Origin of the sequence: uncultured Clostridium sp., from assembly GCF_900547735.1 — a bacterium.
Lineage (GTDB): Bacteria > Bacillota > Clostridia > Lachnospirales > Lachnospiraceae > Otoolea.
Genome location: NZ_URHZ01000018.1, coordinates 1 through 57,671 on the forward strand (window position 1 = coordinate 1; position 57,671 = coordinate 57,671).

48 protein-coding genes and 1 riboswitch (1 of these 49 running past the window's edge) are annotated in these 57,671 nt (G+C 47.7%); of the genes, 7 read left to right on the top strand and 41 right to left on the bottom strand.

Annotated features, from left to right (window positions below; translation table 11 throughout):
* Positions 1-414 precede the first annotated feature (414 nt).
* Positions 415-645, top strand: a complete 231-nt coding sequence (locus QZT18_RS07770) for an HPr family phosphocarrier protein (RefSeq protein ID WP_294146282.1) — start codon at positions 415-417, stop codon at positions 643-645.
* 140 nt (positions 646-785) lie between these two features.
* Here QZT18_RS07770 and QZT18_RS07775 read toward each other — a convergent pair whose 3' ends face one another.
* From QZT18_RS07775 to QZT18_RS07790, 4 genes are all read right to left on the bottom strand, one after another.
* A complete protein-coding gene (locus QZT18_RS07775; RefSeq protein ID WP_294146284.1) occupies positions 786-3,299 on the bottom strand; it encodes an FAD-dependent oxidoreductase in 2,514 nt (837 codons plus the stop codon).
* Between the two features lie 112 nt (positions 3,300-3,411).
* Positions 3,412-4,371, bottom strand: a complete 960-nt coding sequence (locus QZT18_RS07780) for a nucleoside hydrolase (protein WP_294146286.1) — start codon at positions 4,369-4,371, stop codon at positions 3,412-3,414.
* A gap of 71 nt (positions 4,372-4,442) precedes the next feature.
* A complete protein-coding gene (locus tag QZT18_RS07785) occupies positions 4,443-5,780 on the bottom strand; it encodes a triacylglycerol lipase (protein WP_366925815.1) in 1,338 nt (445 codons plus the stop codon).
* A gap of 179 nt (positions 5,781-5,959) precedes the next feature.
* Positions 5,960-7,012, bottom strand: a complete 1,053-nt coding sequence (locus QZT18_RS07790) for a polysaccharide deacetylase family protein (RefSeq protein ID WP_366925816.1) — start codon at positions 7,010-7,012, stop codon at positions 5,960-5,962.
* Positions 7,013-7,734: 722 nt separating this feature from the next.
* Here QZT18_RS07790 and QZT18_RS07795 point away from each other — a divergent pair.
* A complete protein-coding gene (locus tag QZT18_RS07795) occupies positions 7,735-8,484 on the top strand; it encodes a hypothetical protein (RefSeq protein WP_294146288.1) in 750 nt (249 codons plus the stop codon).
* Between the two features lie 107 nt (positions 8,485-8,591).
* Positions 8,592-9,176: a sugar O-acetyltransferase gene (locus QZT18_RS07800; RefSeq protein ID WP_294146291.1), complete on the top strand. Its 585-nt coding sequence runs from the start codon at positions 8,592-8,594 to the stop codon at positions 9,174-9,176.
* Positions 9,177-9,367: 191 nt separating this feature from the next.
* Here the strand turns inward: QZT18_RS07800 and QZT18_RS07805 are convergent, their stop codons facing one another.
* The 19 genes from QZT18_RS07805 to QZT18_RS07895 form a co-directional block, all read right to left on the bottom strand.
* The gene (locus QZT18_RS07805; RefSeq protein ID WP_294146293.1) at positions 9,368-9,832 is read right to left on the bottom strand and encodes an N-acetyltransferase; all 465 of its coding nucleotides are present in this window, start codon (positions 9,830-9,832) and stop codon (positions 9,368-9,370) included.
* Between the two features lie 33 nt (positions 9,833-9,865).
* The gene (locus tag QZT18_RS07810; RefSeq protein WP_294146295.1) at positions 9,866-10,618 is read right to left on the bottom strand and encodes a TraX family protein; all 753 of its coding nucleotides are present in this window, start codon (positions 10,616-10,618) and stop codon (positions 9,866-9,868) included.
* A 31-nt stretch (positions 10,619-10,649) separates the two neighbouring features.
* The gene (locus tag QZT18_RS07815) at positions 10,650-11,468 is read right to left on the bottom strand and encodes a prepilin-type N-terminal cleavage/methylation domain-containing protein (protein WP_294146296.1); all 819 of its coding nucleotides are present in this window, start codon (positions 11,466-11,468) and stop codon (positions 10,650-10,652) included.
* 211 nt (positions 11,469-11,679) lie between these two features.
* A complete protein-coding gene (locus QZT18_RS07820) occupies positions 11,680-12,618 on the bottom strand; it encodes a hypothetical protein (RefSeq protein WP_294146297.1) in 939 nt (312 codons plus the stop codon).
* A 258-nt stretch (positions 12,619-12,876) separates the two neighbouring features.
* Positions 12,877-13,665 carry a YoaK family protein gene (locus QZT18_RS07825; RefSeq protein WP_294146299.1) on the bottom strand — a complete coding sequence of 263 codons (789 nt, stop codon included), beginning with the start codon at positions 13,663-13,665 and terminating at the stop codon, positions 12,877-12,879.
* A gap of 88 nt (positions 13,666-13,753) precedes the next feature.
* Entirely contained in the window at positions 13,754-15,058 is a 1,305-nt protein-coding gene (locus QZT18_RS07830) for an MATE family efflux transporter (protein WP_366925822.1), read from the bottom strand.
* Positions 15,059-15,450: 392 nt separating this feature from the next.
* Positions 15,451-15,663, bottom strand: a complete 213-nt coding sequence (locus QZT18_RS07835; RefSeq protein ID WP_294146302.1) for a tautomerase family protein — start codon at positions 15,661-15,663, stop codon at positions 15,451-15,453.
* 131 nt (positions 15,664-15,794) lie between these two features.
* Positions 15,795-16,667, bottom strand: a complete 873-nt coding sequence (locus tag QZT18_RS07840; protein WP_294146304.1) for a protease modulator HflC — start codon at positions 16,665-16,667, stop codon at positions 15,795-15,797.
* 12 nt (positions 16,668-16,679) lie between these two features.
* Positions 16,680-17,822: an FtsH protease activity modulator HflK gene (gene hflK, locus QZT18_RS07845; RefSeq protein WP_294146306.1), complete on the bottom strand. Its 1,143-nt coding sequence runs from the start codon at positions 17,820-17,822 to the stop codon at positions 16,680-16,682.
* Between the two features lie 166 nt (positions 17,823-17,988).
* A complete protein-coding gene (locus tag QZT18_RS07850; protein ID WP_294146308.1) occupies positions 17,989-19,602 on the bottom strand; it encodes a hypothetical protein in 1,614 nt (537 codons plus the stop codon).
* A 727-nt stretch (positions 19,603-20,329) separates the two neighbouring features.
* The gene (locus tag QZT18_RS07855; protein WP_294146310.1) at positions 20,330-20,857 is read right to left on the bottom strand and encodes a flavodoxin family protein; all 528 of its coding nucleotides are present in this window, start codon (positions 20,855-20,857) and stop codon (positions 20,330-20,332) included.
* A 564-nt stretch (positions 20,858-21,421) separates the two neighbouring features.
* Positions 21,422-22,525, bottom strand: a complete 1,104-nt coding sequence (locus tag QZT18_RS07860; protein WP_294146312.1) for an ABC transporter ATP-binding protein — start codon at positions 22,523-22,525, stop codon at positions 21,422-21,424.
* A gap of 12 nt (positions 22,526-22,537) precedes the next feature.
* Positions 22,538-23,551 carry an iron ABC transporter permease gene (locus tag QZT18_RS07865; protein WP_294146314.1) on the bottom strand — a complete coding sequence of 338 codons (1,014 nt, stop codon included), beginning with the start codon at positions 23,549-23,551 and terminating at the stop codon, positions 22,538-22,540.
* Between the two features lie 42 nt (positions 23,552-23,593).
* Positions 23,594-24,778 (bottom strand): ABC transporter substrate-binding protein, encoded by a 1,185-nt coding sequence (locus tag QZT18_RS07870; RefSeq protein WP_366925818.1) that lies wholly within the window; start codon positions 24,776-24,778, stop codon positions 23,594-23,596.
* Between the two features lie 5 nt (positions 24,779-24,783).
* Positions 24,784-25,761 carry a hypothetical protein gene (locus tag QZT18_RS07875; RefSeq protein WP_366925819.1) on the bottom strand — a complete coding sequence of 326 codons (978 nt, stop codon included), beginning with the start codon at positions 25,759-25,761 and terminating at the stop codon, positions 24,784-24,786.
* Positions 25,762-25,851: 90 nt separating this feature from the next.
* On the bottom strand, positions 25,852-26,886 hold the full coding sequence (locus QZT18_RS07880) for a sirohydrochlorin cobaltochelatase (protein WP_294146317.1): 1,035 nt from the start codon (positions 26,884-26,886) through the stop codon (positions 25,852-25,854).
* A 268-nt stretch (positions 26,887-27,154) separates the two neighbouring features.
* A riboswitch (cobalamin riboswitch) is annotated at positions 27,155-27,363 on the bottom strand.
* A 636-nt stretch (positions 27,364-27,999) separates the two neighbouring features.
* A complete protein-coding gene (gene xylB / locus QZT18_RS07885) occupies positions 28,000-29,481 on the bottom strand; it encodes a xylulokinase (RefSeq protein WP_294146319.1) in 1,482 nt (493 codons plus the stop codon).
* Positions 29,482-29,485: 4 nt separating this feature from the next.
* On the bottom strand, positions 29,486-30,235 hold the full coding sequence (locus QZT18_RS07890; protein ID WP_294146323.1) for a Type 1 glutamine amidotransferase-like domain-containing protein: 750 nt from the start codon (positions 30,233-30,235) through the stop codon (positions 29,486-29,488).
* A gap of 195 nt (positions 30,236-30,430) precedes the next feature.
* Complete coding sequence (locus QZT18_RS07895; RefSeq protein WP_294146325.1) at positions 30,431-31,186, bottom strand: class I SAM-dependent methyltransferase; 756 nt, start codon at positions 31,184-31,186, stop codon at positions 30,431-30,433.
* A gap of 140 nt (positions 31,187-31,326) precedes the next feature.
* On the opposite strand from QZT18_RS07895, the gene QZT18_RS07900 reads away from it, so the two are divergent.
* Positions 31,327-31,524 carry a hypothetical protein gene (locus QZT18_RS07900; protein WP_294146327.1) on the top strand — a complete coding sequence of 66 codons (198 nt, stop codon included), beginning with the start codon at positions 31,327-31,329 and terminating at the stop codon, positions 31,522-31,524.
* Positions 31,525-31,874: 350 nt separating this feature from the next.
* Here QZT18_RS07900 and QZT18_RS07905 read toward each other — a convergent pair whose 3' ends face one another.
* The 9 genes from QZT18_RS07905 to QZT18_RS07945 form a co-directional block, all read right to left on the bottom strand.
* Positions 31,875-32,285: a hypothetical protein gene (locus tag QZT18_RS07905; protein WP_294146329.1), complete on the bottom strand. Its 411-nt coding sequence runs from the start codon at positions 32,283-32,285 to the stop codon at positions 31,875-31,877.
* A gap of 111 nt (positions 32,286-32,396) precedes the next feature.
* Entirely contained in the window at positions 32,397-33,941 is a 1,545-nt protein-coding gene (locus QZT18_RS07910; RefSeq protein WP_294146331.1) for a diguanylate cyclase domain-containing protein, read from the bottom strand.
* Positions 33,942-34,015: 74 nt separating this feature from the next.
* The gene (locus tag QZT18_RS07915; protein ID WP_294146333.1) at positions 34,016-35,674 is read right to left on the bottom strand and encodes a bifunctional diguanylate cyclase/phosphodiesterase; all 1,659 of its coding nucleotides are present in this window, start codon (positions 35,672-35,674) and stop codon (positions 34,016-34,018) included.
* 484 nt (positions 35,675-36,158) lie between these two features.
* A complete protein-coding gene (locus QZT18_RS07920; RefSeq protein ID WP_294146335.1) occupies positions 36,159-36,683 on the bottom strand; it encodes a VanZ family protein in 525 nt (174 codons plus the stop codon).
* A gap of 10 nt (positions 36,684-36,693) precedes the next feature.
* A complete protein-coding gene (locus QZT18_RS07925) occupies positions 36,694-36,885 on the bottom strand; it encodes a hypothetical protein (protein ID WP_294146338.1) in 192 nt (63 codons plus the stop codon).
* Positions 36,886-38,319: a hypothetical protein gene (locus tag QZT18_RS07930; RefSeq protein ID WP_294146340.1), complete on the bottom strand. Its 1,434-nt coding sequence runs from the start codon at positions 38,317-38,319 to the stop codon at positions 36,886-36,888.
* 130 nt (positions 38,320-38,449) lie between these two features.
* A complete protein-coding gene (locus QZT18_RS07935) occupies positions 38,450-38,755 on the bottom strand; it encodes a DUF3781 domain-containing protein (RefSeq protein ID WP_366925823.1) in 306 nt (101 codons plus the stop codon).
* Positions 38,756-38,855: 100 nt separating this feature from the next.
* Complete coding sequence (locus QZT18_RS07940) at positions 38,856-39,386, bottom strand: GNAT family N-acetyltransferase (RefSeq protein WP_294146343.1); 531 nt, start codon at positions 39,384-39,386, stop codon at positions 38,856-38,858.
* A 274-nt stretch (positions 39,387-39,660) separates the two neighbouring features.
* A complete protein-coding gene (locus tag QZT18_RS07945) occupies positions 39,661-39,801 on the bottom strand; it encodes a hypothetical protein (protein WP_294146345.1) in 141 nt (46 codons plus the stop codon).
* A gap of 410 nt (positions 39,802-40,211) precedes the next feature.
* Here QZT18_RS07945 and QZT18_RS07950 point away from each other — a divergent pair, with 410 nt between their 5' ends.
* Together QZT18_RS07950 and QZT18_RS07955 are read left to right on the top strand one after the other, a co-directional pair.
* Positions 40,212-40,781, top strand: a complete 570-nt coding sequence (locus QZT18_RS07950) for a YeeE/YedE thiosulfate transporter family protein (RefSeq protein WP_294146347.1) — start codon at positions 40,212-40,214, stop codon at positions 40,779-40,781.
* Positions 40,782-40,785: 4 nt separating this feature from the next.
* Positions 40,786-41,358, top strand: a complete 573-nt coding sequence (locus tag QZT18_RS07955) for a YeeE/YedE thiosulfate transporter family protein (RefSeq protein WP_294146350.1) — start codon at positions 40,786-40,788, stop codon at positions 41,356-41,358.
* Positions 41,359-41,755: 397 nt separating this feature from the next.
* Here the strand turns inward: QZT18_RS07955 and QZT18_RS07960 are convergent, their stop codons facing one another.
* From QZT18_RS07960 to QZT18_RS08000, 9 genes are all read right to left on the bottom strand, one after another.
* Positions 41,756-43,084 (bottom strand): ABC transporter substrate-binding protein, encoded by a 1,329-nt coding sequence (locus QZT18_RS07960; protein ID WP_294146353.1) that lies wholly within the window; start codon positions 43,082-43,084, stop codon positions 41,756-41,758.
* Positions 43,085-43,096: 12 nt separating this feature from the next.
* Positions 43,097-45,208: a hybrid sensor histidine kinase/response regulator gene (locus tag QZT18_RS07965; protein ID WP_294146355.1), complete on the bottom strand. Its 2,112-nt coding sequence runs from the start codon at positions 45,206-45,208 to the stop codon at positions 43,097-43,099.
* A 192-nt stretch (positions 45,209-45,400) separates the two neighbouring features.
* Positions 45,401-47,092, bottom strand: a complete 1,692-nt coding sequence (locus tag QZT18_RS07970; RefSeq protein WP_294146357.1) for a methyl-accepting chemotaxis protein — start codon at positions 47,090-47,092, stop codon at positions 45,401-45,403.
* A 33-nt stretch (positions 47,093-47,125) separates the two neighbouring features.
* Positions 47,126-48,544, bottom strand: coding sequence for a GntR family transcriptional regulator (locus QZT18_RS07975; RefSeq protein ID WP_294146359.1), 1,419 nt, complete (start codon positions 48,542-48,544; stop codon positions 47,126-47,128).
* 445 nt (positions 48,545-48,989) lie between these two features.
* Entirely contained in the window at positions 48,990-49,799 is an 810-nt protein-coding gene (locus QZT18_RS07980) for an Ig-like domain-containing protein (RefSeq protein ID WP_294146361.1), read from the bottom strand.
* Between the two features lie 25 nt (positions 49,800-49,824).
* On the bottom strand, positions 49,825-51,690 hold the full coding sequence (locus QZT18_RS07985) for a zinc ribbon domain-containing protein (RefSeq protein WP_294146363.1): 1,866 nt from the start codon (positions 51,688-51,690) through the stop codon (positions 49,825-49,827).
* Positions 51,691-52,047: 357 nt separating this feature from the next.
* Positions 52,048-53,424 (bottom strand): 23S rRNA (uracil(1939)-C(5))-methyltransferase RlmD, encoded by a 1,377-nt coding sequence (rlmD, locus tag QZT18_RS07990; RefSeq protein ID WP_294146365.1) that lies wholly within the window; start codon positions 53,422-53,424, stop codon positions 52,048-52,050.
* Positions 53,425-53,620: 196 nt separating this feature from the next.
* On the bottom strand, positions 53,621-54,613 hold the full coding sequence (locus QZT18_RS07995; RefSeq protein WP_294146367.1) for a WYL domain-containing protein: 993 nt from the start codon (positions 54,611-54,613) through the stop codon (positions 53,621-53,623).
* Between the two features lie 3 nt (positions 54,614-54,616).
* Positions 54,617-55,867, bottom strand: coding sequence for a YafY family protein (locus tag QZT18_RS08000; protein ID WP_294146369.1), 1,251 nt, complete (start codon positions 55,865-55,867; stop codon positions 54,617-54,619).
* A 709-nt stretch (positions 55,868-56,576) separates the two neighbouring features.
* Between QZT18_RS08000 and QZT18_RS08005 the strand changes: the two genes are divergently transcribed.
* Positions 56,577-57,671, top strand: the 5' portion of a protein-coding gene (locus QZT18_RS08005; protein ID WP_294146371.1) for a slipin family protein. It continues 3 nt past the right edge of the window; 1,095 of the gene's 1,098 nt are visible here — the first part of the coding sequence; it begins with the start codon at positions 56,577-56,579; its stop codon lies off the right edge, out of view.

Here is a 57,671-nt window from a genome sequence, read left to right on the forward strand (position 1 = left end):
CACAAGCGGGAGCGCGTCCCCGCAGGAATTTTTTTCTCCGGATTCCCCCTCACCACAACCATCCACCGGGACTGAAGACTCATATCCACCCTCCCACTCCCCCGTCCGCCATCTTCCAGAGGCGTCCTCGCATCTCAACTAAATAGTTATTTTATCTACAATCTGCCATAATTTTTTTCCAATTTCCGAACTGCCTGATACCGCCTGAAAACAAAGTAAAAATCACATTTTCTTTCCAATCGGAAACCATACTCCCGATTTTCTTTTATTCGTTCAATTCGCATTTTCTTCCCTCTGCCCGTGTAAAAGATTAACAAAATCTTTATTTGCTATTCTCCCCATTACCCCTTACAATGTAAACATCATTCACCATTCTGAGAAAGAAAAATATAAATATATAGGAGGGGATCTCACATGAGTGAAGTTAAGGTAAAATTTGATACGTTAGAGGATATCAGGCAATATCTGCGGGCAGTCGACGGGTTCAGCGGTGATTTGGATCTGCAGTTCGGAAGCCAGATCGTGGACGGAAAATCCCTGCTTGGAATTTTAAGTCTCGGGATCGGAAAACTGTTAAACCTGAAGCTTTATTACGGAAATCATGATGAACTGATAGAGAAGCTTGGTTTTTGCCGTTGTCAGTAGGAAGAGGAGGCCGGAAAGCGGTGAGAAACGCCCATGACAGACGTTCCATTGCATTTAATTGTTCGGAAAAGGAAGAAAAACAGGCAGTATGATTGCAGATTTGCTCCGCACTCATGCCGCCTGTTTTTTGTTGCTGCTACCTATTTTATTCTCTCCGTCACTTCGGCCATTCTGGAAAGGTCGCCGATGAGGATCGCGCCTTTTAACTGCCCGTTGGCGTAGTAATATTTTTCATACTGTTTCCTGGCCTCGTCTTTTTTCTCCTCGGTCCGGTATGACAGAGCCTCGTTTTTTCCCGTATCTCCAATCGCGTACAGGGCGGTATTCATTCCGTGGAAGGAAAGTCCCATGGACGGCGGTTCGTATTCGGCCGCCTCTCCCGCCGCATTGGCTCCCGCCACCTTGCCCTGGGCCGATGCCTCGCTCCACAGCGCATAATTCATGCCCTGATACTGGGCACAGTCTCCGCATGCGTAGACATCCTTCACATTGGTCTCCATTTTCTCATTGACGACAACGGCTCTCTGAGCGGCAATGCCGGACTGCTTTGCCAGCTCCGTGTTGGGGCTGATTCCGGCTGAGATTATGACGAGATCGGCAGGGAGCTTCTCCCCGTTCGAGAGCCTCACGCCTTTTCCCTTTGCCAGGATTTCCTCTGCCTGAACCCCGGTGTAAATCCGGATCTTTTCCCTGGCCGCAATCTCTTTTATCATGTCGGATGCCCCCTGATCCAGCTGCCGCATCATAAGTCCCGGCGCCGCTTCCGCCACGGCTACTTCCCGGCCGGATTTCCTGAACTCCCAGGCCGCTTCCAGACCCAGAACGCCTCCGCCGATGACACATACGTTCCTGGTTTCGGGCAGAAGACTGATAATCTTCATGACGTCGTCCAGACGGCGGACGGCTACCACATGCTCCTGTCCGGCGCCCTTAATCGGGGGAATAAAGCACTCGGCCCCAAGCGCGTAAATCAGCTTCGTATACACCATTTTTGTGCCGTCCTCCAGCACAATCTGCTTAATCTCCGTATCAATGGACGCCACATGCCTGCCAAGAACACGGATAATATTATTTTTCTCATACCACTCGTTTTCTTTGACGGCAATCTGTTCCGGCTGCAGCCCGGCCAGCATGGATTTTGTCAGCATGGGGCGGTTGTAAGTGTCATAAGGTTCATCGGACACCATAACAACCGAAGCCGTTTTATCCCTCTTTCGTATCTCCTCGGCCGCAGAAAGTCCCGCCGTTCCATTTCCGATGATCACGTAGAAGTCCTCCGTGTCATGCTTGTAATCGGTTTCTTCCGTATCGACGTCCACAAAATACTCCCGTCCAACTCCGCAGACAGGGCAGGTGTCGAGTGAAGAATCAAAAATCTCCCCACAGACCAGGCATTTTACCAGCTTTCTCGGGCCTTTTCCCGTACTCTCGGACTTTTTCCCTCCCTGGGCTTCTTTCCCCTGCACGAGGCAGCCGAACCGGTAACCGTATTCGTAGGCGTCCATTAACGCCACCTCGTTCGGTTTAAATTTTACCCTGAAACCGTCATCCGGCACCTTCATCTTAAGCTGTTTCAGACGGCCGATAATATGGGGAACACCTTCTCCGCTCCAGCCGTAGCTGCCGAATGCGGAAGCATATTTCCCCCCGTGGGTGGCCGGAAAAATGGAGGTGGTCAAGTCCCATATGGGTTTCAGCGCCTCGCCTACAATCGTTGGCGTCCCTAAGAGGATTCCGTCGGCAAATTCCAGTTCTCCCACTACCTTGGCGACGTCGGCCGTCACCATATCGTATAGCCTCACCTCCACCGGTCCGCTGCCGCGGATTCCGTCGGCGATTTTTTCGGCCAGCTCCTCGGTATAGCCGTAGGCGCTGACATAGGGAATAATCACGGTTTTCCTGCTGTTCGGATTGGTGACGGTGCACCAGTCCTCATACATTTCAAACACTTCCTCAATCTTTGTGTCAAGTACCGGTCCATGTCCCGTGCAAATCATGACCGGATCAAGCTCCTTTACTCTGCGGAGCGCCTTCATCATAAATCCCTTAAAGGGGCCTATGATGCAGTCAAAATAATATCTGGCCGCTTTTTTATAATTCTCCTCATCCTTTACCTCGCTCCTCAGCACGCCCTCCACACCGTAATGGGCGCCGAACGAGTCACAGGTGACAAGAATCTTGTCCTCCTCTATCCAGGTATACATCGTATCCGGCCAGTGAAGATTTGGAACCGTCATAAACCGGAGCGTCTTATCTCCGATTTTCATTGTCTCATTGTCCTTGACCTGGATGCTGTAAAAATCCCGGTTTACGATATTTTTAAGGAAATTCAGCGCACAGCTGGTTGCGATCACCTTGAGATTGGGATTGATGTCCAGAAGAAGTTCCACACTGCCCGCATGGTCCGGCTCCGTGTGGTCAACCACCAGATAATCGATTTTATCGATATCCGTAATTTTCTTAAGCTCCGTCAGATACTCATCGAAAAATTTAGCCTTTGCCGTCTCAAAAAGAACCGTCTTGTCCCCCGTTTTAAGTACATACGAATTGTAGGTGGTTCCGAATTCCGTATACATGATGATATCAAATACCCGCAGGCCTTCGTCTATAATTCCCGTCCAGTAAAAATCTTCCTTCAGTCTTATGCTCTGCATACAATGCCTCCTTTTGCCAAACTATATGAAAGAATTCCGTTTAAAGAATCCTCCGCCTGCGGCGGATCGCTTTCCGCGACATAATGTCTCTGATATAGTATGGCAAAAGCGGTTAAATCCTATGTATTGCTTTTTGAACTGTTCCAACAAAATCATTTAAAAATGATTCTACCCGGGCATCCACACATACCTTTACCGTCTTTTCCCGGCATTTCAGCCGGCTCAAATCCCCTGTTGTCCTGCCTCTTGACTCTCCGTCCGTCTCCACGGTCAGGTTTGTCTCAAAGAACTCAATCAGCTCCGGATGAATTGCCGCGGCAACCGCCAGAGGATCGTGGATCGCACCTTCCCGTTTTCCCTCTTTCCCTACCTCGTGGGAACAGTAATAATGGACCATCTCTGAGAACTTATCTCCCGCTTTTGTCCCGGCCTCCCGCCACGGACGAATCCATTCTTCCATCGCTTCCGCGCTCATCATCGTCTTAAGCGTCACATCGAGGCCGATCATCAGGATATGGATGCCGCTTTCCAGGACATATTTCGCCGCTTCGGGATCGGCCAGGATGTTGGCCTCGGCATAGCGGTTCACATTGCCGGGAACGGTAACCGCGCCGCCCATGACACAGACGCAGCCTACCCCGGCCGCTTTTTCCGGATACCGCTCAATAAAACGGGCCAGGTTCGTCATGGCCGCCGTCGCCACGATGACAAGTTCCTTCCCATATAGATCCGCCATGGATGCCATAAAAGTAACGGCATCTCCTTTTTCCGCATTTTTTGTGGTTCCCGGCAGTTCGATGTCCCCGATTCCATTTAAACCGTGGACTCTTTTGCACACCTCGGCCGGGATAAAATCTTTTCCGGCAAATGTGGTGTTTTCTCCGGCGTAGACCGGTATGTCTCCGGCTCCGAGGACGTGCAGAATCTGAAGCGTATTCCTGACCGCCGTCTCCACCCTGACGTTGCCGAAACAGCAGGTAATTCCCTTAAGCTCCGCTTCCTCCGCGCCCACGGCATAGGCAATTGCGAGCGCGTCGTCAATTCCAGTATCCACATCGAGTATCATTTTCATATGTTTAATCTCCTTCTGTTCAGTTTCTTTTTGTTCAGTTTCTTTCTGTTCAGTCTTTATCTGTCCCGTCTCTAAAAACCTCTGTTTTTTAAATCGCTTACCAGGCCGACAAAGAACTCCCTCACATCAAAATCACTGATATTTTCCCTGTTCAGATCAATCATATCTCCGTGTGAAATGCCCCTGCGTCCCTTTGTTGTGAGAAGCGTATACCGTTCTCCCCACTGGAATGAGCTCTCGGCCACAAGCCCGTCGTTGGGACCGTCAAAATGTTTCACAAGCTCATGGGAGAAGTTCAGAGGAAAACGTCCGCCGGAAGCAACGTTTAACTTGGATCCCGTGCTCTGGTAATATACGCCCGGTTTATCCGGGGCAATTTCGTTAAAACGGCTGCAGGCAGAGGCCGTGAGATCGCCTACCGCAGCCAGAAAGTCGGGATTCTGATCGCCCAGCTTTTTCAGCGCCGTGTTGTAGCTGGCCGCCACTTTTTCCTTTACCTGCACCGGAATTTTCCCCAGAAGGTAATCGGCGAAGATGCAGCCCCTGTGCGGCGTATTTACCGTTGTGAGCGTTGCGACATACCGATCCATTCCCAGCAGGCTGATCGCATACCGGCTGTCCAGCCCGCCCTTCGAATGGGCTATGATATTGACCTTTCCGCAGCCGGTCTCCCTGACGGTCTGCAGAATGCGTTCTGCAAGTTCTTCCCCGCAGTCCGCAACCGAGGCCGCCGACTGGTGGTTGCCGTAATAAATAACGGCTCCGTTCTGCTTAAGCTCATTTGGTATCCTGCCCCAATAGTTAAAGTATTTGAAATCCCGGAAAAAAACACCGTGGACCATCAGGATGGGATATCTGGTCCTGCAAATCTGCTGCTGCTCTCTTTCTCGGTTTTTCAGTATCTTACCGCTTTCAAATTTCACTTCCTCCGAAGCCGTTCTGATGATTTTCCACAGGGCAATCAGGTTGGCAGCCGGAATCCATCCGCAGATAATGCCTATCACCCGCCATTTGATTCCAATCTGGGCCGATGTAGCGTAGACCCTGATAATTCCGTTCCAGAACACAGCCGCCTCCACAAGCACGACGCAGAGAAGATTTCCAAACCACAGCGCCGCATTGCCGGGAAATAAAGACGGGATCAGTGACAGGAGATACACAGCCGATGCAGCCATGGAGATGAGAAAAAGGATCAAAAGCTCACAGCCGCCCGCACAGACGGCAAGCCGCCGTTTCGGCAGTTTCCTGCCTTCCGGCAGCGGAAGGATATTGACCAGCACAAAACACGGAAGAACCAGAAAAAGCCACTGAGGCCTCCTGTAAAGCAGCCCGAGAGCCGGTATATTGGCCGTCACAAACAGGACGACAACGTAGAATATACGGATGATGTATTTCATGATTGATTTCATTTTCCCGCCCCTTTCCAGTAAACAGAGATGCCGGAACACACCGGCATGACATCTGCTCTCTGGTTATTATAGCTTACCTCGTTCTTCAAAACAAGACGGCGGTTCCGATGTACGGAAAAAGGGATTTTCCAACTGTCCGCCGGAAAGTCCCTTTTTCTGTAATTATTAATTTATTTTCCTTATTTACCCTGATGGAAGCTATAGTAGACTCCCCCGTTCTTTACCCCGCCCCGGAAACGGATCAGTTCGCTGACGGTCACAAGCTGGTAGCCCTGCTCGGACAGGGCCGGGATAATCCGTACCGCCGCGTCTCCCGACGACTTATAAAGCTCGTGCATCAGAATAATATCTCCGTCCTTCACCTTACCAAGCACCGCCTCCACCGACTTGTCGGCATTCTTTGTTTTCCAGTCCAGTGTATCGATATTCCACAGAATGATCGGGTAATGGACATTGCCTAAAACCGTGCTGTTTTTGCTTCCTCCCGGCAGGCGCACCAGTCTGGGGCTCTCCCCCGTTATGGCCGCGACGGCCTGGTTGCAAAGCTCCACCTGGCTGACAATTTCATCCGCACTCAGCTTGTTCAGATATTTATGGTCATATGTATGATTGGCAATTTCATGGCCGTTGTCATGCATTCTCTTGATTTCCGTCTTGTAATCCGCCACTCGGTTTCCCACAACAAAGAAGGTGGCGCGGCCGTTATATTGTTCCATACTGTCCATAATACGGTTTCCTACCGGCGCATACGGACCGTCGTCGAAGGTTAGTGCAATCATCGGTTTGGACGGATCAAGATATCTTCCGCCGCTTAAAACAAGGCCCGCTTCTTCGGCATCCTTCTCTATTTCCGCCGTCAGGGACTCCGCGGCCCGGGATTCCAGTTCCGCCTCGCTCTGCTGCGTCTGTGCCTGAGGAACCTGCGTTTCTGCGGATGGCGGGAGCTGTGCCTGGCTTTCCGGCTGTTTATTTGCTGCCTCCTCCTGTATCGTGTGAACGGCCGCCTGTGTCTCCTGGTTCGCTGTCTGCCCGTCCTGGCTCATCTGACTGAACAGGCGGCTCTGTCCTTCCTGACTCATCTGTCTCTCACTGGGAATTTTGTTTTCCGTCCCGGAATTTCCAGAGGCAGACGGAGCTCCTGCATATGCAGCCGTAGCCACTGCAATCATGCATCCAAGGACCAGCATTGCCAGCGCCATCTTTTTAATCTTTCTTCTCTTCCGCCTCATCATAACAACTCCTTTTCTTCTGTACTGAGTATTAGACGGAAAAAAGGCGGAAAAAGTTTCATCCATTTCCCTTGAACTGAAATTTCTGTAAAGTTTGATATCGAAAACTTTAAATGAAAGGTGAGCCCCCCTGTTTAAAAACACAATAAAATTTGTTAAAATGAAAGTAAACCGTTCAAACAGCGCTCCGCAAAAAACCAGTCTCATTGCACACAACTTTAAGAGAGCCGTGTTGGACGGTGTTGATTTCAGTCCTTCGCTTCTAATAGCGGCAAATTGGAGAGCTGCCGCCTGACGGGAAGCTGCCTTCTGGGGGGCGATTTAAGGGATACCACTATAAAAAATGCCGACCTCAGCGAATGTATTTCCTTAACCCAAAGCCAGCTTAACACAGCCGCAGGTAATAGCGGAACGCGTATTCCCGGTCATCTGTCAAGGCCTCTCAACTGGCAAAATTAAGCGTTTCTGAAACGGCTGAAACAGGCAGTTTTTAAATAGCGCAATAAGCAGGCCTGAAATATCCGTAATGGACAGACCTGAAATTTTCAAAATTCGACTGACGGAGCTTTTTTCTAAATCATTTGTCCGTACCGTAAGGCAGCGTTTTAAATCGTACCATATTACGCAAGAAATCTCATTTTCAAAATGATACAATAACAGGCATATCATAAAGCCATTATTTTCCGGACGAAAATGAAACGATTGAAAAAGGAGCGTAAAAGTCAATGAATGAATCTGCCGTCAAACTGGAAGAACAAATTATCAACCTGTTTTCGAATACACAAACCGAGGTTCACGATGGATGGATTTTGAAAAAATTTGCAGACCGCCTGCTGGTTCTTCCACTTTACAATAATTCTCCCGACTGCGTCGAAGAGCGTATACGGGCCTGTGAGCAGATCGGCCGAAAAAGAGAAGCCGACTGTGTCTTCCGCGTTGTCGAAAATACAAATTTTTATCTGAACTCACGGCTTGAGAGCCGGCACTATATGATGCAGAACTGTTCCATCATTGGTGAGCTGACACTGACGGACGAGGTCGCCGCAAAACTGCAGGCGCAAAACGGGGATGGACGTTCCCTTTCCATGGACTTTATTTCTGCGGATCAGGACGACGGATTGTCTGCCGAGAATTCCGTATTACTGGAAAACATGATGGAAATCAGGGAAGGTACCTGCCTCCATACAGCTTGTAATACAGCCAAAGAAACAGGCGGTGGAACAAATGGACAGAAAAGCAGGAAGTGTGGAATTATGGGAATAAAACGGGCGGAACTCCTTTTCCTTTTCAACGGGATGCCCCTATGCCGCCCGAGCCTATCGGATGTTCTGCAATTTGCCCTGCAAAAAGGAATTACGAAAGTGCTGGTCAATCTTCCCGGCCAGAAACTCCTGCCGGAACTATATGAGCAGTTTGGTTTCCAAAGAGCCTATGCTTACCACTGCTATGAGAAAAAAGATACTGTTTACAGTTAGTATTCCGCAAGCGGCCTTCAGCCGTTTCCGTGCATCGCGATTCATGCTATCGAGCACAGCACGCCGTTACGAGCGGAATCTGAGAAGGAACAAAAGAAAGGAACTTTATGACGGAACGTGAAAAAATGTTAGCCGGAAAACTCTACGACTGCGGAGACAGTGAGCTGCTGTCCCGATGGCACAAAGCCAAAAACCTTGTCCGGGATTACAATCGTACCGACTCTGAAAATATGGCCGAAAAAGACAGAATTTTGGCAGAACTGCTGGGCGGCCGGGGCGCCAATCTCTGGATCACAGCCCCCTTCTTTGCCGATTACGGAGACAATATCTACTTCGGCAATAACTGCGAAGTCAATATGAACTGTGTGTTCCTGGACGACAATCGGATTACCATCGGAGATAATGCCCTCATTGCGCCCAATGTCCAGATATACACGGCGTTTCACCCAACAAATGCAAAGGACCGGTTTGGTGAGCCAAAGGAAGACGGTTCTTTTGCATTCTGCAAGACACAGACCGCACCTGTCACCATAGGAAATAACGTCTGGATTGGCGGCGGGGCCATTATCATGCCGGGAGTTACCATCGGAGATAATGTCGTAATCGGCGCAGGGAGCGTCGTGACAAGAGATGTCCCCTCAAATAAGATTGCCTGCGGAAATCCCTGCCGAGTCATCCGGGATAACAATTGACCGTCGCAGGGCTCCCTTTCCTCCGGCGGACATCCCTGCGACGGCCGGAACCAGCTCTCGGGAAATTGCGAAACTTTCCCTTGCATCATTCTTGGGATCATAAAAGGCGTGCTGAAAAGGCACGCCTTCAGATTACCATCAAACTATATTTTCCTTGTATCAGGGATTTTCGGAGGTAACCCTGAAACTTTTCAGCCCACATTAGAGTAACGTTTCACCATAACATCTTCACCGTGAATATCTTTTTCTCCGTTGAAACGGAAACCAAACGCTTTATACATTCCGGCTGCAACGTCATTTCCTTCTATCACGCTCAGATAGACGTCTTTACCGGGATAACGGACCGAGAAAAACTTCAGCATATCGGCCATAGCCGCCCTTCCGTAACCTTTTCCCTGGCACTCTGCATCAATCAGCAGACGGTCCAGCCACAAACGCCCGTGGGGAAAGTATTCCCACCAGAAATAGCCGTACATGGCAAATCCCACCATCTGTTCCTCCGAGCAGATGCCGACCGGTTTCCACACCGGATTCCGTCCGGCCTCCGAAAGGCACTGGGAAACAGTCTCTACAAAGGTTTCCTGACCTGCTGCAACCCTGAGCTTTAAAGCTTCTTTCCGGTTGCGGCGTGTAATGGGTTCTAAATGTAAATCCAAAATAACAACTCCTAAATTCATATTTTTATTATTTTAAAACAAAAGGTACCTCAGACCGATCAGCAAAGTAATGTGGACCGGATAAAACAGATAAAAGAAATACTTTATGCGCAGCTTTCCCCTCTCCCCATTGTAACAGGCGATCGGTATCAGAGAAAGCGCAGCCGTACCGAACAGGGGCAGGGATTCCAGGGCGGCAAGGACGCCGGTTGTAATAAACCGCTTGGAACGCCGGTTCCTCAGAAGATACAGCGACGCAATGATTAATATTCCAAAATAGCTGTAATCGCTCTTAAGCAGAAACGCGGCTGCACAGGCAGCAGCAACCACGGCGGTCTGCATTCCCTGTCTTCCTTCATACTTTTTGAGAAAGCACATCATGACCACACCGATAAACAGTGTAAAATACACGTTCTGTGCTCCCAAGTAAAACGGACTGCCGAAAAATGCGGTGTCAAAGGGAATTTCTGAGATAAATGCAAACAGGAGCAGATTTCTTGCGTATTTTCTCTCATCCCGTGTGTGAAGGAATCCCTCCACCAAAAGGAAACAGAATATGGGGAATGCAATTCTGCCAATGAGCCGGAGCACCAGATCAAACAGATACCAGCGCATGCCCTCTTCTGTCTCTATAATTATCATCATACGATCGATATCGTAAGAGCAGAGAATCCCATATTCGATGAGGGCCGCTCCGATATGGTCGATCAACATTGTAAAAATCGCTATGAATTTCAGTGCGTTGCCGGTGAGGCACGCGGGGAAAAGTTTTCGTTTTTCTGTCATGTGTTATGTCTTTGTCCTTTATTTAACTTATTTATTCGACGGGAATCCAGCCCTTATCGATTGTGTTAGCTTTTACAGTATCCCAATCCTGATTCATAATCAAAATAGAATTTCCATTGGGTTCTCTATACCACTTCTTAGCATTCGGATCATAGATAAAATATGCCGACCATTTACTTCCACCAGTATCATTCGAACTGGGTCCGATATATGCAAAAACACTTTCTTTCGTTGTCTCTTCCACCGTTCCACCTGAGGTGTTCTTGACATTGATGTATGGCTGGACATATAAGTCTCCGGTATATTTAGAGCCGGTAAATTGGCTCTTGTCTGCCTTAGGCCACTGCCCGCCGTAAACTTCTTTCAGAAGATATTGTCGTATCGTATCATTCGTTATGTGTGCACTATTCATTCCGGCTTCTTTAAACATCTTCTGCATTTCAGCTAATGAATACTCATCCGCAAACTTAAGCATCCTTTCATATACATCTTTCCCCAGCACAACCTTTGGATCCGTGCTTTCTGCCTCGCCATCTCCATGCACTTTGCAGTTTACCAGAAAATTCTCGTCATCCAGGTGTTTAATCGAATACTCCCCCTTAGATGGACATTTCATGCCGCGTTTCACCATCATTTCCAGCACTTTCTCGGGCTTAATATCCTGATTTTCAATCATTGCCACCTGGTACTCCTGAATCATCACATCTATGTTATTCAGGCATGCCGCCTTCCTGGACTTCTCAATATATTTCATAAACTGAGGCGCCAAAAGCCCTGTCAATATAATAAGAATTGCAATCGCAATAATCAGTTCAATCAGGCTGAAACCTCTGTCTGTTTTCTTCTTCATCCTCTGTCCCCTCCGGTCATGCCATTATCTACCTTATCTTATCATGTTCCGACACAATATTCAAATTGAATATTTGCTTTCATGCGTAACAGACAGACAATGATTGATTTTACTATAAGCATATGAAACACTTCGCGGAATGCATCCTGCATATATAGTAACGGGTAAGAGTCCGCACCGCGTCCTCTTACCCGCCTGAAAAATTTAATCGCTATTCGACCCGAAACGTATAATCGGTATTATAAGTCCTCACATACAGAATATCATCCTTCAAAATCAGATAATCCGCCTTAGACTTCAAAGGAAGTTCGGCAATAACCTGTCCCGTAGCCAGATCCAACTGGTAGAGGTTGTCCGGCTCCGCCGTAAATCCGTAGCCGCAAAGAAGGACATTCCCCTTTATTACAAAATTGTGCGCATTGCTCACCAGAGGCCTGCTCTTCCATAAAAGTTTCCCCTGTTTCAAATCCACCGCAGCCACATAGGCGTTATGCGGGGATGTTTCCGCATAGGTGAGATGTCCCATTGAAAGATACAGAATGTCATCCTTTACCTGTGCAAAGCGGATCGTCTGTCTTACAAAGGACGCATCGCTCTCCTTAAAATCATTTGCGAACTGGTAATCTGAAAAATTCAGGGTATAGCTTTCGCCGCTCTCCTTTTTCGTCACCCGGATCAGGTATGGCTCTCCCTCTTCTCCCGTAAGAATATCACAGGTGTAATTTCCCGTGTCTTCCACATCCGTGGTAAGATTATTTTTCTCAAACCAATCTTCGGTGTCCGTAATCTGGTTGGCCTCCTCCGTCAGTTTTACAAGCCTCAGAGGTGATGCCGCCGGTTCCGGCGCCTCTAAGCTGTAGTAATCCCAGGACGGATTCTCCATATGTATCTCGCCGGAGGGCATTGGCGCTGTTTCCTGGCTCACACCAGCATTTTTCAGCACTACTGTTTCCAGTGTCTCCGTACTTACCTCATTATTATCTCCGGTACTGTTACCCGTCTCTTCTATGCTGCCGTCTTCCGGCGCTTCCGTGCCGCTCTCGGCCGCTATGGCCGCCGTCCCGGTGCCCGACGCGTCCTGATGGCTGCCGCAGCCCGCCATCAGAAGTCCTAATATCACAAGCACCGCACTTCCTGCTCTCCGCCTCATCTTATTCTCCTCTATTATCGTTACCGTTCACACCGCATTGCGCTGTGAACAATAACACGCTTCGCGATGCACAGAAACGGCAAAAAGCGCCGTTGATTGTAATGAAAAGTCCGCATCGCGCACTTTTCGTTGCGTCGCGCCGTAACCCTCGGGTTTTACCCACAGGGCACGATGTCTGTGACTTTCGCTTTGCTTGCTCCACTCACAAAAAACACCTCGCGGAATACTGCCTGTGAACAGTAACCTATTATCTTCTATCTACTGTGTGTCCGAATTGCTGTTTTCTCTTTCTTCACGGAGCATCTCCGCCGCCTGCTTCTCAATTTTATGAATTTCTTCCTTAACGGCAGGATTTTCCTCTATCTCACTTTTAATAAACATCATGAGAAATCCCGAAAACATCAGCGCCGCCGCAATCCAGATTGCCCGATTTCCCCATTTCATTGAAATGACGGCTCCAACCGCCGCTCCAATGGCAAAAATGAGAATAATAAAGTAATAATGCTGCGCCTTCCGTTTCAGCTCCGGGTCCTTTGTAATATGGTACCGTCCCAGCATCTCCGTCGCACTGCGCATATTACCGATACACATTGTCGTAGCGCATGGAATTCCGCGGAATTTACGGAAGCTGTTGACCTGCATTGCGCATGCAAAAGAAAGCAGAATGTTGGCAGGGGTGTCCATGCTTTGAGGAAGAAATCCCGCAATCAGCAGCATCACAATCTCAATTAAAAGGACGATCTGCCTCCAGTGCAGCAGCCGGTGCTCCTTATACAGTTCGTGAATCCACTCCGTCACATAGACTCCTCCGATAAATGCAAGGAGAGGAAAAAGGTATCGGATCGCGCTCCCCCAGTTTCCCGTTGCCAGGTTTTGTCCCAGCAGTACAATATTGCCGGTCTGGGCATTCGCAAAAACCTTTCCCCTGCAGTTATAGGAATATGCATCCTGGAATCCGCCCGCCAGGGTCAGTACCACGCCCAGCGCCAGAGACTCCGACATCTGCCATTTGCTGTTCCTTACATACCCTGCTGTCCGTCCTGCCATCTCGATCTTCCTTTCGCCCTCCGCCCCTCTGTCAGAAGCGTTTTCTGCGATGACGTCCAAAAACCGCCGCCATCTTCATCCAGGCAAATTATACCGTATTTTGGGCCTTATTTCCATAGGAAATTTTACTTTTGCCGAATAGCTCAGTCCGGCATTTAATCACACCGCCCACAGAGAGCAGGCAGGTGATAAATTCCGAGAGGGTAAATGAAAGCCACACGCCCTCCATGCCAAACGCCAGGGAAAGCAGAAGTACAAGAGGAATAATCACCGCGCCTCCCCTCGTGACAGAGATAATGAAGGCCAGCTTCGGCCGCATTACGGCGCTCAGGAACGCGGCGGCCAGGATGTTGATCCCGGCAAATAAAAAGCCCGTAAAGTACAGCCTGATTCCGGTCTTTGCAATCGCTACCAGCTCCCGGTTCCCCTCACTGTTAAAAATATGGACGATTGGATCCGTAAACAGGCAGACAATGAGATAGATAGACGCCGCAAGAAAGACCGCCAGACTGACGGCATACCGCACCACCTGCCAAAGCATTCTTCCGTCCCCCCTGCCGTATCCGGTGCTCGCCAGCGGCTGAATTCCCTGTGCAATACCGGTAAACACGGCAATCACGACCAGAGCCAGATTGGCTACAATCCCATATGCCGCAACTCCGGTATTACCCGCCAGATTTAAAATAACGAGGTTGAAGACAATCAGTACAATTCCCGAAGATACCTCGGTAATGAAGGAGGACAGCCCGGGCATCAATACGGCTCCGCTCCTTCTCAGTTCCGGACGCACCGCCGCCGGATGAAATGTATTTTTCTTTTTTACAAAGTGAAGCGACAGCACTCCCAGACTCATGACAGGCGCCAGCCCGGTCGCAAAAGCGGCTCCGAAAATCCCCATGGAAAGCGGGAACATAAACAGATAATCGAGAATTACATTTCCCATGCTCCCGGTCAGCATTGCCGCCATGGAGAGGGCCGGATTCCGGTCGTTGCGGACAAATGCCAGAACGACGTTATTCAGGATAAAACACGGCGCAAAACACAGGATAACCCTCAGGTAGGTGGCCGTCATTTCAAGCGTCTCACTGTTTGCCCCCAGTCTGACGGCAATACGGCCGGCAAAGAACACGCCCAGAAATGCGAATATCAGCCCGGCCAAAAATCCCATCACCGCCGTCCAGGTAAAGACGCGGTTGGCCTCTTCCTCCTCCCCCTGCGTCTTTAAGATGGCAAAACGTGTCGCCCCTCCAATGCCGAACATCAGTCCGGCCGCGCTGATGATACTGTATACGGAAATTGCCAGATTCAGGGATGCAAGTCCCGCCGCCCCGAGCGCCTTGGAGACAAAAAAGGTGTCAGCCAGTATGTAACAGGACAATCCTATCATTCCCATCACATTCAGGCTCACGTACCGTGCAAACAGAGCCGGTACGCTCTCTCCTCCATCACCGCCGCTGCGGCTCCGCTTATTTTTTACTGCTTCTGTGTGTAACATCACTCTGCTCCTTCCCTGTACTTTCCTATCTCACGAAAGAGTCCGGTCCGCCGGACTCTCGCGCCGAGCGCGGCCGCATAGCGGCATATTACATTTTCGCGCGAGTGCGCAACTGCCGGGAGATATAAAAAGTGCCTGAACCCACTCCTGCTTAGACCTAACGGAGTGTGTTCAGACACTGAATTATTTACCCGGTGGCAAATAATTGTGTTTATATTTTGAAATTGCTATCAGAATACCACAAGTTATTCTTTTTTTCAAGAACAGAATTAAATTTTTTCCTTCCGGCATCAGACTCTGATAAACATGGCCTCGTCCGGTATCTTCTCCATTTCCTTATCCCAGTTTTCTTTTTCGATATCCTGGATTGATACGGAAACCACCGATTCACTGATTCCCAGTTCACAGGCAATGGCCGTCCTCATTTTTTCTGCGAGAGCAGCCTTAGTGTCGTGATCCCTGCCCGGATACATTGTAATGGCAATATGCGGCATATTATGCACCTCCTGAATTCTTTCTATGATTGCATTTAAATTCTTTATATGACTGCGTTTAAATTTTTATATAGCTGCGTTTAAATTCTTTATATAACTGCGTTTAAATTCTTTATATAACTGCGTTTAAAGCATTTAAATCAATAACCGTAAAAAATCTGTGTAATCGGCGAACTCTTATCGAGAATCAGCGTATTATTGCCGTTCTTCAGAGCCGTTTTCGCCGCATCCAGTGAACGGACAAAATTGTAGAAATCCGCCTTGCTGGAATCGTTATACGCGTTGGAGAGGATCTGCATGTACTGGGCCTCACCCTCCGCCTTAATCTTTTCCGCCTCTGCCCTGGCTTCCGATTTCATAACGGATACTTCTTTCGTCGTATTATTTTTAATCATCTGGGCGGAGGAATTACCCTGGGCCGAATAGGAGGCCGCTATATTGTTACGTTCGGAAATCATACGGTCATAGACAGCCTGTTTATTGTCATCCGGCATGTCCAGGGATTTTGTCTCCACGGCCAGCACGGTAATTCCGTAGCCGTCCAGCGAATTGCTGATATTGGAGTTAATATCCAGAGCCAGTTTACCGTTTCTGTTCTCAATAATCTCGGCCTGATCCATGTTGGAGATAACGGATTTCATCGAGGAGAAAACAGAAGCTGCAATCCTTGACTGCGCCTGGGCAACCTGCCCGTTCAGATGCCTTGTAAACAGCACCGGATCGGAAATTCTCCAAAGTACAAATGCATCGGCAATCATGCTCTTCTTGTCTCTTGTAATGACGTCTGATTTCGGGATATCATAAATCTGAAGTTCCTTCGGCACGGATGCACTCTCCTGGATAAACGGTATCTTGAGAGAGACTCCCGGTGTCTCCACGACGTTGACGATTTCGCCAAACTGCTTAATTAATTTATATTCATTCGGATAGGTTACAACAATGGAAGAAGCCAGAACCACGACCGCCGCCAGCGCTATAAAAACACCGATTACCTTATTACCTGTTCGTTTCATTCTGTATCCTCCTTAATTGTCCTGCTCTGTATTCTGCGGTTTCTGCTGTGTCTCTCCTTCAGCCGCCTTCTGTGAAGGCGCGGCCGACTGCTCGGACTGATTGGCCGGACTTGTCTGAACCGGCGGTACATTCATGAAGCTGTCAAGCGGAAGCATCTTTTGTGTCCCGCTCTCGTCCACAATATAAACCTTCAGGCTTGGAAGGACATCTTCCATCGTCTCATAGAACATTCTCTGTTTGGTGATCAGAGGATATTTGCTGTATTCCGCATACATCTGTTCAAAACGTGATACCTGGCCCTGGGCCTCGTTAATTCTGGACTGTTTCTCCGCCTCGGCATCCTTGATAATCTGGTCGCACACGGCTTCCGCCTGCGGGATTTTCTCGTTTCTGTCCTTGTTGGCATTATTGATGGCAGTTTCCTTGCCCTGCTTTGCATTCTCCACGTTTTTAAAAGCACTCAGAACTTCGTCCGTCGGCGGAAATCCGTCCTGAATCGTAATGTTTACAACCGAGAGGCCGATGTCCTCCTCTATCATCCGGTTGGTCAGCTTTTCCTTGATTTCGGACTGGATCGCGGCCTTTCCCGTGGTGATGACATCATCCACATTGTAAACTCCCACCGTGTCACGGATATAGGACTGGGCCAGCATCTTCAGAGTCGCCTCCGGATCCTGGGACGCATACAGGTATTTAACAGGATCGCTTACCATATATTCCAGATAAAAATCCGTATTTACAAAGTTAAAATCCTTTGTAATCATAACCGATTCTTCGTCAATGGACTGCCCTGTCTCGAGACTGTAGCCGATGGGCATACCCGTAATGACCTTGGAAACCATTTTGACGTTCTGGATGAAGGGTATCTTAAAATGAAGTCCTGCCTGAGATACCGCCTGGGGATTTCCCAGGGTCGTGACCACCGCGTAATTATCCTCATCCAGCATATAGTAGGAATTAATACCGGCAATGATTACGAAAAAGAGAAAGACTCCACCCAGCATTTTCTTATAGGGAGGTTTTTTCCTGATCTTCTTTCCGTTGCTGTCGAAAGTTTCAGGCTCCTTTTCCTTGTTTTTCTTCTTCAGTAAATCTTCAAACGGATTTTGGTTTCCAAATTGGTTTCCACCAAAAGGGTTTCTGTTTGTATACATTTTCACTCTCCTGTTCTTCTGTCTGATGCTTAACAGCACATTTCCTCTGTTGAATTTCCTGTCGTCTTTTCTTTTTGATGCACTCTTCTATTCTATCCTTTTCACCCGTCTATTGCAATTACATTTTTAGCACTTTCTTAACACATATTTTTACTATACTGTATTTTTATTGCAGCCGGACCGGAATTTCCAGTTTCTTTACCAGTTTATAGTAGGGGGATGCCAGTTGGAACGTCACCTCACTGCCGCCCTCCTCATATGCGATATTAAAGCCCTTCAGTCCGATGCCGCTTTCCTCATCCTTCGCAAGCGGGGTAAGGCCACCGTTAAAATACATGTTACGTTCCGTCTCTTCTCCCGTAAAGCCGCCAACCATATAAAATTCCAGGGCCGGATTTGTGGAACTTGCCGATGCATCAATTCGAACTACGGGTTTCGTCACCGTTTCTCCCTTTTCATCTATTCCAATCTCCTGTTTTTCCTCTGTTTTATGTACCGCCGTAAGAGAAATTACAGCATCCCTGAATTCCACTTTCTGTTCAATCTCTTTGTCCTTCTCCGGAATTTCCACTGTTATTGCCTGTGAAACTTCGTCGGAGGCAGCAACCATTTCCTCCGGAACGAACTCCGCCGACCGCATCATTACGCCCTCCGGCAGTTTACAAGTATACTCAATATAACTTCCCGCTTTTAAGCCCTGGTAATTTTCTTTCACAGAGGCATAACGCACCTTGTCTGCCTTTACCATCACAGCCTCTTCCCGCCCATTCTTTTCCGGCTCCGGCACGATTCTGATTTGTGCCTTTCCCGGCTGAAGACGGAATCCGTCCTCCGAATAGGTATTCACCGTCACCTTAAGTTTGCCTTCCTCTTCCTTTCCCACAGCGAAAACATGGAATCCATCCTGTGCGGTTATCCCGTCTATCTCCTCCAGAGTCTGGTATTCGGGCGCCTTTTCAAAAGCAAATACAAGCGGTTCATCGAATCCCTCCACCTCGAGATTATATAAACCGTCCGGTTTCTTTGTTGTGAAGCCGCCGTCCTCAACACTCTTGACACAGCGTTTCGTCAGTGCTCCTTCCTCAAAAAATTTTTCATACTCGGTTCCCGCAGCGCCTGTTGTGAACGTGGTCCCGCCTGTCGGCATCCCGTTTCCGTAAATTCTGGCATCCGCCGTATAAAGTCCCGGTTTTTTATTCTCAAAAATCTTTGTCTCAAAGTCACTTCTGCCGTAAATTCCCTTCTCCTCATCCAGGCGGATGTAACTCCAGTCCCATTCGACCGATTCTCCCCGCTCCTCCTTCTCCCGGTTCTCCTTTTCCTGCTCCCTGATCTTTTTCGTCTCCTCCTCAGGCAGTACTTTCACGGAATAGTCGGTAATCTCATATTTCACCGTCATACTCTGCCCCTGGCGCACCGCACCCAGCAGCCTGAGCCTTGCCATACCGTTTTCCACCTCAAGACGGACGCCCTCCCCGGCTCCCTCACTGCCCGATAACTGGTAAAAAACCGGACTGTCGGGTTCACATACCCCGTAGCCGTCCACAACCTGAAATCCTTTCGCCACTTCCGCGTCTGCTTCGGCTCCGTTCTTCTCCCGGCCATCCTCCGCGCTTCCCCGTTCTTCCTCCTGACTCTCTGCCGTATTTTCACCCTGCTCCGCCGGAGCTTCAGAACCATGCTCCCCACTGCCCTTCCCTGAACCACTGCAGCCGGACAAAACGCCGACAAAAGATAAGCATAAAATTGCCGCAAGCGCTGCTATTTTCCTCTTTTTCATAAAAGACCTCCTTAATTCCTCTTAAAAAGAAACGATAGAATAAATAAGAGCGGTAATACCGTTCTGGTATCCATCCGTCTCTTTGTTTCACGGATTTCCTATGCACCGATTATATATCTGATAATTATAGAGTTCATTTTACCATATTCTGTCTTTTCACTTATTGAATATTAATTAATCTATTCTTACATTTTCATGGCGGAGACTCTTTTCCACCGACTTTTGCCCCATGCTCTTATTTTCCCCATTAAGAAAGAGTCCGGCTCACCGGACTCTAGCGCCGAGCGCGGCCGCATAGCGGCATATTACATCTTCGCGCGAGTGCGCATCCTGCCTGGAGGGCTTTTTATATCATAGGAATACTTTCCTATGATATAAAAAACAGCACCCGCTCTCCGCCAAGGAGCCTCTGACACCACTCCCGGCCGGAACAGATACCGTCTTGTCCCTAACCTCATCTTTAACCTTCAAAATTCACTCAAAATACTTCTCATCATTCCACATTTCCGCCCATCATCTATTTCGCTCTCCGCTCATACGGCAGCTACACACATCATAAAATACTTCCGCCATCCTTTACCATCGTCCGGCCCTTCCGAGTAAACCATCCCCTGGCGGCCGCCATATCCCCTCCTTTTCTAAGAAATGAAGGCAACTCAGCGGCCACAGGCAGAACCAGGGATGGAGAACCCCTCCCATCTCGCCGCTTCGTCCTCATTTCTCCCCCTTACAACCCTTTGCCCAACTCATAGGCCTTCTCCGCCCCTCTGGAATCCTTCATAGCGCCCTTGACGCTCATTCCCGGAACGGTCAAAATCCCTTTGCTCTTCCAGCCGAGATAATTGCAGGTGTCCTCATATGCATCAATAGCCGACTTGTACACTCCGTCCGACATGGAATCCAGCATCAGGGCCGCATAGCGGATTGTAAACCCTTTTCTGGCTCTCGCATAGAGTCTGTCGATGGCCGCCTTTAACTGTGCGCTCACCGTAAACCAGTAGATTGGAGAAGCAAATACAATCATATCCGCGCCGTCCGTCAGCTCCAGCACTTCTTTCATGTCATCCTTCTGGATACAGACCCCGTCATGGGAGAAACAATATTCACAGGCCAGGCAGGGAGCCACCTTTTTCTCACCCAGATTTATTTTTTGTATCTCATGCCCCTGCTCCGACGCTCCTTTTATAAAAGAATCCACCATCAGTTCCGTATTTCCGCCCTTACGCGGGCTGCCGTTTAAAACTACAATTTTCATCGTCATGCCTCCTTGTCGTCTTCCCGTTTCCCTGTCTGTTATTGCAGACCGCCCGGAACACTTCGTCCCCATACCGGCCTGACGTACCCAAATCATAATAAAAAAAACCATCCTGCGATTTTCCAGCAATCCGGCATCCTATATCTATTATTTTAACATCGGCAGATTAAATATTCAACTCGTTTACGATACCTCATAGAAGTGTTTGGGTTACTGTTCACACAGGATATATTATATTCCGCGAGGTGTTTTACGTTTTTTCGTAAAAATCCCCTCCCTTCCTGAAGGAATAGAACCGTTCAGCCACCACAGCCCGGTCAAAATGGCGGCAACCTACGCGTCTTCAGTCCCGGCCATAATCTTCCCGTGGGGAATCCGGGAGAAAAAGATTCCGCAGGGAACCTGGGAGTCCATTGGTACTTACCGAGGTCCTTTCGAGGTTAGTTCCACTATGAACTCCAACGAGCGCAAGCGTTTCCCGCAGGAACTTTTTCTGCCCGGATTCCCCACCCGCGACAACCTATAAACCGGGACTGAAGATTCCCCCAACAGCGTTCTCCTTCCTCAAATACACTCAACGCTGATTAATCTGTCCTTTCCGCGTTCTGCCAGACAGCGGTTTTTTTCATTGACCGGCCCAAATTCCGACAGGCAGCAGATGACCCGACTGCAGGAATCAAGGACGGACGCCGCCCTGCGATACGTTTCCTCCCCGATCATTTCAAACGGGGCCTCGGAAATCACCTCAGCCGCCAATGCCTTTGCCACCGGGTAATCGATGTCATTCTCTCCTAGGATTCCTGCCGCAAAGGGAATCCCCTTTCGCTGCAGCCTCCTGTAAACAGGAATTCCGCTTCCATTCCCTCCTATGACAAATACCTGGGGCCTGCCCCCCGCCGGCTCCATCTCAAGGCAGCCAAGCTCCGCATGATAACTGCCTTTCGTGATTTTATAAAGTTTTGTAATGTAAGAGGAGGTAAAGATTTCTTCCGGCGTCCCGCAGCGTTCGATGGAATTTTCATTGACACAGACAATATAATCGGAGAGTTTCTGTGCCAAATCCAGCTCATGGAGCGACATGAGGACCGCCACATTTTTATCACGCACCAGATTTTTAAGAATCGTCAGAAGTTCCAGCTTGTGGCGGATATCCAGAAATGACGTGGGTTCATCCAGCACAATGACGTTCGGTTCCTGGCAGATCGCGCGGGCGAGGAGAATCCTCTGCCTCTGGCCGTCGCTGACCTCCGTAAAATCCCGCCCCGCCAGCTCCCAGGCATGGACAAGTTCCATGGACTCCCGGACTTTTTCCCGGTCCGCGTCGGAAAGGATTCCCAAACGGCCGGTATAGGGGTATCGGCCTGTGGCAACCACGTCTTCACATGTCATCAGTTCGGGATGGATCCGCTCCGTCATCAGGACGGACATCCGCTTCGCTATTTCCTTTTCCGGCATACCGTGCATGGATACGCCGTCCAGGAAAACGGTTCCGCCAATCAGTCCCAACTGCCGGATGATGCTTTTTAAAATCGTGGACTTTCCCGCCCCGTTCGGGCCAATCAGGGTAACAATCTCTCCCTGTTTTACATGGATTTCAATCTCTTCAATCAGAGGGACTTTTCCATATCCCACAGCCATGTGATCGGTGTAAATATAATCCTCTGTCAAGAAAATCCCTCCTTACCGTATACTTTTTCTTACCATCATATAAATGACAATCGGTGCGCCGAAAACGGCCGTAACGGAACTGATGCTAAGCTCTGTGGGGGCAAATACCGTCCTGGCAATCAGATCGCAGAACAGGCAGAACACCGCTCCTCCGAGGAAACATCCCGGTATGATAAGAATCGGCTTTGCCGTTTTAAACAGGCTCTTCACCAGATGAGGAACGGCAATCCCGACGAAGGAGACAGGGCCTGCAAAGGCGGTGACACAGGCCGATAAAATACTGGACAGCAGGATGAGCGCCACCCGGAACAAACGGATATTCACTCCCATATTCTGTGCGTAAACCTCCCCCATCTGATACGCGCCGATTGGTTTTGCCATCAGAAAGACAAGGATAAACGATGCAAAAATCACCGCCGTCATTACTCTGACATTCTCCCAGGACATCCCGGAAAAGCTGCCCATCGACCAGTTGTGGAGGTTGACGATATTGGCGTCATCCGCAAATGTCACGGCAAAATCGGTCACGGCGGAACAGATGTAACCGATCATAACCCCGCAGATTACAAGCATGGACATCTTTTTCACCCGGCCGGAAATCAGAAGAATAAGCCCCATGGAAATCATGGCTCCGGCAAATGCCGCCAGAATCATGACCGCCGAGCCCACGACAATTCCCCTTCCAAGCATCGCGATCATAATCAGTGATACCGCTAATTTTGCGCCGGAAGAGATGCCGAGCACAAACGGGCCGGCGATCGGGTTTGCGAAAAATGTCTGAAGCAGAAATCCGGACACCGAAAGCCCGCCCCCCAGTATCACGGCCGCCAGGATGCGCGGCAGACGGATATCCCATATGATATGATACGCCGTATCCTCCCCCGTTTTTAAGAACAGGATTTTGCATATTTCCCGCACGGACAGGCCGACGCTGCCCGAGCCTATATTCCACAGAAACAGAATGCACAAAAGGGCTGCCAGAAGGGCAAATGAAATACCGTATCTCATCTTTGTTCTATTCGTCATATCTTCAACTCCCATTCGGCCGGCAGACATGTCTTCTGCCTGCTACTCCAGCCTGTATATGTATGTCATTTTATCCGGATCCGGACTGTCTTCGGTCAGTATTGTGTGGATATCCACTATCATATCCCCCAGCCCCATGGTTTCCTGGAACATGTTTTTCTCCGTACACCATACATGCCCTTCTTTCACGGCCTTGAAGTCCGCCAGAAGTCCGCTTTTTGCAAGAAGCTCATTGACGGATTTAAGCTCACCGTCAATGGTGCTGTTGTAGATAATATAGTCCGCCTCTTTCGCGGCGGCATAAAACGCCTCCATCTGCATGTTCATTGTGGACAGTGCGTTTTGCTCCGTCTTGATATTCTGAGGGACATAGGTTCCCCCCGCCATATCTATCATACGTGCCACATAGTCCCCCGGTTTACGCACATTCACATATCCGTTGGAGCTGATATAGAAAAATGCCACTGTTTTCCCCGTATTCTTCTGTTCCAGCACACCGTCCAGATGCTCCATCTGTTCGTTGAAACGCGCCTCCGCCAGTTCCTCTTTTCCCAGGAGCGCCCCATAAAGCTTCATCCACTCCATTCTTCCAAGCGGATGGCTCTCATAGCTGGAACGTTCCACCAGAACGGGGATTCCCAGTTTTTCAAGCTGTTCTTTCACCTCGGGAGAATGGTTAATCATCGTGGACTCTACCGCCAGATCACATGATTTGGAAAGAATCAGCTCATAATCCGGCGTGCGGTATTTGCCCGCATAAAACATTTTTCCTTCTTCCAGCGCCTCGCGCGCCTCCCCGATATACCAGCCGGAGGCATCCAGAGCGGAAAGTGTTATCCGATCGACGGCATCCAGGCTGCGAAACAAATCCATTGCCGAAGTGGCTGCCAGATAAATGTTTTCAAGCGGCTGTCTAATCACCGTCACGTCATCCGGAAGAACGGCCGGAGGCTCACCATGTTCCGGTACGACGAGAAAACGGCCGCTGTTCCGGATTGAAATCAGAATGAGTCCACCCTCATAATAGTCCACGGAAAACTGATCCGCATAGAGAAGCTCCATGCTGTGATCGAACTTCAGATTGTTTAAGCATTCCGCCTGAAAACCGGCCTGTTCCGCGGCAGACTGCCCCCGGGCCGTTCCGGACACTGTGCCGCCCGGTGAAGAGCAGCCGCAGGCAAAGCATAAAAGCGCCCCCATTACAAACATGGATAAATATTTTTTCATTCTCATTATTCAGCCTTTTTCAGTGTGGAGGAATCAAAGGTCAGCGTATATTCAATCTCGTGAGGCTCGCTCATGGCAATCGTGTCTGCAATGACCGCTATTTTCCAGTCAAAACCTCCGACGGGAATTTCAAAAGCAGAATTTCCTTCTTTGTTTATCAGCTCATATTTCACGCCGTCCACCTTCATGTAATCGTAGTTGGAACTGCCCCAGACAACCGTTGCAAAGGCCTTTCCATTTTCCACACGGACAGCAGCCGGTGATTCCACCGACGCCCTGCCGGAGCCTCCGTCCAGGGTAACGCCGGCCGTATAATTTCCGTCTGAAAGCTCAAGGCTCTCCACGGTCGTAATCTTCCCGTCTGCAAACGCATCGGCCGGAAGGGAATCGGCACGGAATACCAGGACACGGTCATACCATTTTTCCTTCCTTTTACTGAATGCGCTTAAGTCAATCCCCATATCCAGGGCCTCAACCGGAACTTCAAATGTGTTGGTTCCATCCGCAAGCTCCTTGTACGGAATATAGTCTTCCTCGGATGCCTTTACGGCCTCCTCTCCCGTTCCCAGATAAACTTCCGCGTATCCGGTGCCGCTCATGGACATCACCGCGTTCATCGCGCCCTCTTTTACCGTAAGCTCACATTCCTCAATCCGGAACATGCTGGAACTGGAATCCACCTTTACAGAGTAAACACCATCCTTTACTTCGCTGCCGTAAACGGGCTTCATCCCGGCCTGCACAACGTCTATCTGACTGCCGGTCTCCTGATCCGAGGCCAGTCTGTCATCTCCCTGTTCCGACTCTGCGCCGGATTCTCCCAGTGTCTCCCCGCCGGAGCTTTTACTTTCATCCGCACCGGATTCCACCGTCTCTGATACCGTCTTTCCCGCATCTGCCGCCGGTGTTTTGGAACCGCACCCTGCCGTCAGGAGGCACAGGGCCAGGAGCGCCGCCGGCCACCCTTTTCTCTGAAATCTCATCTGTCTTCCACCTTTAAAAGGGCGATCAGTAAAATATCCCGACCGCCCATTTTTCTTCCTGATTTATTTCTCTTATTCCAGTTTCCGTTATTACTTTTTCAGGCTGTCCACTGCGGCCTTTGCATGCTCTACAAAGAGCTGCTGGATCGGTTCCATCTCACCGAGTCCGCGGACAAGACAGGTCACTTCATAACCTGCGCCCTCAAACGCCGTCTTCCAGGAACCTTCCTCATCTCCTGCCATATCGTTGTTGGCGTGATCGCCTGCAACTATCATAAGCGGCTCTAAAACCACCTTTTTGTATTCACCCTTCTTTACTGATGCAAGGACATCGTCCAGACTTGGTGTTGCCTCTACAGTGCCTACAAAGTAATTCTTATATCCTGCTTCCGTCAGCATATCCTGCATCTTCGCATATACCTGGTTGGAATCCGCTTCCGTGCCGTGACCCATGAAACAGATTGCGGTTTCTCCGTCATCATACTCAGCGGTCGCCTCTGTAATAGCTTTGATAACAGCTTTGAAATCATCATCGGAAGTGAGTAACGGTTCTCCGATTGCGACTTTCTCAAATGAATCGGAATACTCTGCCACCTCGTTGACAAGATCATTATATTCCAGGCCGTTCATCAGATGGGTAGGCTGAATCACAAGGTTTTTAACTCCGTTATCCACCGCACGGTCGAGCGCTTCACCCACATTGTCGATGGCAATGTTATCGCGTGATTTAACATGGTCGATGATAATCTGGCTTGTAAAACCTCTTCTTACCGAATAGTCCGGAAATGCCTTCTCCATTGCGTTCTCGATGGCTCCTACGGTGAGGCGTCTGCTGTCATTGTAGCTTGTACCAAAACTGACTACCATAAGTTCGTTCTCACCAATCTCATCCTGATTTCTGACATTATCCAATGATGCGTCCCCCGTATTGTAATTCTCTTCGTCCTCTTCTTCTGCGGCTTCCGTTTCCGGTTCCTCTGCTGTTGTCTCCGGAGCGGCTGTCTCCTCCGCCGTAGCTGCCGTCACGTCTGCGGCTGTTTCCTTCTGTCCGCTTGCACAGCCTGTCGCCACTGCGGCCGACAAAGCTGCAAATGCAAATAATGCCACCAGTTTTTTGATCTTCATGTTCCTTTTCCTCCTTTTTTCTCTAAACAAAATATCGGTATACAGAAGGTATAGGAATATGCCATCAATCTCTGATGGAATCTCAAACCGGCGGCCCATACGCACAATTGCGCGGCACTAAATCACCCTGCATCATAAAAACATGCAAGGTTTCCACACCGCAGGATGCATTTTCCCCGGTGCAAAAGATCTTTTCCCGTCTGAGTCAGAGATTTGCGGCCTGAAAACCGTAAATCGGCACAACCAATTACTCGTGATTTGGAAGTTTATTCCTGTACCAACATCCGGCAGGTTTCCTGACTTGTACATCAGCACACGCAATCGCCTTCCCAATCCGGACCGGATCAGTGGCCATACATAACGCAGATTGCGCGCTCCTTACTCACAGTGACGAGATCGCACAGGTTTTTCACCTGTTTCCCTATTACCCGCTCTCCGTAAAACACGGACAACGGCACCGGATGTTCTTAACTCGATATGTTTTATATCCTACCACCGAATTCCTAAAAATGCAATATGCTTAAGGGGGATGATTGAGAAAGGAGAACGCCGCCGGGATGGCCGGGGCGGAATGGTAAGGAAGGTAGTGAGTCTTCAGTCCCGGGCTAAGTTTCGTCGCAGGTGGGGAATCCGGGTAGAAAAAGTTCCTGCGGGAAACGCTCTCGCTCTTTGGAATCTTTTTGATTACTGTTCACTCCGTGCCCAGCAATACGCTACGCGATGCACAGAAACGGTAAAAACACCGTTTCGCGCCGCAATCCTCGGGTTTTCTGTGACTTACGCTACGCTGCACTCACAGAAAACGCCTCGCGGAATACAACCTGTTCACAAAAATATTTTTCCCCTTACCCACAGGCAGGTTATGACCGGGATTGAAGACGCCGAGGTGATCGCGTTCCATTCCGGCTCGGACTGCGGCAGCTGATTTGTTCTGTTCCTTCAAGTGGAGAGGGGAATTGTCGCAGCCACTATGTTGTTCGAAAAAACGAGGGGGTTCTACATGTTTTTGGCGAGTTCCGTAAGAATCTTCCTCCTCTTCATGACCATCCGGCCTGGGCGGATGAGTCATTTATATGTCTCGGACTCTATCTTAGAGGAGGACTTAGCGTTCGGCTAAACAATTAAGTCCGCCGTTCTGCCGTACAGACTCCGATATGACGAATAAATCCGGTCATAAAGCAGGACGTTTTCCGGAATCGGTTTGTATGTCTCTTTCTTCATCGACACAAACCGTGCGGCGGCTTCCTCCAGGCCGGTAAACAGGCCCGTGGACACACCGGCCAGAAGACAGGCGCCGAGACAGGCCTGCTCCGTTACACTGCTGACAAAAATCTCTTTCCCCAATATGTCTGCCTGAATCTGCAGCCACACGGGACTTGATGCCCCGCCTCCGGAGGATATGATCCGGTCGCAGCGTTTTCCCGTCTGTTCCAGAATTTCCATGCAGTCACGCAGCGCAAAGGTTACGCCTTCCATAACGGACCGCGCCATATGTTTTCCCGTGTGGGCCAGATGGAGGCCGAAAAACATCCCTCTGGCATGGGTATCCATATGCGGAGTCCGCTCCCCTGTCAGATAAGGCAGGAAAATCAGGCCCTCGCTTCCCGCGGGAACCTCCCCTGCCATCGTGTTCAGCATGTCGAAGCCTCCCACTTTCAAAATGTTGTCTTTCAGCCATTTGAGGGACATCCCGGCGTTCAGGACCGCTCCGTATATGGTATAACCTCCGTTCACGCCGTGGCAGAAAGTCTGGGTCCGGAACGACGGGTCGTAAACCGGATTTTTGGAAAAAGCAGATACCTGTCCCCCGGTTCCGATATTACAGATAAAGGTACCCTCTTTAAACACTCCGTTTCCTATGCTTTGGGCCTGTTGATCTCCCAGGCCGAAGATGACCTGCACCGACTCACTGAGTCCCGTCTGCGCGGCACATTCGCGGCTTATCCGTCCCTGTACCGCCCCCGACTCGCTGCACTTCGGGAAAATTTCTTCCGGCAGGCCGCACAGGCCGAGAAGTTCCCAGGCCCAATCTCGTTTTACGATATCAAACATCAGCGAAGCCGATGCATCTGTGGCCTCCGCACCAAATAGGCCGGTCATCTTATAACGGATATAGTCTTTCGGCTGCATGACTTTGTAAATTCTGTCAAAACATTCCGGTTCGTGCTTTTTCACCCAGCAAAGCGACGGCAGTGCAAATCCGGGAAAGATTCTGTTGCGCAGGCTGTCCGTTCGGATCCGCTCCGGGATCCGTTCTGCAAGTTCCAGACACTCTTCCCCCGAACGCTGATCCTGCCACAGTATGGCAGGCCGAATCGGACGGCCGTTTCTGTCTGTCATCACAAGACCGTGCATCTGCCCCGAAAATCCCACGGCAGCGACCGCTTCAAAATCCCTGCCGTGCTTCTCCCTGAGGCGGGATAGACAGGCCAGCACAGCCTCCCACCACAAATCCGGCTCCTGTTCCGAGTACCCGATCTGAGGTATGGAAACATCGTACTTCTCGCTTTCCACTCCTATGACGCCCGTCTTTTCATCCAGCAGCATGGCTTTCGTTCCCGATGTCCCGATATCAATTCCCAGTATGCATGCCATTTTTTTATTCCTCCCTGCGTGTCAGACATATCTGCTCATCTTCTTCACATATCTTTCGTATCCCGCTGTTTTCAATCAGCCAGGCCTCTCCATGCAGGGTTGTCCCTCCCTCTGAGACGGTTATATAGCTCCCGTCCACCAGGGCGTAAAAACGGCGCCCCACGCTGTCCGGATATGTAATGTCCTCCATTACCCGCATTCCGTCCAGAACCGTATCCCTGACGTCCTGGTAATGCGGCAGTATCATAAGATCCGTCAGGCCGAGTCCGCTTAAAAAACGGCTGTATTCCGGATCGGATGCCTCTCCCTCCAGTTCCGGCTGGGCATAGACCACCTCGGCGCTGTTCATGCTTCCTGCGCTGATGCCTATCACAATCCCGTCAAACCCGCACAGCTTCTCCCTGAGCCCAATCTCCCTGAAAAAACGGTTCTCCGTCGGTACATGGCCTCCTGAGAGCACTATCACATCATAACCGCCAATCTCCTCCCGGGATAAGCCGCTCCTGCGGTCACACAGGTCACAGCAGACGCATAAAAGACCGCTGAGAGAAAGAGATTCCCTGAAAACATCCCTGACCAGTTCATTCATTTCCGTGTCATCCGGATCGCTGCTGATCATGAGGCATCTGCTGTTACTTCTCCAATACTTTTTCAGTTCATCGACGAAACCATTTCTCCTGTCAAATCCGCACGGAACCGCCTTGTCTTCCTCCCTGCGCCATCCGCCGGGACTGCTTGTTAAAAATGATATCATATTCTTTCTGTGAACCCCCTTTTCCTGTTTTTTACCCTTACCGGATTAATTTTTATCTCTTTCCCCGTATTTCTTCATCCTTATATCTTCTTTATTTCTTTATCTTTATTTCTTCATCCTTATTTCTTCATCTTTATTTCTTATCATCTTACGCTTTCCCGCCCTGCTTCTTTATCGTCCTATCCTCTTATCATCTTAGTCCTTTACCGCCTTACACCTTATCCTTACATAGTCCGAATACCACGTTCCTTCACGGTACAGCTTTTCCCTCAGCCGTTCCACCGCATCACCGATGATTTCACTTCTCACCGCCTTGTCCACTCCGTCAAAGGGAGTCTTTATAAACATATCAATCCAGTCATACAGGCCGTTGTCCCCCTTCAGTTCGGTGGGTCTGTCAAATAGTACAGCATAGACTACTTTAAAACCGCTTTCTTCAAGCAGGGAAGCATATTCCCCGATGGTGGGAAAATAGAAGGGCATTTTGTATATAAGGCCCCTGTCCGTAAACGCCTGCCTGAGCGCCTCGTGAATCAGGACATTATTTCCGCTTCCTCCAAATTCGAAGACGAACTGTCCCTTATCTTTCAGCGACCGGTATACACAGCGCAGCACATCCGCCTGTTTCTCTTTGGCAATCCAGTGAAGCACCGCGTTGGAAAAGACGATATCCACCTTTTCGGGCAGTGTGAAATCTGCCGCATCACCCTGGTAAAAAGCAAGCTCCGGATAAGTTTCCCCGGCCATTTTAAGCAGTTCAGGGGAGGCATCCAGGCCGCATGCCTTTAACCCCAGTCCGGACAGTCTGTTTGTAAGAGCTCCGTTTCCGCATCCTAAATCCAGCACGGATGTCCTGTCCTCCATATCGATCAGTTTAATGACGTCATTGCCATATTCGTGCACAAATGAAAAGTCCTGTGTATATTTGTCCGCATTCCATTTGAGAGCCATAATTTTACCTCCTGACGGCCGGAATTTTCTTTATTTGGCCGTTTGGTTTCATTATACAGGATTCGTTTTGATAAAACTAATCATTATTATAAATATATTTATCGAGATTTTTGCACATTCTAACCGTGAGGTGAATCGAAATGGCAGAATGTTTATCAGAACTCTTACGAAAAAGCAGCAGCACAAGGCGGTATTTTGTTTCTCTTCCGGTGTGGCTCCAGCTTCTCCTGCATGAGGAACACGATTCCATCAGGACGGCGTCACAGCTTCATATCACAGCAGGTATCTTGCTGGGCCGGGAGCGGGTAAGCCGTTCATGGAATGCCGGGAATGTCTGACGGAGCGCCGGCCAGGAATTCCGGCCGGAACTATTGATTAAGAATATCGTTTAGAAATACGGTTCAGGAATATTGTTTGAAAATGTCTGATAGGAATCATTCAATTCGTAAATGAATGATATCCGGGATGGGAATCTCCCCAGAATAGGGTTGGAGCCAGGCGTTTAAGCCCGGCTCCTTGAAAGAATATAAGATAGACCTGGAAAAGTCTACCTTATATAAACGTTTTGGATTTAGTTTTGTGACAGGTTTTTACAACTTTTTTCAAAATAATTTAAAACTTAGTTTATTTCCTCTTTTACTTCTTCTTTTGTTTCCAAATTCCGCTGTTGTTTTGCCGCCACGGGTGTTCATTTATTGATATTGATCTGTATTAAAGCTTTGCCCTTCTGTGTTCTTCTCCGGGGACTGAATTGAGTGATATCATATATCTCGCCATATTTTTTACTCAGCTCGGATAATTCGCTCTTTACACTCTCCAGATCTTCGCTGTCCATATGTTCGTCTATGGTTTCCATCTGCGTTCTGAGCGTCGGATCGATGTAAATGTACAACTGATAGTAATTCACCTTATACTCTTTTTTATTTTCCGGTGTATTGTCTGAGATGCATTTTCCAATGCTCCCGGCATACTGTTCGTACAGATACAGGCTGCGGCAGTTTTTCTCTCTGGAACCGTTTGTCTTTATAAGTACATATACCGCGATTAATATGGCGGCGATGGCGGCTATCACACTGATTACTTCTGAATCTAAAAACATGTTATGTATGTTCTCCCTTCCCATTTTCCCCTATCATATCACAAAATACGACAGAAGGAAACCTTCGTGAAAATCCCGAGTTCTGCGGCGGGAAATGGCGTTCATTGCCCACTAATTCTCCCGATAGACACGGTAACAGGACTTTCCTTCATTTTTAGCCTGATAGAGAGCCTGATCGCTGCGCTGCAGCAGCAGGTCGATATCCATCCCGGGATCGTCACTCCTGGCAATTCCGATGCTGGCTGATAAACTGCCGATCTCTTCCTTCCCGCTGAAATCGTCCCGAATCTTTTTAATGAGCTGTTCCGCCTCCTGCTCCAATTGTGAGATGCTGCATTCCCCCAGCCGAACCATCAGGAATTCATCCCCGCCCAGCCTGGCCACAAAATCATCCGGGAAGAATTCAATAAGAATCTTTGCGGTGCACATCAGTACCGCATCCCCCACCTTATGGCCCCGCGTATCGTTGACTTCTTTAAAACGGTCGAGATCAATGTACATCAGGCTGACCGTCTTATTATCCCGGTTATTGTGGATATACTGATAGAAACACCGCCTGTTGTAAAGCCCGGTCAGGAAATCCGTATTAGAGCTGTGACGAATCTGCCGCTCCAAATCACGTTCCACCGTTACATCACGGAAGATGCACAGTTTTCCGGCCACATTATGAAACACATCGTAGATGGAACTTTCATGGATTTCCAGCACTTTCCCGGAACCGTCCTCCAGGCATACCTTTGCCTCCACATAACCTTCGCTGTTAATCGAATGCCTTTCTTCAAATGCGTGTGCCGTCCACTCATTATAGTCACGGCCAATGACCGACTGTCTGTCCGTATGGAAATATTCCTCAAACTTCATATTGGCATTAATAATCTCCCCGCAGTTATTCCATAAAAGAATCGCATAGGGCATGCTCTGGAGAAGAATTTCCATCTCTGCACTCATGTTGACAAGATCCGTAACATCGTGGCCGATTCCCACGGTTCCCAGGACTGTTTTCCCGTCCCGGTCCAGAATCGGAGTCTTATAGGTGCGAAGCTGGCGCAGTCCCCTGGAGCACTTTACCGCTTCGGTAAACTGCAGCGTATGAAGCGCCCTGATGACCGCATCTTCGGATTCCCTGCAGGATGCTTCTCCGTTCTCCAGGTCATCCGGGGACACTCCCCAGATATAGCAGTGATCGCGTCCCGTCACATCCTCCCTTGCTTTCCCGACAACCGAGCAGAAGGCCTTATTGACCTTTACATGGGTTCCTTTAAGGGATTTAAACCACAGCATGTCCGGGATACTGTCGATGGCCGTATCCAGATAGGTCTGTGTCATATATAAATCATAGCGCAGCTTGAGCTGCTTCATGATGCGCGCCAGTCTGATTCCGACCCGTTCCCCGTTCAGAGGAAGCTCCCAGAATTCATCTGCGGCCTCCAAATCCCGGGACGAAAAATGATCGATCTCTTCATGCCAGGCGCAGTAAACAAGCACCGCCCCCTCCTTACACATCGTACGTATCTTTGAAGGCGTCGTTTCTCCTTCCAGATTCCAGATCACCACATCACTTTGCTTCAGTAATTCAGGCTCCGGCCCAGCCTCCGCAGCAATTTTATGGGTAAAATGCTCCAGAGGCTCAAGCCGGCCGAGCACAGTTTCAATCATTGGATTCCTGCCAAATAACGTGATTTGACTTTCGCATTGGTACATGTGACCCCTCCCCGCATACCGCGGCGCGCCTACAGATACAGACGTTCAAATTCCGATGCGCTGACAGGTCTGCCGAACAGAAAGCCCTGTATGTAATCAGGCGATGCCTGTCTCACAACCTCCAGCTCCGTTTCCGTTTCCACACCTTCCACACAGACGAGTGCGGAGATGCTGTGTGCAAGTTTGATAATATACTCCAAAAAGATATATTCGTAGCTGCCATCCTCAATGCCTTTTATAAAACTGCGGTCTATTTTCAGCACATTGGCAGGCAATCCTTTTAAATGGCTTAATGAAGAATAGCCTGTTCCGAAATCATCGATTGCAATTCCGAATCCCATTGCCTGAAGGCCTCTGAATTCCTGGTTTATAATATGTAAGTTGGGCACCCAGCAGCTTTCCGTCAATTCCAGGATAAAGCGTTCGGCCTCCAGTCCTTCCTTGGACTTTTCCCTCAGATAAGCCAGCAGATCATTTTCTTTTAACTGGATATACGAGACATTGACACTCATCAGAAATCCCGGGAATTTACTCTTCCACGCTTTGCGCTGTCTGATGCTCTCCTCCAGCACCCATTTCCCCACCTGGGTAATGGAACGGCTCTCCTCCAGAAGAGGAATAAATTCCACCGGGGAAACCTCCCCGTGTTCCGGCGAATGCCAGCGGAGCAGTGCCTCTGCGCCCACTACCTTTCCCGTCTTTGCTTCCACCTGGGGCTGGTAATATACTTCAAACTCCCTGCATCCGTTTTTCACACAGGAATGCAGGCTTTCCTGAAGCTCCATAATCCTCATTTTCCGTTTATATATGTCCTCAGAAAAGAGAGCGAGCTGGTTTTTTCCATTCATCTTGGCTATCTCAACCGCATTCTCCGCATTCCTGAACAGCTTCTGATAGGTCACACCGTCTTTTGGATAGAAACAGGCACCGGCCGAAACGGATACCGGAAGCTGCTGCCCGTCCACAGTGAAATGGTTGCCTATAAAAATCTGAATATTTTCATAGATGCCCCTGATATGCTCCTCCGTACCGCCCTGCATAAAGAAGACAAACTCATCTCCGTCCAGCCGGTACAGCGGACAGCCTTCGGGCAGAAGGGAAGATATCAGCGTGGAAATAATATTGAGGACACGGTCGCCAAAGGCGTAGCCGTGCTTCTCATTGATATTTCTAAAATTGTCAATGTCCAGTACAACAACGATTCCCTGAGCCGGTTTCCCCTGATTGAAAAGCTGTTCCAGATCTTTTTCAAACTGGCTCCTGTTTCTCAGGCCGGTGACATTGTCGAATTTGTTCTGCCTCCCTATATTGGAAATTCGTCCAATCATGAACAGAGGCCTGTTCTGCTTGTCCTTTTTCACCGTTCCCCTGCATGAAACCCAGATGATGCGGCCGGATTTATTGCGGACCCGGTATTCCATGTCATGGTAATCCCTGCCGCCCCTTTGGATCCGTTCCATATCCTCAAGCCACACGGGAAGATCTTCAGGAACCATAATCCTGGACCATTCAGCTACGACGTCTGTCTCAATCAGACGGTCAATGTCTAAATCTTCAAATGCATTTTCCGATATATAAAAAGTTCCGTTTTTAATATCCCACAGGAATAAATAATCATCCGTGGTCTCGGAAAGCAGATCCATAATCGTATTTGCTGTAAACATCTCTTGCTTTATCATGTCCGGCATGTCATCCTCCGTACAGGCAGTCTGTTAATTTCTCTTATTTCATCAATATTATAAACAGATACCCGTAATTTTCTTCCTACCAAATCCGTTTCATCTCAGAACCGGTAAAAAAAGTCTATTTCTGGTAATATATAGATCTACTATAGCAAAAAGACAGGCGTGTTTCAATCATTTATCAAAAAGAAATTTTACTTCGGGGCACTGAATTTCCTCTGTTTTCTATCACCCGTCAGACCACACACGGCAAAATTTGATGCATTAGAGACTGCCCTTCTGTTCTTTTCACAAAACGCCTTCATATTATTTCAACCATTTATTTGTGTGAATATTCTGCTTACACTGTCTTTTGTCTATATCTTTATGTCTTGTATCATCTAAATATTTATGCATTTTTTTTGCATATACCATATTCTGACACTACACGTTTTCTGATTGCTCCTGCGTCCCGGTTATCCTTTGCATTCTGTTTATCTCCTCTCCCTGACTAAGCCGCATTATAGAGAAACAGGGCCAGGAAGAAAACAGTTCCCGTCACCGGAGCGATTATTTCAATCGCCGTCCTGACTTTCCCCGTATCCTTCAATACCAGCAGTAAAATCCGGTACGCCGCCACTCCGATGAAACCGCCCAGTCCGTTCAGAATCACATCGTCAATATCCGTTGCTCCAACCTGGAAGAGATACTGCAGCGCTTCGGCCGCTGTGCTGATTAAGATAATCCACAGAACATTGGTATATACCCTTTTATCGCGGTTAAACAGCGTAAGATATCCGCCCAGGGGGACGAACAGCACAATATTTCCAAGCAGATTGCTGAGCGCAAAACTCCGCCTCAGGACTTCGTCCGATAAATATTCGGCTATGGAGCGGAACGGCACGAGACTGACGGAACGGAATGACTGTTTTTTCATAAAGAGCAGCGCAAACAGAACCAGCAGATAGAATGCAAAAACAGAATAAAGTAATAAATCATGAAAAATCCGACAGTTTGTCTTCTCGCGTTTATCCATACTATTTTTTCTATGTTTCTCCATATTCCCTTTCCGCTTTCTCCTTAGTGATTGTTAACCGATCTCCGCCGCTCTGTGTCCCTTTGTCCGGCCTCCGCTGCTCTGTGTCCCTCTGTCCGGCCTCCGCTGCTCTGTGCCCCTTTGTCCAGCCTCCACTGCTTTGTGCCCTCTGTCCGGCCTCCACGCCTGCGGTCAGCTTCATTCAATTCTCATCCAGTAATTTGAAATTCGCATCGGTCACTTCTCCGGTATCCAGCGAAAACAAAACCTCATACCGGATGGTTATCGCCGGATAATCGAGCGGTGTCATATCGACCCGGCATTCGCAGAAAGAACCGTTCTGGGACAGGACCGGATAAGTCACCGTAATTTTATCGTGCTCCGTTTGATACTCCAGAAAATCAGGTATCTCGTCTTCGCCGCCGAGCCAGAACCGGTTTACGGCATCCGCTGCATTATCCGGCAGAACCACACTCTCATATCCGCCTCCATATTGGGTCACATGGGTAACCAGACCCGCGGCGGTGTCTATTGTTTTGTCTGTAAAGTTTGTAACTGCAGGCAGCACCAGGAGCTCACTCCCTTCCGCCGTCAGTCCCAGGGTATCCCACACCGTGTCGGCCGTCAGGCCGTTCCCGTATCCCCCCAGAGTCTCTGTCTCCGGCTGGTATGTATAGCCGCGGTCCGTCACACGCAAAAGCTTCCTGCTGCCTGAAAAATTCTCAAAGGTATCCAGCATCGTGTAGGTAGTATCACCCTTTGTGAGAAAATAGTCCCGGTTCCGCCCTGCATTTACAAATGCCAGCACCTGATCTGCGTATTCCCTGGTCTTGCCGCTGTGCGGCGTTCCAAGTGTGACGGCTTTTAATTTAAGGGAATCGGCAAAAAACCGTTCTTTTTCTTCCAGCGCGGCCTTTTGTTGGTCCGACATTTTATCCAGAACATCCTTTACCATCTCTTTTGTCTTTGCTATCTCCTCCTCACTGCGGAAGACATCGGTACCTTTCAAATCATATTGAAGATACCGGTTAAAGGTATGATCTTCAAATACTACAAGCCGCGCAGTCACTGAATACTGATTCTCCGCCCATTCTTCCGAGCCGGTTTCGGCAAAGCAAAGTTTCTCCGGGTCATAGCCGCTCCACTGTTTCTCCCGGATATGGGCGCTTATGAAATCTTTAACCGCGGATGGAGTCCGGATTACGGAAGCAGCGGCTTCCGCGGCTTCATAGCCCGTTATTGGAAGCTCGTGGGAACCGGCTTCCGCCCCGGTATTATTTTCAACCGACGCCCAGAGGAACGTAATAGCCTCACCGTTGCCCGCAACCGCCTGGATGGCAGCTTCATGACGGTAGTTTGTCACCCGGCTGCCGTCTGCCGTCATATAAGATGCCTCCTGGTCGTCCCGATCCGGCAGCAGCTCATTCTCCGTCATTTTGATGTCATCGTACTCTTCCCCTATCCGGCGAAGTGTGTCGCCGAGATGAAATTCATAATCGCTGAAGGTCAGGCGGTTTAGCTCATCATAATAAGGATTCGGTCCGGACTCGGCCTTTGCCTGTGTTTTACCGGCACAGCCTGAGGCTATGGCGGCCGCTGTAAACACCAGGGATAACAGCAGGTATTTCTTCTTCATATTGTTCTCCTTATCATCCTTACCCGGTATTTATTTTGTCTCATGAGTATTTACTTTGCCTCATGGGTATTCACTTCATCTCATAGGTATTCACTTCATCTCATGGGCATTCACTTCAATTCATGGGTATTCACTTCATCTCATGGGCAGTTGTTATTTTATGGGCAGTTGTTATTTTATGGGCAGTTGTTATTTTATGGGCAGTTATAATCGTATAGCTGTAGGCATTTACCGTTATTTCACAGTTCTCCGTGTCCGCGTACCAGTTCTTGCCCTTTCTAAAAATAACGGTTTCGGGAGCCTGTATCTTCTCCCTGCACCAGGCAACCGCATCCTCCGTGTCTAAAGAAAGATTTCTTTTAATCCGTTTTGCCCCGAGTTCCGTCGTATGCAGTTTATCAAGATTCAAAATCAGTTCACATTCGTATTTTTCAATCAAATTCTCATCCTCCTGTTTTATGCTGATTCCGGTTTCGGCAACAAGTGCTTTTACATCCTGCTTCTTACCGCCATGCGGCAGTAAAACCCTACGGGCTTTAGAGGGTGATCCAGTACCTCTGAAAAATACCGGATTTACTTAACCCGGCGGTATCCCGCACTTCGTTCTCCAGGACTCCGCCATTCGCCTTAATTACCTTCGAAGATGCGGTGTTTTCTTTATCACAGGTCAATAAGATTCTCTCTTCGTTGAATTCTCTGCATATGCCTTTCATCAGCTTCAGCATTTCCCCCGCATATCCCCTGCGTCTTTCCGACGGCCTTACGCTATACCCGATATTGCCGCCGTGGTGCAGTAAAAACGGCGAAAGGGGATGTCTGTAATCCATGATACCAACGAGTTTATTGTCACATTGCCTCACGGCCAGATACACTTCGGACGGAACGTAGCCCTCCCCGTATTTTTTCGACAGCCGCGTTTCAAAATTCAGCCACTCGTCATATCCTTCCACCTCTTCCAGGCCTGCGCAGCCGTCAAAGCTGTCGTTATTGCCGTGCATTTCTGCTTTATAGGCCATAACCTGGCCCTCATATTCTTTTGTAGGCTTTATTAATTCGATTCTGTCCATAATGATGCCCCCGCCGCTTTTATTCTTATTACATCTTATTTCCCGCAACTTACCGTTCTTTCGTTTCAGAAGGATTCCGGCTAAATATAGTTCCGGCTATTCTATTATCTTACCATTTTAGGCAGTCTAAAAACAAGGAAAGAGAACAAATATAAATGCATATTCCCTGATTCCTGTTACATTTATCGGGCACAAGCATTGTTATGTCAGCCGGACGACGGATAATCAAGTGGATTTAAGTCTATTTTAACCGGCATTTAAACAGGCGGCAAGGTCACACCCTGCCGCCTGCATTATTCCTTCTTTTATATTTATTCTTCCTGTCCCGCCGCCATCCCTGCCATGTGGGACAGAGATACGCCATTCCCGGCATATCCTTCGTGCAGCCTTCACTGAGCGCCTTTACACGCGTCATAGGCTGCCCCCGGTTCCAGCTCCTGTCTGTTTGTTTATTCCTGAAGGAGAGGGAGCACCGGCCGAAGGAAACCGGTGCTCTTACAAATGAAAAAAATACTCGGGGTTGGGGACTCCCACTTATTAAACGTTTCAAGTGTTGCGTTTGTGACAGATAAAACGGTAAAATATATGTTTTTTACACTTTTTCTTCGGTGTTACATTCCACTGATGTTTTCCGTTTTTAAGCAATGAAGCTTTCGAGCCCCTGCAGATTTATGCGGCGGCACGGGTATTCGACAGGATAATCAAGGATGAAATAAAATACTGTTAAAGTCCCCTCCTTACAGAAATTGAACCGGAATCTTACATACGAATAATTTGGAAGAATCAGGGGATACTTTACCATTATAAAACAATTGGGGGACTTTCATGAAACAATATTCCTGGCTCAAAAAGGCACTCGCACTGGGTACTGTTTTTTTCATTTCACTTTTACTCATAAAGCCCATCGGAGTATCCACACAGTTTTCCGTACTGTCGGGTATTTTCCATAGCGCTTTAGACGAAAACATTATAACCGAAAATAAAGAACGGACTTCCGGCTATGAAAGCACCAACTCTTACTATGACAAAAGCGACGGAAAACTGGCACAATCAATTAAGGAACCCTGGAATTACAATTTTATTTTCGTATTGGCAATTCCGTTCGGGGCCTATACTGCCTACGCCGTCCGTGATAAACGCAAACGCAGTGAAATGAGCGGCGTAGGTGAAGACGTGAATCAAAACCGGCAGGGTTTTCTTCGTCTGTATGTCCCCTCCTTTCTTGGCGGAGCCATACTTCTATATGGCGCAAGAATGGCCGACGGATGTACGAGCGGACATATGATGAGCGGTATCATGCAGGGAAGCGTCAGTGGTTATATCTTTGCGATTGCAGTCTTTCTCGTTGCAATTCCGACCGCAGTGACTATCGGTAATACGAACGGGCGGAGGTAAATCAATGGAAAATGTACTTGCAATTATTTTGGGCTTTTTGTTTGGATATGTATTATATTTATCCGGTGCTTCATCACCAAAAAAACTGATTTCCATGCTGCGCCTTGAAAATTTGGAATTAATGAAAATAATTATCTTCGGCATTGGATTTGCCAGTGCATTGCTGTCACTCGCCGGGTTGACCGGCGTGTTGAATCTTGCGCATTTAGGCGTTAAGGGGACAAACCTGGGCGTAATAACAGGGGGTCTGCTTTTTGGAATTGGATTCGGCACCGTAGGCACTTGTCCCGGAACCTGCGTGGCGGCAACCGGCAGCGGCGGGTATAAAAAGGCAGTCAGCGCAGTGTTCGGCGGTCTTACAGGCGCATGGCTCTTTTCTGTCACCTATGAGTATTGGAAGCAAATCGGGCTGTTTTCCATCATGAATCTTGGAAAACTGACTTTATTTAAAATTACGGATGCATATGATGCCGTGTTTCCGATCGGATTCATGGGTTTGCTGATCGTGGCTGTTCTGTTTATGGTAATCGGTCTAATCCTGCCTGTTAATTTTAAATCCAACAGTTCTTCCTCGTGAACGGAATCTTTGCGGCGTTGGGCGAATTGCAGAACGCACATACTCCTTTACAAACCCTTAAAAAATGACATGCTGATGCGCCTCCTCTGGCAGTCTTTTATGTTTTTTCAGGCCCCCTTCCTTAGTATCCGGGAGCATCTGATTACGGTTGATGAGAGCCGTCACCCGCTGCTTAAAATGGCGGCATGAGCTCGGATATGCTATAGACGGGCTCGTTGCAATGGGAATTACGGATGCGGCAAATTACAGTCTGTAGGACAGGTTTGTGCGGTGAGATGGTTTATAAAAAACGGGAATAAAATCCGCCTTGGAGAGGCGATTTTACTCCTGTTTTCTTTTATAAATGCCGTTATATATTTAGTGTATGTCAAAACTCATCAAAAACCGTATCCCCGCTCTACTCGTGCAGTTTACTATTTTCCCAGCCCGCCTCTATCGCCGCATTACAATCCTCATCAAGCGCTTCGGCTGCCTCCTGCGGCGTTTTGGTTCCGGCAAGGAGTTCGTGAATGTGTGTATAGAACACGTCTCGCACACCGCGCCAATTGGGATTATTGGCGGTAAAATCCACCGTGTTGGACGCGTTGGCAGTATAGGCCTCCTGCATAAAAATGTGTCCGCTCACACGTTCCGTCGTCGCATTGCTGGCAGGGATGCCGACCTGCGCGTAATTCATGAGTTCCTCATTAGACATAAAATAACGCAGGAAATCCTTGGCGGCCCGGACCTTCTCCGGGTCCCCATTGTCGAAAATCTCAAAGCCGGTGACAAAAGACGTGTTATATCCTTTCCCGTCCGGGCTGGGGAAATTGGCCACCCCTGTCGAACTCCTGTCCATACCGGGCAGAGTGGCGCTGTTCGCTATATATATGGCAAGTTGGTTATTGGCAAATAAATTGCTGCAGTCAACTATCTCCATGTTCTCACAGCCGGCCGGAAAATAGCCCTTCTGATAGGAATCAGCGATCCACTGCAGGGCGGCAATCCCCTCTTCCGTATTGAGATTAAAACGGCCCTTTTCATCAAAGAAAGAACTGCCTTTACTGCGCAGTAAAGTCATGATATGCGTATCTCCCTGGTCGTTCTTGGCGTACATCAACATGGGATAGGTCATCTCAGGCAGCTTTTCGGCCAGCGTGGAAAGAATGTCTTCCCATTCCTCCGGTGTCCAGCTCTGTATCGTGCCCTCCTCTCCAATATACTTTTCCAGCCCGCATTGGCGGAACAGATCCCGGTTATAAATCAGCGTGTTTTGAAGACTGTAATAGGGCATCATATAGGTCTTGCCGTCCATCTGGCTCATCTTCCAGAGCATGGTGTCAACGTCTGCCCGCATTTCTTCCGTGATGATGTCGTCCAGCGGCGCCACACGGCCCGTATGTATATATCCCGCCATGTTGAAGTAACCTTCGAACAGAATGTCCACTGCATTATCCGTATCAAAGCAGCCGGTAATATATTCGTCCTCCTCCGTGTAGCCGAATTTCACAACCTCCACCGTGACATCGTAGTCCGTATACTGGGCGGCAAACTCCTCACCTACCCTGCTTAATACTTCATAAGAATCGGTAATGTCCGTGTCGGCATTAGCCACTGTCAACGGAGGGAGCTTTACTTTCAGCGTAATCTGCCGCTTCTCCGCCTCCTGTGTTTTACAACCGGTAAGCGCGCCCACAAGCATAACAAAGAATATTCCCTCTGTAACAATCCTTCTCCAGTTTTTCATTTCTACTCTCCTCTATTTTCCTGCTCCGAGCTTCTGCATCAACTTGTTTACGTCGATTGGTTTTGCAATGAAGCCGTCCATTCCCGCTTCTCTCGCCTGGTCCTGATCCTCCCTGAATGTATTGGCTGTACAGGCATAAATAATAACCTTCTTTGCGTCCGGACGATTGAGTCTGCGGATGAGTTTTGTCGCCTCATAGCCATTCCGCACGGGCATTTGCAAATCCATCAGGATTATGTCGAACTCATATGGCGGGGATTTCTCAAACAGTTCAACTACCTCTCCGCCATCCGCGGCCCGGACTGCGGTAAAATCCGAAGCAGCCAATATTTCCATAAGGATTTCCGCGTTTAAATCATTATCCTCGGCTACCAGAATATGCAGTTTTTTCTCGTTTTCACGGACTTGATGTACGTTGTCTTCCACAACAGAACCGACCGAATCGTCCGGAGCCATCTCCGACATCAGAGCAAAGGTAAAACAGCTTCCTTCACCCAGCCGGCTCATCACAGTCAGTGTGCCTCCCATTTGCTTCGCCAGCAGCGAACTGATGGACATACCAAGACCGGTGCCCTTGCTTCCCTGAGAACTCCGCTCCTGACTAAACGGCTCGAATATCTTTTGCTGGAACTCCTCACTCATGCCGCAGCCGGTGTCTTCTACCTGATAGGTTGTCAATATCCTTCCGCCTTCAGCCGATTGGAATACCCGCATGGTGACATGGCCGCCCTCCGGTGTAAATTTAACCGCATTTCCCAGAATATTGACGAGGATCTGTTCAATCCTTATATCGTCTCCAACAAGGCCGGAACAGATAATACTTGTTTCGACCCGGAAGTCAATCCCCTTATCCTCCATTCGGCTGCGCATCAGGGCCTCTGTCGTAGAAATCAGCTCATTAACAGAAAACGGTTTCGGCACCAGCACCATTTTGTCAGATTGAAGTTTTGACATATCCAGAATATCATTGACAAGAGAAAGCAGGTACTTTGCCGTTGAATCAGATTTTCTAAGATATCCTGTCATTCGTTCAGGATCCCCTATGTTCTGCTGCATCAGATGGATCAGGCCGATAATTCCATTGAGCGGTGTGCGGATCTCGTGGCTCATGTTCGAAAGGAACTCTCCGCGGGATTTTGCCTCCGCTCTTGCCGTCGCAGAAATCAGGGAGATACGTACAATCACGAACATCATCAGGCACAAAACCATCACGACGACTACAAGCATCACAACTGTCATGAGTACAAACTGCTGCGTCTGTTCGCGGAACACTTCCCGGGGAACTGTCAGTACAATGCTCCATGTCGTACCGGGCATTGGGATGAAGGACACCACCTGAGCTCCCTGATCGATGTAATTAAAGTGCAGCAGCAGCTCTTCTCCCTGCCCTATTCGGGCGGTAATATCTGAAATATCCTTTTTTGACAGACCCGCGCAGTTCTGCAGTTGTTCAAAATAATTGTCGATTTCCCCTATTCCAGCACTGCGGTCCCGGTTGACAACATAATTACCGTCTATGTCGATGATCCCGGTATACCCCCGCCCGTCAAAACTGTCTATCTTCAGGCGATCTGCTATCAAGTTGATTTTTGAAAAGCCGATGATTCCGATAAACTGAATACCATCCACCTGAAAGGGGGCACACCGGACTCCATAGACGAGACTTTCTGTAAGCGTTTCCAAAACGTCCAAATCGTCATAGCGCATGACAACTTTATCCTGACCCGAGAGTAATGGCAGCACGTACTTCTTTTCCTTTTCATTTTTAATCACATTTGAGCTGGAGTATGTATTGCCATCAGAATCCACCAGATAGATTGTATTGAATATGTTTGAAATCTGCTCTAAATTTAAGCGTCTGCAAACGTCCTGTATAGTCGCGCATCGGCTTGTCTGCGTTCTGGTGTAAACCGCAGACAGGGAGTCCCAGGAGTTTTCCAATTCGCTTTGAATGTTTTGCATATCATGTCTGGATAATTCCTGCATCGAAGCTACTACCGAAGCATCGGTTGTTTTAGTAAGCTGTTTCATATAGACGCAGACCGCAAGCGATAAAACGACTAATGTCGCTATAACAAAAGCGATTGCCCGGTTCTTTTTTCCTCTTTTTATAACATCCTCCATTCCCCTGGAATGTTCCGCTAAGCCAGATACAGCTTCGTCGTATTACTTTCGCCCGTCATACGGGGAAACGGAAACGGCGGAAATCGCATTTATCTGTAGTATGCCAGGCTTGACAGTATTAACAGGCATTTGACCGGAATCTTGAATCATACGAATGCCGGAAAGAACTCTACAAAAAAGCGTATGCGCGGCTCATCCATACAATTTAAACCGGCTGACCAGCACTTCCAGTGCCTGCGCCTGTGAGGAGAGTTCTTCACTGGCTGCCGCTAATTCTTCCGATGTAGCGGAGTTGCTCTGTACTACATCCGATATCTGCTCCACCTCTGTTCTAATATGTGAAATAGATCCACTTTGAATGTTGGCTGCGTCAGCTATCTTATCCACAGCACTTATCACCTGTTTTGTACTTTCCACGACCTGTGTCAACGATTCTGCTGTTGCGCAGGCTGCTTTTTCTCCGTCTTCAACCGCAGCGACTGATTCCTTAATTAATACCGTTGTATTTTTAGATGCTTCCGATGTCCTGTCCGCCAGATTGCGGATTTCTCTTGCAATTACTGCAAATCCCGCCCCGGCCTCGCCTGCCCTTGCCGCTTCCACAGAGGCATTTAAGGCCAGAATATTTGTTTGAAACGCAATGTCCTCAATTGTTTTTACGATTTTATGAATGTGACCGGACTTCTCACTAATTATTTTCATTGCATCAATCATTTCCTGCATCTTTTTACTGCTCCTAGAGACCTGTACACCCGCCCGGTCTGTCTGGACACGCGCATCACCTGCATTCACCGCCGTTTCATTTACACGCTCAGATATGTTATGTACGGCTGCTGCAAGTTCTTCAACCGAGCCGGCCTGCTCCGCCGCCCCCTGAGCAAGCGCCTGCGCTCCGTCCGCTACCTGTTCGCTGCCGTCTGCAACCTGTTTTGCCGAATGGCCGATCTGCAAAAGGATACGGTTAAGGTTATCGCGAAGCTCCCTCATGGAAATCAAAATACGGTTATACTGACCCCTGTAGTATTCTTTCACTTTTGACTGGACACTGAAATCCCCCTCTGCCATGGAACCAAGGATACCGCTGATATCCTCAATGATCGTCTTCTGATAGCAGATCAAATCGCGTATGCTGTCCGACATCTTTCCCAATTCGTCTTCCGATGTATAGGCAACAAGCACTTCATCCAGCTCTCCCCCTGCCAGCTTCCGGGCGGCATGCTCAATCTCATTTACAGGCCTGCGAATCCCGTTGGATATATAGAGTCCAAATAACAATGCCGACACGATGCTTAAAACCATAATTACAATTACAATGACAGATGCAGTCGCCTGCGCGTGTTCCCCCTCCGTCACCATGAACTTTGCATTCTGACCGGCTACATCCGCTATCTCCTGAAGAGTATCCGACATCTGATCCAGAAGAGGAATATAATTGGACTTCATAATCTGATAGGCTTCTGCACGCTGCTCTGATTCGATCAGTTCAAATACCTGATCACGATATATGATAGCCTGCTCTAAACGTGAATCAACCTGATCCACCAACGCAATATCCCCTTTGAATGATTTCCTGATTACAGGGAATGCCGCACGCATATTTCCAAGATGCTTGTTTGCTTTTGTTACATTCTCATTTGCATCGTCCATGCCCGGATCTAATATAGCATTTAGGATATCCGCCCGCGCAGCCTGCATCTCCCTCTTCGCCACCCATACGTTAACCGTAACGGTATAATTATTGTTATAGAAAGAAGACAGGTTATTGCCAATTTTATTCAGCAAAAACAGCGCTGCGACACTTGCCGTCAGGCATATGGCGATGATCACTGCATACGATAATAACAGCCTGGCTCTTAATTTCATATTCTGTATATGTTTCAACATAATCCCCTCCCAGCGATGATAGAAATCTCTTTCTTAACAGTTCCGCTCTCCAGCGATGGTGTCTTGCGGGGCATTCCATAAAGGAAACTTTTTGTAGAAGTAATTCAGCCTCTCCTCAATAAACGACTGCCAGAGGCCGGCAAATTCTTCCCAATGTTCGGCTTGTAAGGCATTTTCCAACCGGCAGATGAAATCCTTTAAATCGACTTCTATCTCCCCTGTTACCATTATTACAGCCGAAAAAATATATCCCCATGCCACAAGTTCCCTCAATTTCCCATAAATTTCCCGTATCGATGCCGACGGACATTCATTGGAGATGAAATTCAAAAGAACATCAATGCAAAGGATGCTGTTGTTTTTATCATGAAGCTGTCTTATTGTTTGTAACAGCTTCTCCTTCCTCTCTCTTTTTGCAGACTCCAATGTATAGCGGGCCGCGTTGTAAACCGTCAAAGCCAGAATCTGCATTGCCTCTCCGTGAAGGCGCAGGTTTTCCCGGATTTCAGATTTGCCCATGATATCAATATCAATTGATTCCAGACAGACCTTTGTGCCAACTCCCATATAAGTCCTGGTTACCCCAAGTGAGTTCAGTACATCCAGAGTCCGGCGTACTGTAATTAAGGAGACCTGATACCGCTCCGCCATCTTAGGCAATGAGGGCAGATAGCCTCCAACCGGATAAACATCCCACAGAATTTCACGGATAATGGTGGATGCCAGCGTATAACGCACCTGCGGCCGCTGCCGATAAATTGCCCATGTAAACGGAATCTGAGCCTCATGCTCCAGATGATACTTTTCACGGTTTGCCTCAATAAAATCCGCAATACCCAGATAGATATTCAAATAATAGGCATCGGTTTCCTGTTTCAGGCTGTTTGCCTTCTCCACTGATAATAAATCTTCCACCGCATAATTCGCCTTCCTATCGTTTCTGGGTGGATAGAAATAACTGATATAACGCATATTCTGCCAAAAAAGGCCAAGCATGAGTTCATTATGAAATGTATTCAGAACGTCAACATACAGACTGATTGGTTCCGATCCGGTTTTCTCCACTCTGTTTGTCCCACCGGTGCTTTTCTGCATATCCAGTTTTAAATTCTGTATGCCCTTATCCCATATTGATGAAAACAATAAATTACCGCTGAATTGAACATCCAGGATACCTTCCCTGCGCAGAGCAAAATACTTTACAACATTTTCCCTGAACAGTTCTTCCGTCCCCTGATAAACGACCCTGGCGACTTTCCGTTTTTCTGTTTTTATGTATCCGTTCTCTTCCAGCCTGTTTAACGCAATTTGTACGGTATTCCGGGCCACCCTGAATAAAGTGCAAATCTGCGGTACCGACTTCAATTGTTCACCGTATTTGTATATACCAAAGAGGATACGCGATTCATAGTATTCGTAGATCAATTCGTTCAGCCCATTGTTCTTTTCCATCCTTGTCCTCCATTCAGCCCAAGCCCTGCTCATGATGGGTATTGTTTAATTGTACCACTCTTTGAACAGGTATGCAATGCATACCCCTGCATATTCTTACCTAATGTACGAAAGGAATCTTTATCCCCACGGTTCTCGACACTTAGCGCTCTGTCATGCCGCAGAGCATTCTTCAGTTCCTGCTGACAGATCTCATCCGCCGATCTCTTTTTTTCGCAATCCCATACCATCTCGGCAATTTTCAGGAAGAAAAAAGACCGCATACTTTTTAAAGTAAACGGTCTATGTAACACTGTATTTAGTTGTATTAAACTTGATTGGCGATGCAGCACAGCACAGTTTGTATTGAACACACAGTCCGCATGAGACAGGTGCAAAGCGCCGCACGAGGGTGTAGACCTCTTGTCCAGAGCTTTAGTTCCCCAACCTTTATTTTATGTTTCATTTAATCTGTAAGAGAGTACATTACCTCTAAACCATTATCTGGATGATATGTCCATGAGATTTCTACTCCATCTCCTTTTGCAGTCTGCATTCCATCCATCGCTCTCGTTTTTCCCATTTTATTGATAACTGAATCCGGTAATCCCAACGCTTCATTTACTGCAAAAATACCAACTATTGCCGCTGACTCAGAAGTATTGTATTTACTATCATTAGGGTTCGTATCAATACTTAAATACGAACCGTCTGAAGCAACAGAAGCCCATTCAGAATCACAGCATTCATTATATATTTCAACAAGATCTGGTCCGGCAGCTTCAACAGTTATTGAGCATGTATCTGTTTTTCCATTTGCAGTTTTTACAGTTATAGTACATGTTCCTTCATTAACACCTTCAATAGTTCCATTATTTACACTAGATATTGTATCATTAGAAGAGGTCCATGTAACTTCTTTGTTTTTAGTATTATCAGGATTTATCGTAAATGTAAGATTTTCTTTTTCTCCAACCTTAATTGTAACATTTTCTTTGTTAAGAACAACCTCTTTAGCCTGTTTACCTCTAATTCCAAAGAAAAGTGCAGCTATAATTGCAACTGCCGCGACTACACCAACAATTATTACCTTGCTGTTTATCTTCTTCTCACCCTTTTCCGGTGAAATACTTTCTCCTTTTTTATGACCGCACTTAGGACAAAAAATTTGTTCTGGAGAAAGTTCTGTCCCACACTGAGCGCAATAATCTTTTTGTACTACATCTTCTTCCTCTTGGTTTTGCTGTTCCATTTTCATGTTTTCTTCTTCGTTCATAAATATCTTCCGCCCTTCTGTAAATTTAATAACTTATAATGTCTTGAATTACTATTTCCATTTTGTTTTCATTTAATTGACCAATATTGTACAACCTTTTTCCATCACTATTTTTCTTCGAGTACTGTACAATTATCGGATTGGTACTTGAATGATTTTTAGAATCATTCCGCTTTAAAGTATATACTTTTGAAGCTATATTCTGCGGTTCACTCGTGCCTTTCTTATAAGAATATAGTGTTCCGATTTTACTATATGAATCTGATATTTCTTGCATATCTGTTAAATAAAATATAGAATCTCCACTTTCGGTTAAATAAATTGCAGAATCAGCTCTGAAGTTATTATTAATTAGATGCAACTGATAAGAATTATCATTTGTATTCCAATAATAAAGTCCATCCGATTTTACTACATAGGCAGTTGAGCCATCATCTGAAATCTCCAAATTGCTTATCTCCGTTGTAATGCGGCACGAATCTGATATACCTTTAGATTCTAAATTTGCGATGTAGAAGTCCTTATCTTCGTTAACGTAAAAGATTTTGTTCCCTTTAATAAAAAACTGTGAACTTAAGTCAGATGCTATTTCTTGAATATTTCCAGTCATATCCAGTTTGTATAATCTTGAAATATTTCCATCTTTGCTTTTGTTTGCTGTAAAATAAAAGAACTCCGTGTTACATGAATCATTTTCAATATAGTTGCCATTCGAATCCAACAGACTATACAAATTCATGACTCCGCCGAAGGTCACTTCCTTCGCTTCATCATTTTTCACAAAAATCAGTGTATTATACTCTTTACACGTAACAACAAATCCTTTTTCAAAAAAGATAACGTTGGGATATGAACTATATTTTTGTGTCTTTCCTAGTTTTCCAATTCTTTCGGGTACCTTATTTTTCATTGTATATATAAGCAGCTCATTATCTTTTTTCTCTGACCAAATAATGTTTTGTCCATCAGCACTGATACCACACAAGTCTGCATTCTCTCCAACATTACATAATTCCTTAACAGAATCTGTTCCTTCAACATATGTCGATAATTTATGTTTTGTATCTATTCTTGCAAAGGTCAAAGAATTATTTGCAAAAGTCACTTCGCCAGAACTATTTCCTAATTCTACAGTATTACCTTTCTTAAAGTTGTAAACATTTATTTTCTCCTTTTCACTACCACTTCTATAAAAGTATCCGGCTTTTTCTTTATAAAATTTTTTTGCGTCGCTAATACTATCGCTATAAGAATTAGCAAATTCCTTTTTTAACTCGGTAAGTGATGTATCAACGCTATAGCTTTCACTCAAGGCCTCCAAAATATCTTCTGTTGATACTTGCTTGTTAACAGTATAAGCAAATCCATCATTTGTAATTTTTATAATCCGTTCCGCGTTCGACGAAATTGAAACTGGTTCACTATCTTTCGACGCATACAACTGCAATGTGCCGTCAAAATTTAGTAACAAAAATTTTTTATGGTCTGGCGTAGATATTCCATTAGAATAATCGCCTTCAAATGATACTGTTTGTCCATCAATGAAAAAAAAGGCAGTTCCAGCATTATCCACAATCGCGGAAATACCTCTCGCTTGATACTTCATATTTGAATAATTACTTCGAGATGATAATTTTGAAAAACATAAGATGAATACACTTATCATTGCCACAGCCGCTATTATTCCTAATAAGACAATTTTACTGTTTTTTTTCTTAGGCATAATATCATTTAGATTTTCAACCACTTCTTCATCTTTTTGCTTCTCCTTATTCAAAAATGAAAATTTACTTTCATCTTTTTGTGGCCTATAATTTTCATTTACAGCTCCACATTTTGAGCAATGCAAATCAGATGACTTAATCTCTGCCCCACATTTCACACAAAACATATAGCTCCCCCATTCACTATTATTTACTGTTAAAATATTTTTCAGAACTAAATCTTTTTAGAACAAAAAGTATTCTCATGCATAATAATATAATAACTCAAAATGTCGAAATATTCAATCAAATACATTAATTATACATTAAAATCTAAGTTATTTATATTGAACCCCATTTATTTCGTAAACCACTCTTCCCATAAATCGCAATAAACAACAAATTCGCAACTTTCAGCTTTTCCGTTTTTTTTGAGACGGCAAAATCGATCTGATTATTTTTATAAAACCATATCCTTCATCCGTTAAGAAAAAAGACGCAAAGACATCATGGTCCTTACGCCTAAAATCCTTTCCTTATAACTTTCAATGCCCAACACGCTGCAACAGGACTACCGTTTCCACATTCGCCGTCCCCGGAAACATATCCACACAGCAAACCTTCTCCACCCGATACCCTCTCTCCTGCAGAATCACCAAATCCCTGGCTAAACTGGTCGGCTTACAGGATACATACACCATCCGGTTGACCCCAAAATCAATAATCTTCTCAATGGCCTTAGGATGAATTCCATCCCTCGGCGGATCGAGCACGATCAGCTCCGGCTTATCTTCCAGCCCATCGATTACCTTCAGGACATCACCTGCGATAAACTCGCAGTTTTCCAGGCCGTTCAACAACGCATTCTTCTTTGCGGCCTCCACGGCCTCCTCCACAATCTCGACACCGACCACCTTCTCGGCCACCGGAGCGAGAATCTGGGCAATCGTGCCGGTTCCGCTGTACAGGTCAAAAATCACTTTTCCCTTTGTATCGCCCACGTATTCCCTTGTCTTCTCGTAGAGCACCTCCGCTCCCAGAGAATTGGTCTGAAAGAAGGAAAATGGTGAAATTCTGAATTTCAGGCCGAGAAGCTCCTCAAAGAAGTAATCCTGTCCATACAGGATCTCCGTTCCCCCGTCCTTCACGGCATCAGCCAGGGAATCATTTCTCGTGTGCAGGATTCCCGCCATCGTCCCTTCCAGAGGCAAGGCCAGGATTTCCTGAAGCCATCCGTTCAAAAGCTCTTTCTCCTCTTCCGCCACTATCTGGGTTGTCGTAATCAGGTCAATTAATATCTCTCCGGTCTTAACCGCCCGTCTCACAAGCAAATGGCGCAGATATCCCGTATGCTGCATTTTCTTATAAAAGCCTGTCCCCTTTTTCTCAAAATACTGCTTGGAACAGAGGAGGATATCACAGAAATCTTTGTGCACAATCTGACATTCCCCGGTAGTCACCACATCGTAAAAGCTTCCGCGGCGATGCATGCCAAGGGCCAGCGGGCCGTCCTTCACCTCATCGCCGAAGGAAAATTCCATTTTATTGCGGTAACAGTCCGGGATGGGGCTCCCCTTGATTCCCTCAAATTCATAATCACTGCATACGCCGTCAATCAGCTCCTTCACCTGTTCCCGCTTGATTTCAAGCTGTTTCTCATACGGTACGGTCTGATAGAGACAGCCTCCGCAGATCCCGTAATGAGGACATACCTTCTCTTCCGTCTCAATATCAGAAAGTTCCAGAACCTCAATCAGGCGTGCCTCACATTTTCCTTTTCTCTTCTTATTGACCAGAAAGCTGATTTTCTGACCCGGCAGAGCATTTTTTACAACTACCTTCTCATCTTCTATTCTGACAATCCCCTTGTTCGGAAATTCCATTTTCTCCACGATACCCTCATATACTTGGCCTTTTTTCATCTCTATAATTAACTCCTTCTCTGATTCTATATGAAAATGCAGCCATCCAATGCTTATTAAGGCCGCTTTAAACATGCTTTAGTATACACGAAAACCAGGCAGATGAAAAGTAAAATCCGCTAATCCTGTTCTCCCCGTGCCACCTTTCGCCACTGTTTACACCACAGGCAGAAAGCGGCTTTGCTGCAAACAGTAACTACCTTTCTTCCTCCGCCATCATCCTATGCTGCCTCCCCACTCTGGCCCTGACCAGATTCAAAAATGTTTCCGGCCCCAGCACGCGCACTACGGGGCCGAATGAGAGAATATCAATCAGCAGCTCCGTCTCATCCGCCCTGTCGTAATAAATGGAACAGCGGCAGGTATTTTTCTCTCCGTCAAATTCCGTATGTTTTTCATAGCTTGCAAAGTGGAGCATGCACCGCTCCAGCGAGTTTCTCTCCCCGCTTATTTCTATCACGACGGGTTCCTTCGATTTTCTGCCGTTTCTAAACCGGAAGGATTCCACATTCTCTGAAACCTCCCGGTTTGAGGGATGGCAGGTTTTGATCCTGCCCATATTCAGCAGGATTTCCCTGCAGAAACTTCTGTGCGTATACTGGCGGCAGCAGAGCCGGAACTTGTCGTCTTTGGAGGAATACTGAAGCTGGTACGGCAGTACCTCATAGGTAAATGTATCCTTCTGTTTCCCCTCATACGTAATAAACAGCGCCTGCCCCTGTTTCAGCGCGCTCAGTACCGTCCTGAAATTCTCCCGGTACGGTTCCGACTCATAGTCGTCCCCATCGCTGTATCTGTCATAATAGTAAAAATCCGCCTCATTATAAAGAGGCATAACCTCTTTCAGGGCCTCATCCGCCCATCCGCGTTCCTTCTCATCTAAAAACAGGCTTATCCTCCTGTCTGCCAGCAGTGATTTTAACCAGCTCTTCTGAAGCAGGGTAAGGGGAGGGCGGAGTTCCCCTTCCACAGCCGGGGAGTAAGTTCTGCCGTCTTCCTTTTCTTTTTTCAAAAGCGCCCACTCCCCGTCCAGCAGTTTGGGAAGAATCACGAAAACACTCTCCTGGAAACCATATTTCCTGATCAGCGTCTCCATCTGCTTTTCCGTCAGCGGCTGCTTTTTTGCCTCTGTCAGGATTTGTCTTACCACCTGGTAATAGCAGCTATAAACTTTATCAAATAATTCCATTTCCTAATCCTCACAATACATCTCGTACATCCGTTCCCAGTCCCGCTTCACCTTTGCGATGGCAGCCGGGTTGCTGCCCTCGATATTAAGAATCCGGCCCGTGAAGGTTTTAACCCAGGAGAGCATCTCATTGGTGTCAAAAAATGTGCCGCAGTAGAGATATTCATTTTCCCCTGTTCTGGTAATTTTCCCGCCGCGCCCTTCCCGGCGGAGCCGGTTCAATATGTAATCTTCTTTTTCCTCATCAATATACACCTTCATCCGGATTTCTTCCAGCCGGCTGGGACCTCCGAATGAAACTCCCCAGCACCGGGCGATATTCTTGTTGAGCAGTTCCTTCCACTGCTCATATTCACCGCACTCCTCCAATGCCTTGACCTGCCAGATACAGTCCAGACGGTAATTCATAAACCGCCTGCGGTTCTCCAGGTAACAGCATACATACCTCCGTCCGGTCCTGACGCTTACAAAGATTCTAAGGGGCAGTCCCTTAATAACCGACGTATTGCCGCTGCGGCTGCTCTTATTGACAAAGGATATTTTCCGCCGTTCCCGGATCGCCTCCAGAATAGTAAACAGCACTCCGTCCTCTAATGTATGTACGATAAAATGGTGCTTGAACTGAAAACTATCGTTGGCCGCATTTTCCCGGTCCAGGATGGTGCTGCCGAGAAATCCGAAGGGAGCCTCTTCCTGAAAGAACTTTACAGCCGTCAAAACATGTTCCCACGTTTCCGGTTCCGGCATGTGCTCCGTATGATCCGAAAAGCACGGTTTTAGAAAATACGCCAGCGACTTTCCTTTTTTCACGGCTCCCAGAATCCCCAGTTCTTCATATTCTTTCAGCTTCAGCCGGACCGTCTGGCTGTCAAAGACAACGCCGTAGCTCTCCGCCATCCTGTCGCCAAGCTCTCCTGCACTCATTCCCTCACTCCGCCCGCACAGTTGGTCCAAAATAAAAAAATGGAGCATAATGTCGTTGTCTGTAAAGCTTTTTGCCTTCCATGCGGCATAGAGAGGATTCTGGCTGACCGTCCTGCTGTCCACATTGATATAAACCTGTTTTCCCTTTTGGGTATACTCCGATTCCATATAATCGGAAAGCCAGCTCTCAATCCGCCGTCTCTCATTATCATAGGTTCTGGCGCTTTTCTTATCATAGTCACCCCGCACCTTAAATCCGTATATATAGAACTGCCGCATATAATCGCGGATGCGGTCAAAATTTTTGATCAGTTCCTGAAACTCCGTCATATTCCATATCCCCTTATCTTCACTCCCCATTACTGGAAAACCGTAACCATTTGTCTTTAGTCTAACGTCTGCCCATCCTGTTGTCAAATCTTATAGGAAATACCATTTTCAGGAAGTTCGCAACTTTTTTTAAATGATCTTTCTCCTTCTATCCTCTATGATTAAGCCATGGCAATCCGGTACGGAACTGCCAGGCGGGCTGTCTCACAGGTGAGAGGTTTTCCACACAGGAGCCTCCGCGGTGCCGCCGTCCCTGAACGGAGGGTATTCCGGGCAGTCAGCACCACATGATGTGTCGGAGGTTCGAATCCTTCCTTGCGAAAGCATGTAGCTAAGCTGGTATAGCAATCATTAAAACTTTGGAACATCCTGATAAGATGCCTACCCAAACCAAAACCACCAGGGATCAGAAATGTCCCTCCTTCCGCGTTCTGTAGAAATTCGTGCAGCAAAGAAAAGACGCTCCGCGGACTTTTCAAAGCCGGACAATTCCCACGGAAAGCAGTCGGAAACTGCCTGTGCCAATCCGGATACCGGCCCGGCAGAACCCGCTCCGGGACAGCGCTGGTTAGAAGCGCCGTCCTCATACGGGAAACGCCGTCCCTCAACGAACGGTCCGCAGTATTTTGATGAAGAAGGGGCATTTCCATTCTCAAAGAATCCGATTAAAACAAAGTGACAATTTTTAAACTCAAAAGGAGGTAGTAGTATGAAATATACAATCAAAGAGCAGGAATGCGGTTATCTGTTAAAAGACGGAAGATTTCAGGGTTTTCTCACCGCCGGCAGCTACCATTACATACAGAGACTGGGCTACGAACTGAAAACCGTACCAATGACGGGCAGCGTCGACACCTGCGGTATCCCGGCTGAAATCCTGCTGAAAAACCAGGCTTTTGCGGACAGGGTCGTACACGTAACGATTCCCGACGAATGTCTCGGCATCCGTTTTGTAAACAAAGCGTTCAAAGAGGTGCTTACCGGCCCCGACGCTCTGTACTGGAACGTCTATGAGGATGTGGAAATCCGCCTTGTAGATATCACCAATCCCTACATGGATCAGACACTGCCGAGATATTACATCGATTTAATGCCAATGAAATTCTATAAGAAAATCGCAATCAAGGACGGCGAGATCGGCCTTCTGTACTTCGACGGCCGGTTCGAGAAACGCCTGGAGCAGGGTACCTGGTATTTCTGGAATTACGGTAAAGAGGTGACCTGCAAAATCTTCAATATGAAAGTACAGCAGCTCGAAATCCAGGGCCAGGAAATCCTGACCGCCGACAAGGTAAGCATCCGTTTAAACGTAGTCTGCAGCTACCGAATCACCGATCCGGAAAAACTTGTGCAGACGATCGAGGGTGCATCCGCCCAGCTTTACACCGGAGCCCAGCTCTGCATCAGGGAATATGTGGGCCGTTTCCGCCTCGATGAGCTGCTGGCTCAAAAGGAAGAGATCGGCCGTTCCATCTGCGGACAGCTCAGGGAGAGGGAGTCGGATTACTGTGTCCAGATTGTAAACGCGGGTATCAAAGACATCATACTTCCCGGTGAAATCCGCGACATCATGAACACGGTCCTGGTTGCCGAGAAAAAAGCCCAGGCCAATGTCATCATGCGCCGTGAGGAGGTAGCCTCCACCAGAAGCCTGCTGAACACAGCCCGGCTGATGGATGAGAACAAGACACTGCTGAAGCTGAAAGAGATGGAGTATCTGGAGAGAATCTGCGATAAAGTAGGCAGCATCTCCGTAAGCGGTGGTAAAGGTATCCTCGATCAGCTCTCCGAGCTGGCGGGAATG

Coding starts and splice junctions, on each gene's coding strand:
- QZT18_RS07960 (WP_294146353.1), bottom strand. CDS start 43,084: ATGAAAAACTGGAGAAGGATTGTTACAGAGGGAATATTCTTTGTTATG.
- QZT18_RS07820 (WP_294146297.1), bottom strand. CDS start 12,618: ATGAGGCGGAGAGCAGGAAGTGCGGTGCTTGTGATATTAGGACTTCTG.
- QZT18_RS07940 (WP_294146343.1), bottom strand. CDS start 39,386: ATGGACAGAATCGAATTAATAAAGCCTACAAAAGAATATGAGGGCCAG.
- QZT18_RS07790 (WP_366925816.1), bottom strand. CDS start 7,012: ATGATGAGGCGGAAGAGAAGAAAGATTAAAAAGATGGCGCTGGCAATG.
- xylB (WP_294146319.1), bottom strand. CDS start 29,481: ATGGCATGCATACTGGGAATTGATATCGGGACATCGGGAACGAAAGCC.
- rlmD (WP_294146365.1), bottom strand. CDS start 53,424: ATGAAAAAAGGCCAAGTATATGAGGGTATCGTGGAGAAAATGGAATTT.
- QZT18_RS07980 (WP_294146361.1), bottom strand. CDS start 49,799: ATGAACGAAGAAGAAAACATGAAAATGGAACAGCAAAACCAAGAGGAA.
- QZT18_RS07975 (WP_294146359.1), bottom strand. CDS start 48,544: ATGGAAAAGAACAATGGGCTGAACGAATTGATCTACGAATACTATGAA.
- QZT18_RS07780 (WP_294146286.1), bottom strand. CDS start 4,371: ATGAAAATGATACTCGATGTGGATACTGGAATTGACGACGCGCTCGCA.
- QZT18_RS07830 (WP_366925822.1), bottom strand. CDS start 15,058: ATGGGAATGATAGGATTGTCCTGTTACATACTGGCTGACACCTTTTTT.
- QZT18_RS07955 (WP_294146350.1), top strand. CDS start 40,786: ATGGAAAATGTACTTGCAATTATTTTGGGCTTTTTGTTTGGATATGTA.
- QZT18_RS07840 (WP_294146304.1), bottom strand. CDS start 16,667: ATGAAACGAACAGGTAATAAGGTAATCGGTGTTTTTATAGCGCTGGCG.
- QZT18_RS07900 (WP_294146327.1), top strand. CDS start 31,327: ATGGCAGAATGTTTATCAGAACTCTTACGAAAAAGCAGCAGCACAAGG.
- hflK (WP_294146306.1), bottom strand. CDS start 17,822: ATGTATACAAACAGAAACCCTTTTGGTGGAAACCAATTTGGAAACCAA.
- QZT18_RS07810 (WP_294146295.1), bottom strand. CDS start 10,618: ATGACAGAAAAACGAAAACTTTTCCCCGCGTGCCTCACCGGCAACGCA.
- QZT18_RS07880 (WP_294146317.1), bottom strand. CDS start 26,886: ATGAAGATCAAAAAACTGGTGGCATTATTTGCATTTGCAGCTTTGTCG.
- QZT18_RS07775 (WP_294146284.1), bottom strand. CDS start 3,299: ATGCAGAGCATAAGACTGAAGGAAGATTTTTACTGGACGGGAATTATA.
- QZT18_RS07815 (WP_294146296.1), bottom strand. CDS start 11,468: ATGAAGAAGAAAACAGACAGAGGTTTCAGCCTGATTGAACTGATTATT.
- QZT18_RS07995 (WP_294146367.1), bottom strand. CDS start 54,613: ATGGAATTATTTGATAAAGTTTATAGCTGCTATTACCAGGTGGTAAGA.
- QZT18_RS07970 (WP_294146357.1), bottom strand. CDS start 47,092: ATGTTGAAACATATACAGAATATGAAATTAAGAGCCAGGCTGTTATTA.
- QZT18_RS07925 (WP_294146338.1), bottom strand. CDS start 36,885: ATGAAGCTGACCGCAGGCGTGGAGGCCGGACAGAGGGCACAAAGCAGT.
- QZT18_RS07895 (WP_294146325.1), bottom strand. CDS start 31,186: ATGGCTCTCAAATGGAATGCGGACAAATATACACAGGACTTTTCATTT.
- QZT18_RS07920 (WP_294146335.1), bottom strand. CDS start 36,683: ATGGATAAACGCGAGAAGACAAACTGTCGGATTTTTCATGATTTATTA.
- QZT18_RS07785 (WP_366925815.1), bottom strand. CDS start 5,780: ATGAAATCAATCATGAAATACATCATCCGTATATTCTACGTTGTCGTC.
- QZT18_RS07855 (WP_294146310.1), bottom strand. CDS start 20,857: ATGAAAATTGTAGTTTTAAACGGCAGCCCGCGTAAGGGCGGAAATACG.
- QZT18_RS07795 (WP_294146288.1), top strand. CDS start 7,735: ATGAATGAATCTGCCGTCAAACTGGAAGAACAAATTATCAACCTGTTT.
- QZT18_RS07910 (WP_294146331.1), bottom strand. CDS start 33,941: ATGATTGAAACTGTGCTCGGCCGGCTTGAGCCTCTGGAGCATTTTACC.
- QZT18_RS07930 (WP_294146340.1), bottom strand. CDS start 38,319: ATGAAGAAGAAATACCTGCTGTTATCCCTGGTGTTTACAGCGGCCGCC.
- QZT18_RS07915 (WP_294146333.1), bottom strand. CDS start 35,674: ATGCCGGACATGATAAAGCAAGAGATGTTTACAGCAAATACGATTATG.
- QZT18_RS08000 (WP_294146369.1), bottom strand. CDS start 55,867: ATGACGGAGTTTCAGGAACTGATCAAAAATTTTGACCGCATCCGCGAT.
- QZT18_RS07850 (WP_294146308.1), bottom strand. CDS start 19,602: ATGAAAAAGAGGAAAATAGCAGCGCTTGCGGCAATTTTATGCTTATCT.
- QZT18_RS07890 (WP_294146323.1), bottom strand. CDS start 30,235: ATGATATCATTTTTAACAAGCAGTCCCGGCGGATGGCGCAGGGAGGAA.
- QZT18_RS07945 (WP_294146345.1), bottom strand. CDS start 39,801: ATGACGCGTGTAAAGGCGCTCAGTGAAGGCTGCACGAAGGATATGCCG.
- QZT18_RS07875 (WP_366925819.1), bottom strand. CDS start 25,761: ATGAGATTTCAGAGAAAAGGGTGGCCGGCGGCGCTCCTGGCCCTGTGC.
- QZT18_RS07985 (WP_294146363.1), bottom strand. CDS start 51,690: ATGTTTTGTGTGAAATGTGGGGCAGAGATTAAGTCATCTGATTTGCAT.
- QZT18_RS07825 (WP_294146299.1), bottom strand. CDS start 13,665: ATGGCAGGACGGACAGCAGGGTATGTAAGGAACAGCAAATGGCAGATG.
- QZT18_RS07870 (WP_366925818.1), bottom strand. CDS start 24,778: ATGAAAAAATATTTATCCATGTTTGTAATGGGGGCGCTTTTATGCTTT.
- QZT18_RS07770 (WP_294146282.1), top strand. CDS start 415: ATGAGTGAAGTTAAGGTAAAATTTGATACGTTAGAGGATATCAGGCAA.
- QZT18_RS07800 (WP_294146291.1), top strand. CDS start 8,592: ATGACGGAACGTGAAAAAATGTTAGCCGGAAAACTCTACGACTGCGGA.
- QZT18_RS07905 (WP_294146329.1), bottom strand. CDS start 32,285: ATGTTTTTAGATTCAGAAGTAATCAGTGTGATAGCCGCCATCGCCGCC.
- QZT18_RS07865 (WP_294146314.1), bottom strand. CDS start 23,551: ATGACGAATAGAACAAAGATGAGATACGGTATTTCATTTGCCCTTCTG.
- QZT18_RS07950 (WP_294146347.1), top strand. CDS start 40,212: ATGAAACAATATTCCTGGCTCAAAAAGGCACTCGCACTGGGTACTGTT.
- QZT18_RS07965 (WP_294146355.1), bottom strand. CDS start 45,208: ATGGAGGATGTTATAAAAAGAGGAAAAAAGAACCGGGCAATCGCTTTT.